General features: G+C 64.7%; 45 protein-coding genes and 1 pseudogene. 14 read left to right on the forward strand and 32 right to left on the reverse strand.

What is annotated here, in order from left to right; genetic code table 11:
* Window positions 1-157: 157 nt before the first annotated feature.
* The 7 genes from M1M07_RS22790 to M1M07_RS22820 all read right to left on the reverse strand — a co-directional run bounded on the left by M1M07_RS22790 (window position 158) and on the right by M1M07_RS22820 (window position 7,245).
* On the reverse strand, window positions 158-499 hold the full coding sequence (locus M1M07_RS22790) for a hypothetical protein (protein WP_248675608.1): 342 nt from the start codon (window positions 497-499) through the stop codon (window positions 158-160).
* Window positions 496-1,299 (reverse strand): ParA family protein, encoded by an 804-nt coding sequence (locus M1M07_RS22795; RefSeq protein WP_248675609.1) that lies wholly within the window; start codon window positions 1,297-1,299, stop codon window positions 496-498. The genes M1M07_RS22790 and M1M07_RS22795 overlap by 4 nt, the downstream gene beginning before the upstream one ends.
* Before the next feature lie 750 nt (window positions 1,300-2,049).
* On the reverse strand, window positions 2,050-2,592 hold the full coding sequence (locus M1M07_RS22800) for a hypothetical protein (RefSeq protein WP_248675610.1): 543 nt from the start codon (window positions 2,590-2,592) through the stop codon (window positions 2,050-2,052).
* A 59-nt stretch (window positions 2,593-2,651) separates the two neighbouring features.
* Window positions 2,652-3,593 (reverse strand): DUF3560 domain-containing protein, encoded by a 942-nt coding sequence (locus M1M07_RS22805; protein ID WP_248675611.1) that lies wholly within the window; start codon window positions 3,591-3,593, stop codon window positions 2,652-2,654.
* A gap of 72 nt (window positions 3,594-3,665) precedes the next feature.
* Window positions 3,666-3,878, reverse strand: a complete 213-nt coding sequence (locus M1M07_RS22810) for a hypothetical protein (protein WP_248675612.1) — start codon at window positions 3,876-3,878, stop codon at window positions 3,666-3,668.
* A gap of 26 nt (window positions 3,879-3,904) precedes the next feature.
* On the reverse strand, window positions 3,905-4,096 hold the full coding sequence (locus tag M1M07_RS22815) for a hypothetical protein (RefSeq protein ID WP_248675613.1): 192 nt from the start codon (window positions 4,094-4,096) through the stop codon (window positions 3,905-3,907).
* 1,979 nt (window positions 4,097-6,075) lie between these two features.
* Window positions 6,076-7,245 carry an IS1249 family transposase gene (locus M1M07_RS22820; protein WP_248675614.1) on the reverse strand — a complete coding sequence of 390 codons (1,170 nt, stop codon included), beginning with the start codon at window positions 7,243-7,245 and terminating at the stop codon, window positions 6,076-6,078.
* 5 nt (window positions 7,246-7,250) lie between these two features.
* Here M1M07_RS22820 and M1M07_RS22825 point away from each other — a divergent pair, with 5 nt between their 5' ends.
* Together M1M07_RS22825 and M1M07_RS22830 are read left to right on the forward strand one after the other, a co-directional pair.
* Window positions 7,251-8,210, forward strand: a complete 960-nt coding sequence (locus M1M07_RS22825) for an Abi family protein (protein ID WP_248675615.1) — start codon at window positions 7,251-7,253, stop codon at window positions 8,208-8,210.
* A 151-nt stretch (window positions 8,211-8,361) separates the two neighbouring features.
* The gene (locus M1M07_RS22830; RefSeq protein WP_248675616.1) at window positions 8,362-10,527 is read left to right on the forward strand and encodes a hypothetical protein; all 2,166 of its coding nucleotides are present in this window, start codon (window positions 8,362-8,364) and stop codon (window positions 10,525-10,527) included.
* Between the two features lie 587 nt (window positions 10,528-11,114).
* Here M1M07_RS22830 and M1M07_RS22835 read toward each other — a convergent pair.
* Entirely contained in the window at window positions 11,115-11,711 is a 597-nt protein-coding gene (locus tag M1M07_RS22835) for a recombinase family protein (protein WP_248675617.1), read from the reverse strand.
* A gap of 290 nt (window positions 11,712-12,001) precedes the next feature.
* On the opposite strand from M1M07_RS22835, the gene M1M07_RS22840 reads away from it, so the two are divergent.
* Window positions 12,002-12,574 carry a recombinase family protein gene (locus tag M1M07_RS22840; protein ID WP_248675618.1) on the forward strand — a complete coding sequence of 191 codons (573 nt, stop codon included), beginning with the start codon at window positions 12,002-12,004 and terminating at the stop codon, window positions 12,572-12,574.
* 90 nt (window positions 12,575-12,664) lie between these two features.
* Window positions 12,665-13,057: a barstar family protein gene (locus M1M07_RS22845; RefSeq protein WP_248675619.1), complete on the forward strand. Its 393-nt coding sequence runs from the start codon at window positions 12,665-12,667 to the stop codon at window positions 13,055-13,057.
* A 729-nt stretch (window positions 13,058-13,786) separates the two neighbouring features.
* Here M1M07_RS22845 and M1M07_RS22850 read toward each other — a convergent pair.
* From M1M07_RS22850 to M1M07_RS22875, 6 genes and pseudogenes are all read right to left on the reverse strand, one after another.
* A complete protein-coding gene (locus M1M07_RS22850) occupies window positions 13,787-14,152 on the reverse strand; it encodes a hypothetical protein (protein WP_248675620.1) in 366 nt (121 codons plus the stop codon).
* 6 nt (window positions 14,153-14,158) lie between these two features.
* A complete protein-coding gene (locus tag M1M07_RS22855) occupies window positions 14,159-15,436 on the reverse strand; it encodes an LGFP repeat-containing protein (protein ID WP_248675621.1) in 1,278 nt (425 codons plus the stop codon).
* A gap of 13 nt (window positions 15,437-15,449) precedes the next feature.
* The gene (locus M1M07_RS22860) at window positions 15,450-17,906 is read right to left on the reverse strand and encodes a site-specific integrase (protein WP_248675622.1); all 2,457 of its coding nucleotides are present in this window, start codon (window positions 17,904-17,906) and stop codon (window positions 15,450-15,452) included.
* Window positions 17,903-18,607, reverse strand: a complete 705-nt coding sequence (locus M1M07_RS22865) for a site-specific integrase (protein ID WP_248675651.1) — start codon at window positions 18,605-18,607, stop codon at window positions 17,903-17,905. The genes M1M07_RS22860 and M1M07_RS22865 overlap by 4 nt, the downstream gene beginning before the upstream one ends.
* Window positions 18,608-18,832: 225 nt before the next feature.
* Window positions 18,833-19,138: pseudogene (locus tag M1M07_RS32845) on the reverse strand (site-specific integrase); the annotation flags it as partial.
* Window positions 19,139-19,197: 59 nt separating this feature from the next.
* Complete coding sequence (locus M1M07_RS22875; RefSeq protein ID WP_248675623.1) at window positions 19,198-19,725, reverse strand: LGFP repeat-containing protein; 528 nt, start codon at window positions 19,723-19,725, stop codon at window positions 19,198-19,200.
* Window positions 19,726-19,735: 10 nt separating this feature from the next.
* On the opposite strand from M1M07_RS22875, the gene M1M07_RS22880 reads away from it, so the two are divergent.
* Both M1M07_RS22880 and M1M07_RS22885 read left to right on the forward strand, forming a co-directional pair.
* Window positions 19,736-20,002, forward strand: coding sequence for a hypothetical protein (locus tag M1M07_RS22880; protein ID WP_248675624.1), 267 nt, complete (start codon window positions 19,736-19,738; stop codon window positions 20,000-20,002).
* A gap of 313 nt (window positions 20,003-20,315) precedes the next feature.
* On the forward strand, window positions 20,316-20,648 hold the full coding sequence (locus tag M1M07_RS22885; RefSeq protein ID WP_248675625.1) for an LGFP repeat-containing protein: 333 nt from the start codon (window positions 20,316-20,318) through the stop codon (window positions 20,646-20,648).
* A gap of 40 nt (window positions 20,649-20,688) precedes the next feature.
* Here the strand turns inward: M1M07_RS22885 and M1M07_RS22890 are convergent, their stop codons facing one another.
* From M1M07_RS22890 to M1M07_RS22900, 3 genes are all read right to left on the reverse strand, one after another.
* A complete protein-coding gene (locus M1M07_RS22890) occupies window positions 20,689-21,024 on the reverse strand; it encodes a hypothetical protein (protein ID WP_248675626.1) in 336 nt (111 codons plus the stop codon).
* Between the two features lie 73 nt (window positions 21,025-21,097).
* Complete coding sequence (locus M1M07_RS22895) at window positions 21,098-21,865, reverse strand: hypothetical protein (protein ID WP_248675627.1); 768 nt, start codon at window positions 21,863-21,865, stop codon at window positions 21,098-21,100.
* Window positions 21,866-21,871: 6 nt separating this feature from the next.
* A complete protein-coding gene (locus M1M07_RS22900) occupies window positions 21,872-22,096 on the reverse strand; it encodes a cold shock domain-containing protein (RefSeq protein WP_248675628.1) in 225 nt (74 codons plus the stop codon).
* 78 nt (window positions 22,097-22,174) lie between these two features.
* On the opposite strand from M1M07_RS22900, the gene M1M07_RS22905 reads away from it, so the two are divergent.
* Window positions 22,175-22,489, forward strand: a complete 315-nt coding sequence (locus M1M07_RS22905; protein ID WP_248675629.1) for a hypothetical protein — start codon at window positions 22,175-22,177, stop codon at window positions 22,487-22,489.
* Window positions 22,490-22,572: 83 nt separating this feature from the next.
* Here M1M07_RS22905 and M1M07_RS22910 read toward each other — a convergent pair whose 3' ends face one another.
* Window positions 22,573-22,986 carry a hypothetical protein gene (locus M1M07_RS22910; RefSeq protein WP_248675630.1) on the reverse strand — a complete coding sequence of 138 codons (414 nt, stop codon included), beginning with the start codon at window positions 22,984-22,986 and terminating at the stop codon, window positions 22,573-22,575.
* Window positions 22,987-23,024: 38 nt separating this feature from the next.
* On the reverse strand, window positions 23,025-23,948 hold the full coding sequence (locus M1M07_RS22915; RefSeq protein ID WP_248675631.1) for a barstar family protein: 924 nt from the start codon (window positions 23,946-23,948) through the stop codon (window positions 23,025-23,027).
* A gap of 330 nt (window positions 23,949-24,278) precedes the next feature.
* On the opposite strand from M1M07_RS22915, the gene M1M07_RS22920 reads away from it, so the two are divergent.
* The 3 genes from M1M07_RS22920 to M1M07_RS22930 all read left to right on the forward strand — a co-directional run bounded on the left by M1M07_RS22920 (window position 24,279) and on the right by M1M07_RS22930 (window position 26,333).
* Window positions 24,279-24,449, forward strand: a complete 171-nt coding sequence (locus tag M1M07_RS22920) for a hypothetical protein (protein ID WP_248675632.1) — start codon at window positions 24,279-24,281, stop codon at window positions 24,447-24,449.
* 516 nt (window positions 24,450-24,965) lie between these two features.
* The gene (locus M1M07_RS22925) at window positions 24,966-25,688 is read left to right on the forward strand and encodes a YfbU family protein (protein WP_248675633.1); all 723 of its coding nucleotides are present in this window, start codon (window positions 24,966-24,968) and stop codon (window positions 25,686-25,688) included.
* A gap of 138 nt (window positions 25,689-25,826) precedes the next feature.
* Window positions 25,827-26,333, forward strand: coding sequence for a hypothetical protein (locus M1M07_RS22930; RefSeq protein ID WP_248675634.1), 507 nt, complete (start codon window positions 25,827-25,829; stop codon window positions 26,331-26,333).
* A 217-nt stretch (window positions 26,334-26,550) separates the two neighbouring features.
* Here M1M07_RS22930 and M1M07_RS22935 read toward each other — a convergent pair whose 3' ends face one another.
* Window positions 26,551-27,540 (reverse strand): hypothetical protein, encoded by a 990-nt coding sequence (locus M1M07_RS22935; RefSeq protein ID WP_248675635.1) that lies wholly within the window; start codon window positions 27,538-27,540, stop codon window positions 26,551-26,553.
* Window positions 27,537-32,486 carry a DEAD/DEAH box helicase gene (locus M1M07_RS22940; protein WP_248675636.1) on the reverse strand — a complete coding sequence of 1,650 codons (4,950 nt, stop codon included), beginning with the start codon at window positions 32,484-32,486 and terminating at the stop codon, window positions 27,537-27,539. The genes M1M07_RS22935 and M1M07_RS22940 overlap by 4 nt, the downstream gene beginning before the upstream one ends.
* A 165-nt stretch (window positions 32,487-32,651) precedes the next feature.
* Here M1M07_RS22940 and M1M07_RS22945 point away from each other — a divergent pair, with 165 nt between their 5' ends.
* Window positions 32,652-33,734, forward strand: coding sequence for a DUF4238 domain-containing protein (locus M1M07_RS22945; RefSeq protein ID WP_248675637.1), 1,083 nt, complete (start codon window positions 32,652-32,654; stop codon window positions 33,732-33,734).
* A gap of 49 nt (window positions 33,735-33,783) precedes the next feature.
* Here M1M07_RS22945 and M1M07_RS22950 read toward each other — a convergent pair whose 3' ends face one another.
* Complete coding sequence (locus tag M1M07_RS22950) at window positions 33,784-34,128, reverse strand: SurA N-terminal domain-containing protein (protein WP_248675638.1); 345 nt, start codon at window positions 34,126-34,128, stop codon at window positions 33,784-33,786.
* Window positions 34,129-34,155: 27 nt separating this feature from the next.
* Here M1M07_RS22950 and M1M07_RS22955 point away from each other — a divergent pair, with 27 nt between their 5' ends.
* From M1M07_RS22955 to M1M07_RS22965, 3 genes are all read left to right on the forward strand, one after another.
* Window positions 34,156-34,404, forward strand: coding sequence for a hypothetical protein (locus tag M1M07_RS22955; RefSeq protein ID WP_248675639.1), 249 nt, complete (start codon window positions 34,156-34,158; stop codon window positions 34,402-34,404).
* Window positions 34,405-34,602: 198 nt separating this feature from the next.
* Window positions 34,603-34,839: a hypothetical protein gene (locus M1M07_RS22960; RefSeq protein WP_248675640.1), complete on the forward strand. Its 237-nt coding sequence runs from the start codon at window positions 34,603-34,605 to the stop codon at window positions 34,837-34,839.
* Between the two features lie 253 nt (window positions 34,840-35,092).
* Window positions 35,093-36,094 carry a hypothetical protein gene (locus M1M07_RS22965; protein WP_248675641.1) on the forward strand — a complete coding sequence of 334 codons (1,002 nt, stop codon included), beginning with the start codon at window positions 35,093-35,095 and terminating at the stop codon, window positions 36,092-36,094.
* 454 nt (window positions 36,095-36,548) lie between these two features.
* Here M1M07_RS22965 and M1M07_RS22970 read toward each other — a convergent pair whose 3' ends face one another.
* The 10 genes from M1M07_RS22970 to M1M07_RS23010 all read right to left on the reverse strand — a co-directional run bounded on the left by M1M07_RS22970 (window position 36,549) and on the right by M1M07_RS23010 (window position 46,039).
* Window positions 36,549-36,728: a hypothetical protein gene (locus M1M07_RS22970; RefSeq protein ID WP_248675642.1), complete on the reverse strand. Its 180-nt coding sequence runs from the start codon at window positions 36,726-36,728 to the stop codon at window positions 36,549-36,551.
* Window positions 36,729-36,946: 218 nt separating this feature from the next.
* Window positions 36,947-37,789 carry a hypothetical protein gene (locus M1M07_RS22975; RefSeq protein ID WP_248675643.1) on the reverse strand — a complete coding sequence of 281 codons (843 nt, stop codon included), beginning with the start codon at window positions 37,787-37,789 and terminating at the stop codon, window positions 36,947-36,949.
* A gap of 518 nt (window positions 37,790-38,307) precedes the next feature.
* A complete protein-coding gene (locus M1M07_RS32850; RefSeq protein ID WP_282582253.1) occupies window positions 38,308-38,430 on the reverse strand; it encodes a hypothetical protein in 123 nt (40 codons plus the stop codon).
* 1,888 nt (window positions 38,431-40,318) lie between these two features.
* Entirely contained in the window at window positions 40,319-40,534 is a 216-nt protein-coding gene (locus tag M1M07_RS22980) for a hypothetical protein (protein WP_248675644.1), read from the reverse strand.
* Window positions 40,535-40,796: 262 nt separating this feature from the next.
* Complete coding sequence (locus tag M1M07_RS22985; RefSeq protein WP_248675645.1) at window positions 40,797-42,809, reverse strand: Fic family protein; 2,013 nt, start codon at window positions 42,807-42,809, stop codon at window positions 40,797-40,799.
* Window positions 42,806-43,036, reverse strand: a complete 231-nt coding sequence (locus tag M1M07_RS22990) for a hypothetical protein (RefSeq protein ID WP_248675646.1) — start codon at window positions 43,034-43,036, stop codon at window positions 42,806-42,808. The genes M1M07_RS22985 and M1M07_RS22990 overlap by 4 nt, the downstream gene beginning before the upstream one ends.
* Before the next feature lie 72 nt (window positions 43,037-43,108).
* Window positions 43,109-43,666, reverse strand: a complete 558-nt coding sequence (locus M1M07_RS22995; RefSeq protein WP_248675647.1) for a DnaB-like helicase N-terminal domain-containing protein — start codon at window positions 43,664-43,666, stop codon at window positions 43,109-43,111.
* The gene (locus M1M07_RS23000) at window positions 43,663-43,935 is read right to left on the reverse strand and encodes a hypothetical protein (protein WP_248675648.1); all 273 of its coding nucleotides are present in this window, start codon (window positions 43,933-43,935) and stop codon (window positions 43,663-43,665) included. The genes M1M07_RS22995 and M1M07_RS23000 overlap by 4 nt, the downstream gene beginning before the upstream one ends.
* A 249-nt stretch (window positions 43,936-44,184) precedes the next feature.
* Complete coding sequence (locus tag M1M07_RS23005; RefSeq protein ID WP_248675649.1) at window positions 44,185-45,657, reverse strand: ParB N-terminal domain-containing protein; 1,473 nt, start codon at window positions 45,655-45,657, stop codon at window positions 44,185-44,187.
* Window positions 45,658-45,808: 151 nt separating this feature from the next.
* On the reverse strand, window positions 45,809-46,039 hold the full coding sequence (locus tag M1M07_RS23010) for a hypothetical protein (RefSeq protein WP_248675650.1): 231 nt from the start codon (window positions 46,037-46,039) through the stop codon (window positions 45,809-45,811).
* Between the last annotated feature and the right edge of the window lie 381 nt (window positions 46,040-46,420).

Consider the following 46,420-nt stretch of genomic DNA (forward strand, 5'->3'; position numbering starts at 1 on the left):
GGCCGGGGGTCCGGGGGCGGAGCCTCCGGGATCTGTAGAGGCGACGGGCGCCGACCCGGATTCGGGTCTCTGCGTCTGAACGCGGGCGGAGCGGGGGCCGGGATAGACCGAAGGCCCCGACCTGGGTCGGGGCCTTCAACGGTTGGCTCGGGCTCGGTCAGTCCTCGTCGGTGCTGTCGTTCTTGCTGCCGCGTGCCCGACGCCGGCGAACCTTCTCGACGTCGGGGAAGGGCTCGCCGCCGTTGTACTCCTGCTCGAGCTCGTTGGTGTACTTCGCGATCGCGGCCTCGATGAAGCTGTTGAGGCTGCCATGTGCGCCGGGGTAGACACCTCGCAGTCCCTTTTGGGCGTTGGTCGCGGCATCGATGACGGATTCGGCGAGGGTGAAGGTGCGCCGGACCAGGACGGGCTGCTGCACGACCTTCTTGGGTGCGGCGGCCGGTGCTGTGGTTTCCTCGTCGGGAGCCTCAGCGTCAAACATGCTGCGGATGTCGCTCATGACTTCTTCCTTTGTGTGATGGCGCTGGCGATGTCGTCGTAGTCGATGGTGTTTCGCCAGCCGTCCTTGACGTCGGCCAGAGATACTCCGTCTTCGACGGCCTTCTTGATCACCTCGGCGGTGCGCACCATGCCGAGGACGGGAATTCCGGCCTCGTCGAACTTGGCGGTCCACTTCTTGGCGAGCTGGGTGCCCGCTGACAATCGGTTGAGAATGGTTCCGCGTACCCAGAGGCCGGCATTCTGGCGTTTCTTGATCTTCTGGGCGAAGGCGGTCATCTTCTGCATAGCCAAGACGCTGAATTCGATCGGCTCGTTGACGACGATGAGCTGGTCGGATGCCACGAGTGCGGCCATCTCGAGGGCGTTCCTGGTGGGGGAGCAGTCGAGAAGGATGTAGTCGTAGCGATCGCGGATGGGCTGCAGGGCTTCACGCAGGACGAAGGGGCCGTCGATGGGATCGTCGGTGATGTACTTTTCCGCACTGGTGAGGTACGCATCATTGGTCGGGGCGGCGATGAGATCCACCCCAGGCCGCACCGCCTCGATGATCGCCTCGGCCGCGGGTTTTCTCGGCACCTCCGGGCGCATCTCGATGATGTGATCGGTGGTCACTGCTGCGTTGGTCCGGAGCTCGGGTCGCGACTTGGTGAGCGTGTGGCTGAGGTGCCCGGCGTTGTCCATGTCGACCAGGAGCACTTTCGCACCGGCGCGGGCGAGGGCTTCGCCGACGTTGAGGACGGTGGTGGTCTTACCCACTCCACCCTTCTCGTTGCCGATATAGATGACTGTCGCGCTCATGGCCTCCCTTTCTTGATGCGATATTACATCACTTCTGCTTCTCAACCCATGTTTTTCTGATGATTATTTGGTGCTCTTCTCGTGCGTGTTGGTTCCGGATGACTGTTGCACCTGCTCAGGTGCGGTTTCGTGTCCGGAGGGGTGGAATGGCGACGGCCAGGGCTCGATGCCCTGGCCGTCGGCCACCGCCGCCTGACGTGTGCAGGGTCGGTGGAGTGAGTCTGGTTGCGCTCGCGGGGTTTCCGGCCCCAGGAAGCTGGGTGTGTGCGGCGCTGTTGACATCCAACACCATCTGCGGCGGCGGCGTACAGGGGATCGCCGGAGTCTGGTCCGGGCTCGTGGTCGGGGCGAGAGGTCGGCGCGGCGCAGCCGCTCCTTTGGGTGATGTTCTCGGCCGGCCTCGGGGGTGTCGGCTCGTCGTGGGGTGGGCCGCTGCTCTGCGGTCGTCGCGGTCGGTAGGGTGGCCTCGGCCCGGACCGGGGCGCTAGGTCCGCCCCGGTCCGGGCCTTGTGACATCAATTGGAGTACAAGCCGATCAGCTGCCAGACGGTGCGGGCAGTCTCGCGGGGGAACTCGATGGTGATGGGCCAGTTCGCCTCCACGGTCAGTGTGGGTGCGTCCCTGGGGCACCGGTGAGGACTTCGACGTATGTCCCGTCGACTCCTTCGACGGCGGCGAAGCGCAGCCGGTCGTCTAGGTGAATGTCGGCGTCGATGCGGTCGTATCCTGCGATGCCTGCGGCGACTTCTTTCAGTGCGGTGCGGTGCGCTTCGGTAAAGGGCATCTGGACGCGCTCGCGGCGGGGTCTCGTGCGAACAGGGCCAGGCGCGGGGCGGTGCCGTCGCTGTATTCGATCGTGGTGGACATTGCGGTCTGTCTCCTTAAAGCGGTGGTGGTCAGCGGATTTCGCGGCACGTGCGGCATTCCCATCCGCGGGGGCGGAGGATGCAGGTCCGGCGTTCCTCGCAGAGCCAGCAGGTCTGGTTGGGCTTTTCTTCCTCGCCGCGCTTCTGTGCTGCGGTTCGTTCGCGTTTGACTGCAAGGCGGTTTCGGTCGGATGCGGGGTCGATGTCCTCGGGTGCGGTGGCGTATTCCGAGCATCATTCGGTAGGCGGCGGCGGTGTCTGCGTCGCGTTCTGCGAGGTCGGCGGCGGTGTAGCTCGGCGGCCGGTCGTGTTCCTGCAGCATGGGTCCGAAGATGGTGCGGCATGTGTCGCAGGGGGTGAGTTCGTCGGCGACGGGTTGTTTGCATCCGGGGATGATGCATTCGGCGAACAGTGATTCGGCGGTCATGGTGTCCTCGCGGCGAGTGGGGCCGGCGGCCGCGATCGGGTCGCGGCCGCCGGGGCGGGTTACTGGCCTGGGCGGATGGGGGTTTGGGCATCCTCGGCGCGGGCGTCGGTGATCTTGTCGTAGGGCAGTCGGTCGGTCCAGCTGTAGGCGGTGGCGACGGTGACGGACTTGGCGTTGACGCGGATTACCTTGTGCAAGGAGCCGGAGCAACTGACGAAGCATCCGGGGCGCAGATCGGCGCGGCTGTAGAGCTTGGGGCCGTCGGTGGCGTCCTGTTCGGCGCGTACTGCGGTCCAGTAGTCGATGTCGGCCTCGAGTTCGGCTTTGTTGAGCTCGAGTTGTTGCACGTGGCTGCTGGTGGCGGCGGTGTGTCCGGCCTGGTGGTATTCGGCCAGGCGGCGGTCGATGCTGCGGAGCTCGGCGCTCTGGCGTTCGATGCGGCGGTGGATCACTGCGGGGGTGTAGCGGTGATCGGTGCTGCGGGCAGCGATGCGTGCGGATTCGGCGGCGGACCGGGCGGCGGCGTCGGCTTCGATGGCGGCGCGGGCGGTGGAGTGGGCGCGGTCGAGTGCGCGACGGTGGCGCGCTTCGCTGTGGTGGCCCACTTTGATGGGTTCTCCACCTTCGGGCAGGGCGTTGCAGGCGCGGTGGTGGCGGGCGTGGGCGGCTTCGGCGTCGGCGGCCTTGCGGTCGGCCTTGGCTGCGAGGGCTTCGGCGCGGTCGGCCAATCGTGTGTCTCGGTCGCGGTGGGCGTCGGCGGCGGCGCGGAAGGTGGTGTCGATGTCGGTTTCGACCTCGAACCCGGCGGCGCGCAGGGCCTCGGCGGTGCGGTCGATGCGGGCGAGCTGGGGTGCGCGGTCGCGGCTGAACGGCAGGTACCAGGCGGTGATGCTGCGTCCCCACTTCCAGCCGGCGGCCTTGAGGATCGGGGCGGTGCCGTCGCCCTTGGCGGTGCCGTCGATGATCGTTCCGTCTGTGGGGGTGTGCGTGATGGTGAGCATGTGCGGTGTCCTGTCCCGGTCGGTGGTGGGGTGGGGAGCCGGGGCGGCTCCCCACCTGGTGTTTTCGTGCGGTCAGTACTCGGCGAGGTAGTAGGGCCAATCGGGGCCGGGAACTGGGATCCATCGGGTGATGGGGCGCCAGTAGGTGCTGGTCCTGTAGGCGGTTTCTTCGTGGTGGGGGCACATCACCCATTCGCCGTCGGTGTGGGTGGCTTCGGTGAGGCAGCCGTTGTAGTCGCAGTAGGGGTCGGGAAGCTTGAGCGTCGGCCGGGTTGTGTTGTTCATCGCGTGTTTCCCTGTGTCGTCGGTGGTCAGCTCAGACCGGCCTGGAAGGCTTCGCTGATTTCGTCTTCGGTCATGCCTGCGGCGCGGGCGGCGGCCTTGATCTCGCGGGACTCGGCGAGGAGTACCGAGATGTCCTTGCCGGTCGAGACGTTCTCGAGCAGGTCCTCGACGTCGCGGCCGAGGTCGAGGAGCTTGGAGGTGATCTCTTCTTTGTTCATGACTCAAGTTTACATCTGTTTTGATGCTTTTTCGATGTCTAGTTGCGTATTTTTTGATGATTTTATGGTGACTGTGGTCACACATTTTCGGGGTCTGACCTGCGATTTTGTGGGTGTCGCGGGGTGTCGCGAGGCGGTGGTGGGATCGGGTACCTCGGTCGGTCGGCGCGGCCTGGTGAACCGGGCGCGGGGGCCGCCGGGCAAGGGCGGGTTTTCCCTTGCGCGGTGGTCGGCGGGTCCGGTAGGGCCGTGGGTGGCGACCGGGCGGGGTGCACGCGGTCCAGCGGCGGGAAACCTTGGGAGGGAGGTCGGGGGTCCGGGGGCGGAGCCCCTGGGATCGGTGGACCGGATGCTCACGGCAGACGGGCCGGGCACGCTCCTGGCCAGGGTGAGGGGGCACCGTCCGCCGGCCGCGGGAGCCTACGTTTCCCGGCCCCGGTACCGAGGGGGCCATCATCCGACTGCCACACCGACCCCGAGTACACCGCTCGTCAACACCCGACACGACCCGACGGGGCGGATCGCCCCTGGGTAACACAGACGCTCACGTTTGGTCAGGAGGCAGCTTGCGTCCCTCGGGTGCGTTCACATGCCTTACGCCTCGCGGAAGGTGAGGTAGTTCGCACTGGTCAGAACGCAGATTCCGCGGACGCTTCTTTCGTTGAAGTATGTAGCTAGGCGATGATTTGTCGTTGTGTACGTCGTACACGGGCCCCTGGACTCCAAGGACGATCCAGCGCAGCAGCGCAGGAGGCAGCGCGTTCTCCACCTGTGCATACGCACGGTGGGCGCGAATGAGCCATCTTTCCAGGTCATTTCGATGGTGATCCTGATATCGCCAGCTGATCAGGACACGTAGTACGTCGTTGGCCGGGAGTCTGTCGATGCTGGTTTCATCCCACCCTTGCCCCAGATGATGCGGGTCGCTGACTTGTAGCGCTTCTTCGACAGCGCGAGTGTCCCGGTTCGGGATCGGGCGAAACCACAGTTTCCGTCCAGGCACCCCGCTTTGGGATGCAATGCTTCGCGCCAGTGTCGGCATCCAGCGCCAGTCATACGGGTTCGTTGCGGTGGTCTCGAAGATCTCCGCTTCGGCCATGCGGTGCACTGCCCTTGCCATCGATACGCGTTCGGACCGCGCCGTGACGACGGGTTCTAACCCACACATGTTGAGCGTGAACCACCGTGACGGATGCACATAGCCGTGAAATCTCTCGCGCTGCTTCCGAGCGATCGCATCCTGGATCTGCCGTTGGCGGACCCCCGGGCCTCGTGACATAGATGCAGGTTAACGCCACATTCTTTTTAAGTGTTGCATTTGTCCTCGTCGTTGGAGGTTCTGCTTGGGACAGTGAGGTTGGCCCGGAAAACAGGCACTGCCCCGCAGTCGCGGCCACGACTCGGGGCAGTTATCCGACCCTCGCTGGATGCTCCGCACGAGCACGTCTACGAAAGGGATCACCTATGAGCGTATGTCCCCCCGAAGTTCCCCGTCACCGAGATTCCCTTGTTCCTGGTCGATGGCATGCCTGGGCTGTTGCTGTTTCGGCCGCGGCGGCTGGCGTCGTCTCGACCTGGATGTTCGACTGGACCGTAGGGGTCGGCGTCACCAGTGGGGTGCTCAACGTGATGCATCAACTGGCTCGACTTCGACCTCACCCCCTTTCAGGGGAGGGGACCACCATCCGGAAGTAGGCCGAGGCTCAATCCGGGGGCACCACCTGGGATACGTGTAGCAACCTGCGAGGTGCCGTCCCGTTACCGCTGCTCAGCGCGCCGTTGGGGCTCATGGTGTTAACAGGAGAACACTTGCTGGACAGAACTTGCCGGTTGTTCTGCGGGGATGCTAACTTAGTTCACAACAGACCCCGCCAGGGCTAGAGCGAAAGCTTCCCCAAACCAGGCGGGGCTTTTCTTTTGCTAGCTTTTGGGGGTTATAGGCCAAAATGTGTGTACGGCTACCGGTGTGTCGGCTCGGTTCACCGGCGTGATCTGCCCGCCCAACCCTGTTGACGACCGTTTCCGTCCTCCCAGCTGAAGTCGGTGCCCATGGTCGGGCCGATCGGTTCGTCCTCGGTGGTGTCGCGTCGCGTCGTCCGGGACGGCGTGTGGTGCTCGGGCCGGACCAGAGTCCACAGATCGCGGGGCTCGGCGGTCAGACTGTTGAGTTTCCATTCCGCGGCCCGGCGAGCGTGCTCGACCGGCAGCCCACGGTGTGTGCGGAACAGGTCCTTGATCGCCTTGTTCGGGCCACCTTCGAGCGGTGAGGTGGTCCGCTGCAGTGGGTGTTCGTCGTCGGTCAGCTCCGGGGCGATCCAGGTGAACAGGTGGTTGCCGGCGATCAAGCGGCGGAACAGGCCACGGGTCTTGCGCAGGTCCCGGTGGGTGTACCACCACTGCTGGTCGTCCGAGACCCCGCTCGGGCGGGCCACATGTGCTTTCGCGTATGTGCGGTGACGCAGGAAACCGTCCCAGCGGGCCTCCCACGCCGCGTACGCCTGCAACCACAGCACGGCCTGGTCGATGCCCTGGACATTCATCAAAGCTCGCGTGAGAGTGAGGATTTCGCGGGCGGCTTCGAGTCGGGGTTTGAGGGTGTGATGGCGGCGCACGACCTGGAAGATGTGGAAGTAGCAGCGTTGGATGCGGGTGGTGGGCCACTGCTCGGCGATCGCGGCGTGCAGGCCGGTGCCGCCGTCGATGACGGCGACGGTCGGGGCGCGGTGGCGCTCGAGGATCTGCAGCCAGGCGATCTTCTTCTCGCGGTCGCACCATTGCCAGTCGATGACATGGTGGCCGTCGGTGGCGATGAGCAGGCACCAGGATTGGAAGTAGGTGCCGTCGAGGATCACCAGATCGGCCGGTGTCGGGGCCGGGGTCGGTGGTGGGATTTCGATGTTCCAGCACCAGGAGGTGTCGCGGCGGAAGGTGCGGGCGCTGGAGGCCACCTGGGTGGGTGTGTGGCCGTCGAGAAGCCATGCCCGGAATGCGTTCAGTTGTGCTTTGCGGGTGATGTCCGGACGTGACTGGGTCGTCGATGCGCCGCAGGTTTTGCAGCGCCAGCGGGTGCGGCCGGCTGTGGTGGTGCCGTTCTTGACCAACTTGGCTCCGCATACACCACAGAGCGGGGAATTCCGGGTAGCTGACACCGAACATGCTTTCAGAGCATGTTCGGGTCGCTATCATCCGAGGTCAGGGCTCAGAAATCGGGGGTTCTGTACACACATTCTGGCCATTAACCCGCAACCCTGATCAGATCGCACTGCTGAAAGAGCGCGGTCTCGCGGGTGTAAGCGTCGATCCAGGGTCTGATGAGTACCGCCAGCTGATGCACTGGCTGATGAACAATGGCTACTATCGCTTGTCCGGTTATTGGCGCTACCACCAGAAGGATCCTCGCAACGGGGAGAACTGGTTTATCGCTGGATCGGTCGCGGAAGTTCAGGCAGCCTACGACTTCGATGCCGGCCTTCGTTCGTATCTGAGCGAGGGGCTTGCCGTACTGGAGGTCACCTTCAGATCGCGGCTTGCCTACTATGTGGCGACCGTCCTTGGGCCCCTCGCCTACCTCGAAGAAGACACCTACGGCGACCGTAAAGACAAGGACGGGAGCGTTCTGCGTGACAAGCTACTTGACGACATCGACCGCCAACTGGCGGATTCGAAGGAACGATTCATTCAGCACCACGTAAGAGCCGGAGAACCGATTCCGATCTGGGCGGCGATGGAAGCGGTGTCGTTCGGGACCGTCTCGAAGTTGTACTCGCTTCTTGCCGATGCCAAAATTCGTGCAGATGTGGCAAAGACCTTTGGTATCTCGAGCTACGCCACGATGAGGTCGATCGTTCGATCCTTTGTCACGCTGCGGAACACCTGCGCCCATCACGGGCGGATATGGAACCGTGTACCGGACATCCCTTGTCCCGTCTTGAATCCCCTGAAAGCGAAGGGCGATTCCAGCATCTACACCCAAACCCCATGGGGATGGATTGTGATGCTCTGTCACCTGGTTGACCAGATTCAGAAAAACGATCGGTTCTCACAGGATTTGTACGGCTTCCTCGACCAGCATCCCGAGCTGGTGGTCGGGCTCAAGTACCCGAAGAACCATTAGATCTGCAGCGGGCAGGCATCGGCGTGGAGGCGTGTCTCCTCGTCCATGCCCCACCAATGGCAGATTCGTCCCACCACCCTCGAATCGGACCGACCACCGTAGCCGTTGCCACCACGAACTGGGCAAATGTCCCGATCCATAGGGGAATTTAGTGCCGGTCGATCCAGATCTGCGAGACGATCTGTTCATGTCGGCGGCAGCGGAGCCTGATGACATTGCGTCGTGGGTAGAGCGGCTCAGTAGAAAAGCGGAATGTGGCGAGCTGCTCGATCTCGCAGAAGGATTTGTCTTTGGTTCGGACGCCCGGGACCCGGACCGGGCCGAAGGCTGGGGAACGGACAGGCAGATACCCGCTGCCGCGCTCCGCGCAGTGCTTATCAACCGTGACTTGGTAGTCGATCCCCGCGGGCTACGGATCAACGGTGCCCGTATCACCGGGCCAGTCGATCTCAAGCACGTGCAGTTCGACCGCCCTCTCCACCTCACGACATGCCGCATCGACCATTACATCGTCCTGACCGACTCGACATTGAAGGAACTGGACCTCACCGGTTCTCGCCTCACCACTCTCAGCCTCGACCGCGCGACCGTCACCGGCGGCCTGCTCGCCGACCGCCTCATCGCCGAAGGCACGGTCCGCGCCGCCGGTGCGAACATCGGCGAGATCCAGCTGAATGGGGCCACCCTCACCAACCCCAAGGGCAACGCCCTCATCCTCGACGGCGCGACCGTCACCGGCGGCCTGCTCGCCGACCGCCTCATCGCCGAAGGCACGGTCCGCGCCGTCGGTGCGAACATCGGCGCGGGCAGTCTCCGCGGCACCAGACTCACCAACCCCGACGGCCACGCCCTCCACCTCGACGGCGCGACCGTCACCAACGGCCTGTGTGCCGACCGCCTCATCGCCGAAGGCACGGTCCGCGCCGCCGGTGCGAACATCGGCGAGATCCAGCTGAGCGGCGCCACCCTCACCAACCCCGACGGCCACGCCCTCCACCTCGACGGCGCGACCATCGCCGGCGGCCTGTTCGCCGACCGCCTCATCGCCGAAGGCACGGTCCGCGCCGCCGGTGCGAACATCGGCGAGATCCAGCTGAATGGGGCCACCCTCACCAACCCCAAGGGCAACGCCCTCATCCTCGACGGGGCAACTGTCACCGGCACCTTGTACGCCAACACCGAACGCACCGAGACCGGCAGAATCAGCACCGAGTTCATCGCCACCGGCAAGATCATCGCCGAGGCCGCGATGATCGGTCTGCTCGATCTCACCGGTGCCATACTTGTCAACCACGGCGGCACTGTCCTGGATCTTGAGCGCGCCTCTCTTTCAGGCGGCTTGTACGCCCGGGGCGACGAGGGCGGCAGCTCCTTCTACGCCACCGGACAAATCAGCGCCCGGAATGCGACCATCGGTCTCCTCGATCTCACCAGTGCCAGACTCCTCCACGGGGACAGTGACGGGCAGAATCTTGATCTCGAGTCGAGCACCATCACCACGCTGAAGCTGAGGCCGGATCGAGTTGACGGAACACTCAATCTGACCCGCACCACCATCACCGACCTACGAACCCCGGAGAAAACTCCGCCTCAAGGGCGATTGGTTGCCACGGGCTGGCAGGTTGCCGACGTGCATGGCCTGATACGCAGCAGTCCCCGGGCCGCGACACGATGGCTGGGGTCCTCGCTTCCCGGACGGGAGACATGCCCCAAGAACGCCGATGCACAAGGGGAACAGCGCTTTCGGCGAGACGGGTTCACTGCCCAGCCATGGCATGCACTGGCGGCCGTCTATGACCGCAATGGCCAACCCGCAGACGCACGACGGCTTCGGTTCACCGCTGCCAACAAAACCACTACACATGTCCCCTGGTACTCGAAACCGCTTCGCTGGATCTATCTGGTGGTCGCCGGGCACGGCTACTACCCACTCTTGGCGGCACTATGGCTCGTCGGGGTACTTGCTCTCGGATTCCTCATTGTCGAGAACAATCTCGAACACTTCATTCCGGCCGACATGACCGCCGCGGCCGAAGCGGCCACCACGCATGCCGACGAAAACCAGGCGCTTGCACCAGATCCGATCACCGCAGCGGACTCGTGCATGCTCTATCCCGACTATCCATGCTTCAACTCGTTCAACTACGCCCTCGCCGGCGTCGTTCCCCCTGCGACCGGAGCGTTGAAAGCCGACTGGACAATCAGCTCAACTGCACCTGCCGTCCTGGCCTTCGGGCTTCCCGGACTACGGATCCTCGCCTGGATCTTCACCGCGATCCTTCTTGCCGGCGTCACCGGCCTGCTCCGAAAGACATAGAGATAGTCATCTTCTCAAGAAAGCTCGCCGTTATGCGGTGATCTCTGCTCGGGCGCGGCGGAGGGTGGCGTACATCGCGGAACGCGACAGTCCGCTGATCTCGCAGAGCCGGGCGATGGGGTACTCGCCGGATTCGTAGTTGGCGAGCAGACGTTTTGCGCTGTAAGGCGGAAGGCCTCGGCTGCTTGCCTTTGAGTCGGCCGGCCTTCGCATCGGCGATGACTTCGGCCTGACATCTTGCTGTCTTCGCAGGCGTAAATGCTGGTCAGGGCAGGTTGGAGAACCCGTACTTCATATTGCGTCGCATGTTGATCTACGTCGCACAGTACCTAGTCGGGATCTTTGGAGTATGGGAGGCAGTCAAGACAACAGTCCGGATTCTTAGCACCCCACCGGGTAGTGACGATGAGAGGCACGGATCGGACAGCTCCGAGCTGTGATCATCGCACGCATCCGTTCTTGAGCTGTGATTTTCCTTCCCTTCTGGCGCGTGCTCGGGACTCGTGACTGAGCCCGAGCACGCGCCTAGTCGGGGATCGAGGCCATCTTCGCAGGTCAGCATTCCTCCACGGCTGGCCGGATGAGTTTCAGGCGCGAACGGGCTGCGCTTCCTCTCGAACTCGCCGCAAGGTTGCGTACATCGCGGAACGCGAGAGTCCGCTGATCTCACAGAGCTGGGCGGCGGTGTAATTGCCGGATTCGTAGTCGGCGAGCAGGCGTTTGCGCTGCAAAGCCGACAGCTTGGGTTGCTTGCCTTTGAGTCGGCCGGCCTTCTTCGCTTCGGCCATGCCTTCGCGGGTGCGGGCACGGATGAGGTCGGATTCGAACTCGGCCATCAGCGACAACATGCCGAAGAAGAGCTTTCCGGTGGGATCGGTCGGGTCGTGGACGGAGCCGCCGATACTCAATCGGGTGCCCCTGGCCTCGAGTTCGTCGGCAATGGCCCGGAGGTCGACGGCGGAGCGGCCGAGGCGATCGAGTTTGGCGACGACGAGGGTGTCGCCTTCACGACAGGCGGCGAGAGCTTCGCGTAGACCGGGCCGTTGTCGATTGCGTCCGGTGTAGCCCTTGTCGGTGTAGATCCGGTCCTCGGGAACTCCGAGGCGTTTGAGGGCTGAGCGCTGCGCTCGCAGATCTTGGCCCGCGGTGCTGCATCGGGCATAGCCGATCAGGATTCCGTCCATGAGACGACCGTAGTGCTGTTTGTGTCGGCTATACGAGACCGACATGCAGGACGGGTAAACAGGACGGTTGGACGGCCGTCTTCCCCAGGACACGATCGAGTGCCGGACCGTTTCGCGGTGTGCTGTTTGAGGATCGCCATCAGTAATGAAAACCATTCCCAATAACTGTTACGTAAACGGGGGTGCGCGTGACATAGATTCGGACACGAGTTTCTTTACAATTTTGACCTGGGCGGACTCAAATCGTGTGAAAGTGTCCGAAAACCATCGTTTCCATTACGCTCATTTTCATGAAGATCGGACTCGCCCGCGTCTCGACTCGGGACCAGCATCCCCACGCTCAGGAAGACGCGCTCCGCGCCGCCGGGTGCGACGAGGTGTTCATCGACCACGCCTCGGGTGTCCTCGCGAAGCGGCCGGGTCTGGACAAGGCACTGCTGATGGCGCGCGCCGGCGATCAGATCGTGGTCACCAAACTCGACCGCCTCGGCCGGTCGCTGACGAACCTGATCGACCTGTCGAAGACCCTGCAAGAACGCGGCGTGGACCTCATCGTCCTAGACCAGGGCGTGGACACCTCCACCGCGGTCGGACGCATGTTCTTCTCCATCCTCGGCGCGATCGCCGAGTTCGAGCACGCCCTGATGTCCGAGCGAACAGCCGAAGGTCTCGCAGCGGCCCGTGCCCGCGGCCGCACTGGCGGGCGGAAGCCGAAACTCGGTGCACGGCAGATAGCGATGGCGCGGGCGATGTACGACGAAACCGGCGACGACGGCAAACGTAAGTACACCGTCGCGCAGATCGCCGCCGAATTCGGCGTCACCCGCCCCACCATCTATCGTCATCTACCCGCGAAGACATAGACGGTCATCTTCTACCAGGTCAGCCCGACACCGGAACATCGTGCCTCGCCTACTAGATGAGCCCCACGGATCGGGAAGGATGGAGCCGGAATGCCGACGAGAGATGCCGTGTACTCCACAGACGGCCGTCGAATTCTGTCGCTCGAGGATTTTTTCTCCGCTGTGGGTGGAGCAGTGTCGGGGCCAGGCGGATATTTCGGCCGCAACCTGGATGCATTCGCTGACTGTCTGACCGGCGGATATGTCACACCCGCTGACGGGAAGTTTCGCTTCATCTGGCAGCACAGCAGCGAGCCACGCTCAGCCCTTGGGTACGCAGAGACCGTTCGCCAGCTTGAGGTCCGGTTCGAGCACTGCCATCCCGACAACAAGGCGAGGGTGCGCGGAGAGCTGGACCGCGCGATTGCCGCCGAGGATCCGACAGCGTTCGACTGGCTCGTGGATATCTTCGGATTCCGCAACGTCGAACTCGAATTTCAGTAGGAGAACGGCCCTCCTTAGGTATCCGTCTTTCAATTCGGTCGCCTTGCAGGACTGCAATCACGAGGGGATCGACTATAGAGGTACGACCCCGAAATTTATTCGTGACCAGGTAATCCATGATTGGATCAGTTACCGACTGCGCGAATAAACAGATGTGCACGCACGCCATCACTGGTCAACAAAAGGGTCACTGTGTCAATAACTCCATAGAGAGGATGCTGCGTTACAAGCATATGCTTGGTGCAAGAGAATCCAACAGAGCCCCAGCCTGGAGAGGCAAGAATCGGATCCTCACAAAGAACTGGTCGCATTGGTGGGAATTCTGGATTCTTGCTATTTAGTGACGCAGCATCCTCAAATGCAATTGCTGGCCCGTCATAACGTCCGGAGTATGAGGGCCTTCCTTGAAACGTCCCGTACTCCGTCATCTGACCGAACGAGAAGGCATCCGGGATCGTTACCGACCGCCGTTGGACGACTTGGTCCGCTGTCTTCGCATCCAAGGAACGAACATCACTACTGTCACTACACGCACTCATTGCAGCAGCTATCACCATCCCAGCAACCAGCACCTTCATGCAGCTGCGCCGTTCGTGATTCACCGGGGGGATGCCTTTCTGTCAGTTTTAAGCGCCAAGATAACCGCGAGAGTTTAATTCGGAAAAATATCGAACCCTGAAACAATAACTGCGCCAGAGTTCGATATTTTCCGACTATTCCGCACCGGATTTAGCTGGGCGCGAACCCCTGATACTCAAACAGGCTGACAGCAATGGCAGCAATCGCCCCCAAAGAACCTGCAATTAACAGGTACCCCAACCCAAATTTCCGGCTTCGGTGAAAAATGCACAGAAACAGCGCTGGCGAGATAAGTATCGCCCAGGAGATCACCCAAATGACCCAGTATCGAGGGGTGAAATTGGGGTCTGCGCGAAGCTCTCGGGGGACCGCGTCCGGCGTAGGTAAATCCAGGATACGACGTGCGTAGATGGTTCCCGGTATGAACACGAACACAGCCAAGAAGAAAGCAGGGTAGAAGGACCCTAGCGCATTCCACTGCTTGGGTTTCTTCAGGTCAGCGTCCGTTGCTTTCATTTCCGGCTACCGTACACCAGACCAGGATTGGTCCGATCCGCTACCATAGGTAACGAACGGCTTGGCGATACCAAGCCTCATTCCTCGATACCCCACCTCGGATCCATACCGAGCCACGTTCGTCGACTCAGTCCAGTGTTCGAAGTCGTAGATATCGAAGACATGGATCTGTTGGCGAAGATCCACCTGATGATTGCCGGCGCTCCCAGGGTGAGCGATGACCGATGTGGTTGAGGCAAGGCTGTACTTGCCTAGTGCATGGACATGGTCTCCGAGGGACCCTCCGGTAAGCACCCACGGGGTTCCAACGATTACCTTCCTGGGCTCGCCTGCTGCATCAGCTGCGGCAATAGCCTGTGCGATAGCATCCTCTCGGTTCGCAGCATGGGTGGTAGCGGGCGGTGATGCAGGCGGATTGTCGTTCGCGTAACCAGTAGTCGTCTCCGTGGACCATCCGTCGATGACCGACGACGACACCGCATAGTCGAGACCATTGTTTTCGTAGAAGTGGTCCCATAGCGCTTCAGATACCGGCTCTCCCTGCAGTTGGAAGTACGCCTTTACTTCAACGTACCCGTTGGTATTTTGCTGAGTCTTCCCTCCGGTGGGATCGTCCTCGACGCCGTACTCACTGAGATCAACAGGCCCATATGGCGGGTGAAGACCCGTGTCGTAACTTGCGAAGCTCAGCTCGTCGGCGATGGGTACAAGAGTTCCCAGAAAGGAGTGGTTTGCTTTGATATGCATTGAGCCGAACTGAAAGTTCTGTTGCTCACTTCCAGGCTCACCGGGCGCCGGGGCGGGATCGGTTGTCGGATATCCATATTCGCTTCCTTCGTACCCCGCACTGGACCAAATCTCCAGAATCCGCCCTGTGACGGGATGAGCGCCGTGAGTGGGGTGCCAGTAAACGACACCACGTTCGAACCGGTCCATCTGACCTTGACCATCAGGCAACCCGACCTGGTCCTGGATGGGATAGCCGAGAAGCGTGCCGCCTGGTGCCATGCCGCCGACCGAGTTGTACTTGTCGCGCAGCGGCCCGTTGCGGATCGCGGAACCGATCGCGTTCTGGAAGGAAACATAGATCGCACCGTCCTGGAACTCCTGACGCCGGCCACCGTCAGGGAGAACGATCTCGTCGGTGGTCGGGTACTTCAGCCAGCCGGCCTCGTAGCTGTGGATGCCCCAGCGGTGCAGGAAGCTGTTGACCACCGGGTGTGCACCGCCGGCGGCGGACCAGTAGATCGGTCCGTTGAGGAATTCTCTGAACTGGCCCGACATGCGGCTGATGAAGTCAGTTCTGCGTCCGCGGTGGGGGTTTCGGCGGCAAGGGAATGCCGAGATCGGCCGTGGTCTGGTCGTGGATGCGCCTGTCGATCTGGGCGAGTTTGTTCTCCGCGGCGGCGAGGCTGATCTGCAGGCCTTCGACTTCGCCGAGCCAGCCTTCGCGTTCGGCCTCGATGATGCGGGCGTGGAGGTTGTCGCGGATCTCGACCAGGCGCTCACGTTGGTTCGGGTCGGGCCAGAGCATCGGGCATCGGATGCAGGCGTGTTCGTGAAGACAGGGCGTGCCGAAGGACCGCCCGCAGGTTCCGGTCGAGACCTTGCGTCGTTCGAAATGACCAAGAAACTCTCCCCATTCGGCGTCTGTTGGGACACGGTATTCGTCGGTTGGCCGCAAGGCTCGACGGCGCGCCAGGAACGCGTGGTGAGCTTGGATGGCCTCGTCTGGGTAGACAGCCTTGTAGCCCATGGTGACGTTGATATCGCGGTGACCTGCGATGACTTGGGCGATGTGGGGTGGTAGGCCGTTGAGGATGGCGTCGGTGATGAACATCCGCCGGAAGTCGTGCGGGGTGCAGCGCAGTGGCCGGCCCGTCGAGGGTTCGGTCAGGCCGGTGGCAGACAATGCGGCGGTGAGCATCTCGCGGATCGCTCTCGGTCCGATGGCCTGGTTTTCGCTGCCGAGACATCGTTGGAACAGCAGCGGCGCCGGGTTTGACCAGGTGCGTTCGTGCAGGTCGAGGACCGCGACCTGTGGGACGGCGCCATCGGCTCCGCGGATGCGTCGGATGATCAGCGACAGCACGTCCGCGAGTTCGGGGCTGACCAGCAGGAGCCGCTCGGCATCGGTCTTCGACGGCGCGATCTGCAACAGGGGAACCACTTCACCGGTGGTGGGCAGCCGATACTGGATCAGACTGTGATGCGAGAGTTCGCTGAGTTCTTCGATGCGGATGCCGGTGGCGCGCAGAACCTCGACTGCGGCGAAAGCCCAGAACGCGTGGGCCTCCTCGCGGGCGAGGTCGCGACGCTGGCCGGTGTCGGGATCGTGGGCCCAGAGTTTGCCGGGTGTCTTCTCCTTGGTGCGTGAGCGGATCAGGGTCTGACCGTCGACGGTGAACTGGTCACCGAGCGGTGTCTGCTGGGCGGCGGCGAGCAGTGCCGCTGCTTCAGTGCGGCGCTTGGCGACGGAACGGACGAGGACCGGGAGCACGGGGAGGCGTTCTCGGGTTCGGGTGTCCATCCGTGATTTGCGGTGGCGCTTTTCTTTTCGCCTGTCGATCTCGCTTCCGGAGATCGGGCACGGTGCCACCCACGGTCCCCACCGGGCCGGGTCTTCCAACGCCCACTGGGCGAGATCGAGGTAGAGCGCTCGCACTGCCACCAGAACCCCGAAGTAGTCCAGCCGTGGGCTGGTCGTCTCGACGATCTCACCGCCCGGCGTGCGGGTTCGGGTGGTCACGGTCCGCAGCCGTTGCTTCCAGGCGTCGGTGACCTCGGGTGACAGTCGCAGCGAGGCGATTCCGGGATTGTGGTGTTCGAGGTCGGACCAGAACAGCTTCCCGAGAAGTCCGGCCAGTCGAACGAGGGTCGAGTAGTCCACCGCGGGTTGCCGCTCGCACAGGTACTCGACTAACAGATCCCGAATGGAGCGGCAGGCGATCGAGTATCGGTCGATCAGCTGTTCCGGGGACTTCTGGCCGGGACTGCGCAGCTCGGGCAGGGTTGCAGGCACCTGGGTGCCGAAGACACCGAGTGAGTGCAGGGAACGGTAGAACAAGCGTGTTGCCCCGATCCCGTTGCCGCGGATCGCTGCCTCGACGTCGAGGAACTCGAGCACGTCACCAGGGACGATGTCGGCGATCGTCCCACCCTTGGCGCCGACGATCGACGCGGTGCGCGAGAGGCAGCGGTTCGAGGCGGTGGTCGAGACCATCAGATCGGCGTCGAACGTGGCGGCCAGTTCCGCGAAGCCGTCGCCGCGTCCGGCGGCGGTGAGATCGCTGACGAGGGTGGCGCGTGGGATTCGGCAGGTGACGAACCAGGCCGGGGAGGGGCGGAGCATGTCGGCGCCGATCGCGGTTGTCACCGCTCGCAGGAGGATCTCGTGGTGGTAGTCGGTGTGGCAGGTGGAGTGGATCCATGACCCGGGCACTGACCGCCACTGCCATCCGGCGGTGTCGGCGCCGCTGGCCATCCACCTGTCCTGCCAGGTCTCACCCGGGAACGTGCCGAGCCAGTCGAGCAACAGTTTCAGGCCCTGTGTGCGGGCATTCTGCTTGTTGTAGTCGTCCAACACGAACGGCGGCGTCGTCAACCGCGCCCACGTCCGGTCACGGCCACTGCAGGTCTGGTCCCAGACCGGCGGGGTCGATCTCGCCGGCCACCGCGCCTGCTGCACCTTCTCATCGACGTCGTTGCCGGACGTGTCCTCGGCCCGCACGACAATGGAGGTGGTGAGGGTCATGAGATCGGCCTTCCGAACAGCACTTCCAACGATTCGGGTCGATACTCCGGCGCGGGAGTTGGGGGTGTGCGTTGCTCGGCTCGTCGGGTCTGCTCGGTGTGGTGGGCCAGGATCCTGCGGATCATCTCCTCCTTCCGCGGGGTGAGGTAGAGCTGGGTGGTCGTCAGCTGCGAATGCCCGAGGATGTACTGGACGTCGGTCAACGGCACGTTCGGGTCTTCGGCCATACGGTAGGCGGCGGTGTGGCGCAGCGCGTGCAACGTCGCCGAGCTGCTCGCTCGTGCGCTGGCGCGTTCGAACATCCGGTGCACCGCATGGTAGGTCAGCGGCCGCGGCGGGGCGCGCAGCGTCCACCACAACGGCTCCCTCGGCGACTTCGGAACCAGGGCCTCGGATTCGAGCTGATACAGACGCAACCACACGAACGCGTCACTCGATGCGGGGAGCTCCTGAAGTTCACGAGTGCCCTTGCGCACCACTGTGATCAATTGGCGACCGGGATCCACTCTGCCCTGCGTGGCTGACAGCAACTCCGATGCCCGGGCGCCGGTGGAGACATAGAACGCCACCAGGGCACGGTCACGATGCGAGGGCAGACGGGCGAAGATCTCGTTGAACTCCTCGTCCGGCACCGCCCTCGGTACCCGGGACGGCACCGTCGGGCGATACACACCACTGCGGGTGTTCGCATAGGGGTCCATCGGATTGTGGTGTGCGTGTGCCCGCCGACCATGCGCAGATCGACCTGACGGAAACGGATTCACAATCGGGCCCCGCCCGGATTCGAGATGAAACTCGTAGAAGCATCGCAGCACCGTTTCGGAGTGCGCCCTGACCGAGGCCGCGTAGGGCTTGCCGCTCGGCGGCGAGGGCACCTCGTTCGAGGGTGCGCGCCAGTGGGGGCGAATTGGCTTGCCCGCCAACAGCAACCAGCGGCAGAAATCTCTTGCCTCGACCTGCGTAGCCCGGTTCCACGGCACGTCGATCGCCCACAGGAACCGGAACCAGCGAAGCAGATCCATCCCGTACGAGCGGACCGTCGCATCGGAGCAGCCTCGCGCCTGGAGGTCCTGAAAGTAGACGACCACTGCCTCGACTGGCGCTCCAGTCGGATCGATCAGATCCAAGGGCTGCCATCGATTGTCGGTCGCGCGAAGTGATCCCCTCAACGGGACGGTCAGCTCGGCGAGATCTCGCGGGAAATCCTCGTCAATCGGCACAGTCGAGACCATAGACCTCAACCGCAGAAAACGTCTGCTACCAGCTAAAACTCGTGTCGTAGTTCAGTCAACTAGAAGGTGACGCGCTGGCCGGTGCTTCCAGGGTTGATGATGTTTCCGCTGGTCGGATACGACAGGAAGCTCGCTGGCCCACCGAGGCTGTTGTACTTGTCGCGGATGTCGTCGCACACCTGGAACGGGGACGGCCAGTAGTACTGGCAGCCGGAAGCCAGGAGATTGCGCGAGGACCGCAGGCGTGCTTCGCCGATCTCGGCGTTGTCGGCGTCTTCCTTGGTGAACGGCGCGGGGATCTCTTCCCGGTCCGAACGCATCTGACCCGGCACGATTGTCGACTTCGGGTTCTCGGTCGGCCGCCAGTCCAGATCCGGTTCGGCGGTCTTCGACGACAACTCCGGATCGTCCGGGGCGACCGGTTGATCCGCGGCCGGAGCGGCGGGGATCAACTCGGCTGGGAGCGGCGCGACAGCCTCGGCCGGTGGGGAGACCGTGTCCTGCGCCGGCGTTGCCGGGGGTGCCGCCGATGCCGGAGCGGATTCGGAGGCCGCGGCCGTCTCGGGACCGACGGGTTCCGGTGCCACCGGCGTCGTAGTGAGGTCACACGGCAACGCCGGTGCCGTAGTGGTCGTGGTGGCCGGCGGCGCGGTGGTCGTTGTTACCGGGGTCGTCGTGGGGACCGCACACGGATCGGCGGGGTCCTCCGTCAGCACCGGCGCCGGCACGGCATCCGAGGTGACGGGCGCGGTCGTGGTCACCGGCGCCGGGGACGGCGTGGGTGTGGTCGAGGCAGGCTGGGCGAGTGCTGCCGACCCTCCGACGGCAACCATCACCACGGTCGTGCCGGCGACCACGCACTGACGCCACCATCTGCTGCGGGGCACGACAGAACCCCGCTTGGTTTGCGAATTCATCTGGTACCTACTGTCTTTCATGCGGACAGGGGTAGCGGTGGCGCCATCGCTATGTAGGAACTTAAACCTTTTCCCAAGAACCACAAACGCACCAGATAACACTTTCGTCACAAAAACCATTCGTCCGGTTTGTTTTTGATTCGAAGGGCAAACCGGACTTTCCGGTGATACACACAAGGCGCGGCCCGCGCCTGTCCCCTGCTGCGGCGCCGCGTCTTCCGCACCGCATCGCGGTGTCCCCCACCCCTGAAGGAGCAACGATGAACGTGACTACCCTTCCCGCATCCGGCAGCGCGGCACGGCGGCGGATCGCCGGCGGTGTGGCCGCGGCCGGGCTGGCGGTGCTGTGCCTGGTCGGCGGCGGCACCAGCGTGGCCGGGGCGCAGCCGGCGGCGAGCTGCCAGTCCTACTGGCCCTCGCCGTATCAGGTGTGTGACGAGATCAAGGACCTGTACGCCTCGCTCGGCGGACCCGCCGGCGCGTTGGGTTTCCCCACCTCGGCGCAGCAGCCGCTCGGGGTCGACGGGCTGCGGCAGACCTTCACCGGCGGCGCGATCGTCTGGACCCCGGCCACCGGCGCCTACGTCGAATAACCTCGGCGGCCGCGGCGCGGGCGGGCAACACGAACCCGGATCAGAAGTGGATCTGCGTGACCTGATCGATCCGGGCCAGCTCGCCCGCCCCGGCGTCGGGGTCACTGGCGGCCAGGTGCAGGGCGGCGACGGCGGTCTCGGCGATCCAGCTCGACTCCTCGTCCGCGGTGTAGGTGGCGAAATCACGCATCTGCCCGTGCCGGTCGACGTCGAAGACCAGCACCCGGCCGTGAGGGTCGACGAACATGGCCCTGCGGATGAAATCCTCGGCGCCGGGACGGCGTTTCGGCGGTGCCAGCTCTTTGAGGCGCCAGCCCAGCAGGTGCAGCTCGGCGAACGGGTAGTGCTCGAGGAACTCGTACTGTCGCGACCTCATGACTGTGAGGATGCCCGCCGGCACCGACACATGTCCGCGACGGCTGCCATTCGATGTCGGTGCCTGGCCTCCGTCACGGCTGGTACGGGTTCGGCGGTAGCGGGTTGCGGTGGTCGCTGTCCCAGGTGACGCGATTCGTCGCTTCCGTGTCGCTGGCCTCGAGCCAGGGGCAGGCTCGCAGCTCGTGGGCGCAGTCGATCGATGAGCCGATGTAGGTCGACATCAGATCGATGTCGGTGGCGACGAACCACGCCCGGTCCTGCGGCCACCACAGGTTCGGCCCCCACGAATCCAGGGTGCGCACCGCGTCGTGCACGGTGCCGTGGACCAGGTGGTTCTCGCGCCCGGGGATGCTCAGCCGCGGCCCGAATCTCGGCAGTCCCAGACTCTGTCCGGCGCCGCGACCGTCCCAGAACCCGAACCAGCAGTCGTCCGGGGTGGCGGTGTGCCCGGTGAGCACCGCGGCCAGCGCCGCGAACTGGTCTTCGGGCATGTCCCCGATCTCGGGTGCCTCGTCCCACACGGTGCCCGCACCGTCCCCGGCACCGCGGCTGGTCCCGGCGTGCAGCAGGGAGAACCATTCGACGGTCGGATGGATCACCCCGCCGGTCGCGGCCGCGACCTCGGCCCACCGCACCGGCACCTGCTCCCCGGAGTCACGCTCGACGCGCATCGCCGGATGCAGGATCCGCGTGTAGGCCGGGTAGATCGGCGGCACCAGCGACCCGACGGTGGAATCGAAGCAGGTCAGCGCGGCCGTGACCCAGTCACCGGCAGACACATCGCCGAGGACATCGGGGGCCTGCCACACCAGCTCCTGGCCCTCATCGTTCGGGGTCATCGCGGGTCACTCATCCAACTGTTGGATGCGGATGGCCCGGAACGAATATCCGTCCTGCTGCGCGTGTTCCCAGTCGAACTGGACGGCCGCGCCCAAGGTCAGGGCACGGAACCCGGTGCCGTCGATGTGGCTGAAATGTGCCCAGCACCCGCCCGGGGTGTCGGGAGAATCGAGCACTCCCCACCCCAGCTCGCCGTGCCATTCCCGCACCGTTCCCGTTGTCCGTCCCATGACGATGACCATGCCACGGTTTCCGCGCTCAGCGTGCCGGCCTCGGTTCTCCCCCGAGGACACCGGCACGCTCGTGGCGTGAGGAACATCCGAGTCGCGTGGTCGTTTCCGGCACTCGCGGTGGGCGGGTTCTCGGTGATCGCGTTGTACGTGGCCTCCTGGCCCCAGTCCGCATTCACCAGCTGTGAAGTCGACCCCGGGTACGACCCGGTCACGTGCACCGAGTCGCTGATCCACCGGCGCGGAGCCGGGTACGTCACGGCGATGGTGCTGCCGGCCCTGCTGTGCACGGTTCCCGCCCTCGTCCCCAAGCGCAGCACGGCGCGGGCGACAGCCGGGCGCTCCTCGTCACAACACTCGTGGCCTCCGTCCTGGTCGGCGACGTCGCGATGATGCCGGCAACTGCCACGGTGCCCACGCTTGTCCTCCCGGGCTTCATACCCGGCTGGCCGCAAACGGCTCCGTTGCGTCCTCGGTCAGCGGACAGGTGTTTCTCCATCAGGTCCACCACCGGCAACGGGGTGGACAGGGACCACCGCGTCGGGTCGTTCCACCAGGGCTCCGGTCAGCGCCGCGTGATCCAGGGCGGGCACTCGCGCCGGGAACCAACCGATGTAGCCGGTCTCCGGGTCAATCATGCCGAGGAAGTTCCTGATCGACTCCCGGTGCTCCTCGATCGTCTTCAGGTACGGTTCCGCGTCCGGGTGGCCCAGCGTTCGTACCGGGCCGCCACCGAAGCCGTACCCCTCATTGGGCCCGGATTCCCAGGTGCACTCGTCACCTCCGTCGGGGCGCATGCGCAGGGTGAAGACCTCACCGTCGACGGTGAGAGTGAAGGGACCTTCATTCGGCTGCGGGCGATAGTCGTCCGGCCACTGATCGCTGTTCACGAACCGAGCCTGTCACACGGCACAGCACTCGATGACCGTCACGATTGACCCAGTGCGCTGTACTTGGCGAAAATCCGCTCACGCTCAGCACCGAAGGAATAGCCGGTGTCCCACATCGCTCCCGCTCGAATACCCGCCGTGCGTAGGGCCGCGTAGAGGGCGTCTTCGACACCACCGATGTCGCCCTCGCCGCGGACACCGAAGGACACCACCACATCGCAGCACTCGAGCCGGCCGTCTGCTTCCCGACCGGTGGTATCGGCACCGTCCAGTGGCGTAGGCGCAAGCACCTGCCACCGCACCCGATCACCGAGCAGCTCGAACAGAACCGACTCGATCACCTCGATGAACGCGGCGGCGTCCCTGCCGAGGGTCTCGATCCGGAACTCGACGATCTCCCCGGCGTGGATCGGCCAAGAATCCGGCGGCGGATCTTCCCAGACGCTCTCCCGATACACCTCGACACCGCCGACGGGCCCGAGATCCGGGCAGGTCGACTGGACCAAGCACAACATCGGATGGCCGAACAGGCCCGCGAGCCGGGCCTGGCAGGCGAACCCATCGAGAGTCACGTGGGCGATGTAGCGGTCCAGGTGCACCACGGTGTCGAACCCGGCAACAGCCAGGACCGTGCCGGTCGACGACGGGTCACTGCCGAAGGTGAAGGCCGCGACATCCCGGAGGGTGTCGACGAAGGCATCCGGGCCGCGGCCGTAGTCGGGGTCGTACGACATCGCCCGGGCGAACGCGTCGTACATGTCATCGGTCGAGGTCCAGTCGTGGCCGTCGATCCGGTGCACGAGGTAGCCGAGTGCGGCCAGCCGATCGCAGGCGCTGTCGAGATGAAAGGCAGTCTCGTACCGGAAGACGGTGCCGTTCTGCAGCAGCGTCCAGTCGAAGCGTTGTCGTTGCTCGATGAACGCGTCCTTGTCTGTTGGGTCGAATACCGCTTTGCGCACCATGTCCCGAGCGTATGTGGCCGAGCCGTGGGACAGCGGCGGTCACCGAACTCCGGTACCCGCGAAAGCGCGGTGGGAAGTGCCAGGGCACGCCGCAGCACTTGGGCCGAAACAACTCCGTGTTCTGGGACCGGACGTGCGCAGCATCAAGCGGTCGGGAGTTTTCTCGGGGAAACGAAGTGTCCGGCGGCACGGACGGCGACAAACAGAGCTATCAAGGTCAGGCCTGCTGCCCGACTGCTGCGATCGTCGAGCCTGTTCGAACACCTGCGCTCGAGCCCATCTTGCGGGATTGAACGAGACTGCGCCCCGGGCTCGTCCACCCCGCCGATCGTGACGGTCAGTTCGTCGGCCGGCACCGGACTGAGGACGGATCCGCACACCACCGTCCGGGGACCGACGCTGTCGACCGGGATCGAGACCGTCGCACACAGTGCCCACCCGATCATTGCCAGCGCCACGACTGCCGACGCCGTGCAGGTCGAGCCGAACACGATCGCGTAACGACTGTGACGGCGTTGCGTCCACCAGAGACAGGTGAGTGCGGATCCTGCACCGAGGTACGCCAGCCAGAGCCACCAGCCGAAGAGCCCGAGCAATGCGTAGACGAACAAGAACGTGAGGATCCAGAAGACCGTTGTCGGCCACGTCGTACGCGATCTCGCACCTTGCCGATTCCTGAGCACCACCGGGTTATTCTCCCTAGCCTGTCCCGGTAGTTCGGGAAGATTTGCTGCCCGGCGAGCCCGCACCGTCAAAGACGCACGTCCGGTTCAGAGAACCGTGCCTTGCCACAGCTCCGGAGTTGGATACGGACAGACGAACACCTTCGGGCGGGCTCGATTTCCGGATCCTCTCCGAACCGCTGTGGGAACCCGCGAGCACTTCTCAATTCTGTCCTGTTTGAGGATCGGTAAACAGCACAACCGTCCAGAGGCGCCACGCACGCGAGATGTAATTCAGTATTACAACAATACATACTGTATTCTTATCTGCAGTTCAGACTACATGGAGGATCCGATGGCCACCCTCACGCTCCGCGTCAGCGACGAGACTCGAGAAGAGCTTGAGGCGTTGGCCCAATCCAAGGGCACGACCGTCAGCGCATTGCTGCGGGACCAGATCGATCAGTTGCTCGGTCGCGACGTGGAGATGCGTCGCGGCGATGTTCCTCAGTCACTGACGATGACCGAACGGCTGCTGCTCGCGAACCAGTCGAGGATCCTGGCCGCTCTCGATCCGGATGAGGCCGACTACTACGCACGACGAAGCGAAACTCTCGAGGAAGGGTACGCCGGCGAGTACGGCGACGTGTTCGCTGCGGTCGGTCCAGAACTCACCCGCACCGAATGCGCTTTGGTCTGGGACTTGCTCGATATGTTCCGCGTCCTGAGCGCAAGCATCGAGGCGCTCAGCCCCGCTGATCGAGCCGTCCTCGGCGAAGAACGCATCGACCGGCTGCGGTTCCAGGGATTCGACATCAGCGACCAGCTAGAAGGTCGACTGCTGTCATATGTGCAGTACCTGGTGCGCGGAAGGAGATGGTCGGAAGTCGGCCCCCGACTGGAGGAGATCGGCGACGACGGCAACTCTCATCACCGCTGTTTACCCTTCTACCGACTTCTGCTGGACACCTACCGGCCGATCATCACCGCCCGCGCCAAGAGCCGGGGATATTCTCTCGATGCCTACCGTCTCGACCTCGAAGAGCTTATCGAGTTGGCGGAGGTCAGCTTCCGATGACGCGGATCTGCACAGAATCCGCAACTGCGAGTGTAGGTCGGAAACCACCAGGTCAGGAGCTGTCGTCGCCGACGCAGCGACTACCTGGTTCGGCGCCCGGACTCACTTTTGCACCCTCCACTGACAAGATCCCCGCTTGTGCATGCATTCATTGACGAGTCCAAGCGTGACGGCTACATGCTTTGCGCTGTCACCGTCGCCGGCGGAGATGTCGCAGCCCTGCGTAAGCAGGTGGAAGCGCTGCGTCCACGAGGCAGCGCACGGATTCACATGAAGTCTGTCAGCAAGAAGGAGGCGCCGAAGCTGGTCACTGAGGTAGCGAAGCTCGACGCGGCCAGTCGCCTCTACGTTGTGAAGTCAGGAAAGATGCCCGAACGAAGCGCCCGCGATCTCACCCTTGGGGCAGCTGTTCGGGATTTGGCGACGCTCTCGGTGAGCCGGGTCCTTATCGAATCCTGCAATCAGGATCGAGAGGACAATCGTACGATCCGCGACGCCGTGGGCGCCGATGCACCGTTCGTCTACCACCATGCTTCCCCGAGCGATCCACTGCTGTGGCTTCCCGATATCCACGCATGGGCCTGGGGCCGCGGGGGCCAAATGAGAGCGAAGATCGCACACCGGATCGAGGTGTTCACGCTCTGACAAGGAGAAGAACCCCACCGGTGGGATGGGGTTCTTCTCAAGTGCGATGGGCGCGCAAGGCTGGAAACCACTGAGTGGAGCTGCCCTAGGGGTACTTACGCTCCGGAGACCTCCTACACGAACCACTTCCCTCGGCTACTGCCTTGGGCACCCCAAACGGTACCACCATCTACCGCTCAGGGGACTTGCCCCGTCTCGCTTGCTCGATCTCCCCTCATCAAGGAACTGAGTCAGACAAGTCGGACCCGATCGATCCACTGCGCACGCTCGGCGAATCAGGGTCGCTCCTGCCGACGGAGCTGGGAGCGACGACGAAAGTCCAACACGAGTCACTGTTCCAGTGCCACCCTCGCCTGAACTTCCCGATGAGCCACAAGTCCGTGAATCCAGGGGGCAGGTTAGGCGGTCTCGTGGGCATCACGTCGCATTCGAGTGGCGTCGCGAACTGCCGGTACTCAGTGAACCCCGAATTCGGTACGGACTCCGGAGCGCCATCGAGGTGAAGACACACACCATGATAGGGAAGCGCCGGATCGGACATGACTTTCCTACGGATACCGACAGGATCCTTTTCGTTGCTGGACAGGAACGCCTCAACCACCTCGAGCGTGCTGTCGGGATTCGTGACCCCCGTGGTGTGCCACATGAAATCGATAGCAACTCGCGTAGTCCGCTGTCCTGCAGGAATCTGCAGCACTTGGACGACTCCTGCGATGGCAGCAAGCTCCTGTTCAAGCTCTGTCGTGCCGGCGTCAGGTCTATCTCGGGCGAGAGACTTCAGCCCCCGTACCTCCATCTTGCGGAGCAGCGGAATCAAGCGCCCCTCCAAGCCACGGAAGACCACACCAAATTCGCACATCACCGCCCAGCACTCAGAGAGGGAGGAAGTGTCAAACCCCTTGAACCGCTTGGTGTACTGGTTGTAGGAACTCCGAAAGTCGGAATTAGTGATCGACCCAACCTCCAGGACGCCGATACGCAGATGGGACTCGCGGGCGCTCTCGGACTTGCCGAAGACTTGGTAGTCGACCATCCCGTTCTCACTACCGTCATCGTGCGGTTCCAGCCTCACGGGCGAGTTGTGCTCGATGATGCTGCGAGCGAGCCGCTCAACCTGTGATTCTTTCTTTTGCGCACGCCCTTTGCGAGCCGCCATCATGTCCCTCCTGTCGTCGGCTGAGAGCCTCTGGTAAGCCGACGAACTCATGCGAGCGAGTCGACAATCTTCATCGTCTCGACCGCAACGGTGGTGACGCGTTTGATCAGGTCGACGATGTAGGTCGGGTCGTCGTGCTCGTCGCACCAATCGTTCGGGTCATTGACGATCCCCGATGCCTTGTCGGTTTTGACCTGGTAGCGGTCGAGGATCCACGCCAACGCAGACCGGGATCCGAGCATGTACCGATCGGCCTCCTCGGGAATGCCCGCGATTGTGACCTTCGGGTTGTAGACGATGGTGGTGCGATCGTCGACATTCTTGCCCGTCTCGAGATCCTTCTTCTTGCCCCACTTGAGCTTCGACACCCGCCACGTCTCACGATCGTTCGGATCGGCGCCCTTCTTCAATTGCACGTCGAGGTCGTAGGGCTCGACGGTCTCGTAGTTCACGTGCAGGTCCGCGAGGCGCCGGCCGACGGCGGCGAGTTGCTCGAACCGCTCCTGTGTTACCGGGGTCGGGATGTGCGGAAGCATCTTCTTCAAGTCCGCGGCGTAGTTTTCGCGGTAGGCAGGGTCGTGGAGGAGCCCGTAGACGTAGTAGAAGATGTCGTCCTTGGTGACCTGGTCACCAACCGCTCCTCGGTAGAGCGCGAGGATGCCGTCGGTGATGTTGTCGACCCGCCGAAATCCGTACTCATCAACATCAGGGGTGTCACTCGACGACGTGAAGTCAAGCTCCCCATCTGTGGGCTGTGCCTTGACGTAGGTCCACCGCGGGAAAAACTGTCCGGTATCCAGGACATGGAGGTTCGGAAGTAGATCGGTGATGAACGGCGTGAACTCGAAGTGCGATGCGGGTCCCGTCAGAACGATTCCGATGTTCGGGTGATCTGATGTCGGGAATATCGACGGAAGCTGGTAGGTGCAGTTGTTGAGTTGCTGTTTCTCGTCGAAGTAGGCGTGCTGTTTGGTGAATGGCCTGTAGCTGCCGATGCGGAATCCTGACTGCTGCACCGCAAGCCGAACGCCCTGAGCGACTTGCCTCTTGTTGACTCGGTCCCAACTGAACAACTTGGGGTCAGTGGAGATCAGTGCGTCGACAGGAGGAAGGACAGTTGTCGAGGCCCGTACGGAGTCGATGCGGTCAACCTCAGAGTTGTAAAACTCGACTGCACGATCGATGTTGGCTTCTACCTCGGTGCGTGAGAAGTTGTAGCACCAAGCATCGCGGTTCGTCTTCAGGCCACCGGAATAGGTGCTGAACACGGTGCACTGGCCAGGGCTCGCCTTCTTGTCTCCGATCGCAGGCCAGATCTTGAACTCGTCGTTGCGCTGGTTCACCCAGTCGCCGTGGCTGTTGGAGGTGACGGCCTGCCAGTCGATGTTGGCCAGGGTGTTTTTCTCTACGATGCGGAGTTTGTCTTCGCGGCTGAGGTAGTCGCCGATGTCGCGGTAGTAGATCTCGCAGTCACCGGTGTGGGCGGGGTTCTTCACGCCGATAAAGATGGCGACGGTGTTGCGGCTGCCGGATCCGAAGATCTTGCCGCCTTCCTTGCGGGAGAGTTCGCCGGCGGTGCGCTGGTTTCCGCGCAGGTTGTAGACGTAGATGCGGGAATATTCGTCGGCGAGGGAGAGGCGGATGCCGTCAGCGGTGTTGCCGTCGATCCAGCCACCGTTGGATACGAAGGCGACGATGCCGGCGTCGCCGATGCGGTCGGTGGCCCATCGGAAGGCCCGTAGGTAGGAGTCGTAGAGGCTGTTCTTCAGCTGCGCAGTGGACCGTTTGGCGTAGGTGTCGGCGATCCGCGTGTCAAGGGTCGGGTAGGAGACGTTCGCGTTCAGGTCGTTCGCCGAGGTCTGCCCCACGCTGTAGGGCGGGTTGCCGATCACCACATTGATGGGGATCTTGTTCTGACGGACGATGCGGTCGTTGTTCTGCGGAAACATCACCGCATCGAGACTGTCCCCGCCCTCGGTGATCTGGAAGGTGTCGGCGAGCACGATGCCCTCGAACGGCGTGTACTCGGAGGCTGATTCGTCGCTTGCCAGAGCGTGGTAAGTGGTTTCAATGTTGACCGCGGCGATGTAATAGGCGAGCAGCATGATCTCGTTGGCGTGCAGCTCACCTGCGTACTTGCGGGCCAGATCCTCGGGGCGGATGAGCCCGGATTGCAGCAGCCGGGTCAGGAAGGTTCCGGTGCCGGTGAACGGGTCGAGGATGTGCACACCCTCGTCGGTCAGGCCGCGGCCGAACGCGTCTCGGGATGCCTGGTCGGCGGCGCGGAGGATGAAGTCGACGACCTCGACGGGGGTGTAGACGATGCCGAGGGCGTCGGACTGCTTCTTGAAGCCGATGCGGAAGAACTTCTCGTACAGCTCGGCGATGACCTTCTGCTTGCCGTCGGCGGTGGTGACCTCGGCGGCCCGGATCCGCACCGAATCGTAGAAGCCCTCGAGCTTCGCGGTTTCGGCCTCCAGCCCGGAGTCGCCGAGCCGGTCGACCATTGCCTGCATCACCCGAGAGACCGGGTTGTGGGAGGCGAAGTCGTGTTCGGCGAACAACGCATCGAAGACCGGTTTGGTGATCAGGTGCTGGGACAGCATGCTGATCGCGTCGGTCTCCGTGATCGAGTCGTTGAGGTTGTCGCGCAGCCCTTGCAGGAACTGCTCGAACGCGGTGGCCACGGCCGGATCGGCGCCGGCGAGCAAAGCCCGGATGCGGGTGATCTGGGCGGCGGCGATGTCGGCGACATCGGTGGCCCAGTCTTCCCAGTAGGCTCGGGTGCCGACCTTGTCGACGATCTTGGCGTAGATCGCCTCCTGCCATTCGGACAGCGCAAACAACGCCATCTGCGTGGCCATCTGCTCGCCGTCCGCCCCGCTACCGGGATCGACGTCGCCCGTCCCGCTACCACCGCTCGCGCCCTCGGTGCTGGTGGAAACCGATTCGTCGCTGTCGGCGGTGGGGCCGATGTGCCCGCCGAGGAGGCGGTCGGTGCCCTTACCGATCTTCGCGTCGGCGGTACTGGCGTTGAGGACGATTGAGTTGACCATCGCGTTGAACCGGTCATCGTGGGCGCGTAGGGCGTTGAGGACCTGCCAGACCACCTTGAACCGACGATTGTCCGACAACGCCTGTGACGGCGCGATCCCGGCGGGAACGGCGACGGGCAGGATGATGTAGCCGTAGTCCTTACCCTCGTTCAGGCGCATCACCCTACCGACGGACTGGACGACGTCGACGACGCTGTTGCGCGGGTGCAGGAACAGCACCGCATCCAGCGCCGGCACGTCCACGCCCTCGGAGAGGCAGCGTGCGTTGGACAGGATGCGGCACTCGCCCTCGGGAACGGGGGCTTTGAGCCACGCCAGTTCCTTGTTGCGTTCGAGGGCGTTGAAGGTGCCGTCGACGTGGTGGACCACGCAGCGCAGGTCCCGGTTGGTGTCGTCGACGGTGCGGCCGTCGTTCTCCTGGTCGTCGAGCAGATCCAGGTAGGCGTCGACGACGGTGGGGAACACCTCGGCGACCTGTTTGGAGGCGGCGATGTCCTTGGCGAACGCGACGGCGCGCCGCATCGGCGGCTCGCCGGGGGCAAAGCCGGTGCCGTCGGGGGTGCGGCCGGCGCGTTTGGCCAGCCCGTTCCAGCAGCCGACGATCTTCGAGGCGTCATCGAGGGTCAGCTCGGTGTGATCGCCGGCGAGCTGGGCCTGCATCGGGGCGGCGATCAGCTCCTCGTCGACGGTCAGCACGATCACCTTGTAGTCGGTGAGCAGACCCCGCCCGACCGCTTCCCCGAAGGAGAGGCGGTGGAATTCGGGACCGAACAGGGTCTCGTCGTCCATCGAGAACAGCTCGGCGGAGTGCTCGTCGGCCTTGTCCTTGACGGCGTCGTCGAAGATCCGCGGGGTCGCGGTCATGTACAGGCGCCGATCGGCCTTGAGGTAGTCGCCGTCGTGCACCCGCACGAAGTTCGAGTCGTCGCCGTCGGCGACGGTGAAACCCGTGGTGCGGTGCGCCTCGTCGCAAATGACCAGGTCGAACGCGTCGACGCCGTTCTTCTGGGCCTCGGCGACCACGGGCAGCGACTGGTAGGTGGTGAACACCACGGTCAGGCCCTTGGCGCGCTTGCGGTGTGCCATCTCCGCGGTCAGAGTCTCCGCGTCGGTGGTGACGGGGATCGCGACGTCGTGGGCACCGATGTCCTCGGCGGCGCGGGAGACCTTGCGGTCCGAGCACACCGCGAACGCCCGCAGGTCCAGGCGGGTCTGGGCGGTCCACTCGCGCAGGGTCTGCGAGAGCAGCGAGATCGACGGGACCGCGAACAGGATCTTCGCGTGGCCGCCGTTCTCGGCGGCGGTGCGTTCGGCGATCTTCAAGGCGGTGAAGGTCTTGCCGGTACCGCAGGCCATGACGAGTTTGCCGCGGTCGTGGCCGGCGGCGAACCCGGCGAAGACCTTCTCGATCGCCTCGGCCTGGTGCGGGCGCGGGTCGTGCCGCTCCGCTTCGGTGAGCCGGACCTGCGGCACGCCGTCGGTCCAGTCCTCGATGTTCCAGGCGATCGGGGATTCGGCGATCTCGGTCAGCCCGATCCGCTGCACCGGGATCGACTGGTCCTCGAGGGCGTCCTCGGCGTGCTTGGACCACCGGTCGGTGGTGGAGATGATCACCCGGTTGGTGAACGGCTTCTTGCCCGAGGCGGTGAAGAACGAGTCGATGTCGCCCTTGGCGAGGGTGTGGGTCGGTTCGTAGAACTTGCACTGGATCGCGGTGTGCTCCCCGGTGTCGCGGGCCACGGCGACCAGGTCGATGCCGGTGTCGGGTTTGCCGTCCCGGCCGGGCCAATCCGTCCATCGCCACACCTGCTCGTACTGCTGGGCGAGCATCGGGTCGAGCTGGAAGTAGCGGACCATCAGCTGCTCGAAGCGGGTGCCTCGTTCGGAATTGGACGGTGCCTTCCGGAACGCGTCGATCACTTCGTGCACCGATGTCGCCACTACTGCCTGCTTTCACTTCCGCCCGGCCCCACTCACGGGCCGCTGTTGTTCGGGCGTTGACGTTACCGGGGCTCGACCGAGCATCCCCGTCACGGCGCGGACCCGGCCCGCCGAGAATGCCCGGCCCCCATTCTCGTGTCGGATGCCGGCGCTATGGTGCGCACCGTGCAGGTCACCAGCAAGTGGATCACCGACATCGAGATCGAACGGTCCAAACAGCACACCCGCGGCAATGCCCAGCGCACCCGTCGGCACCACTTCGTGCCCCAGATGTATCTGAAGCGCTGGAGCGACGAACACGAGCTGGTGCGGTTCACCGACACCGTGACGGGCTGCGGCGATATCGACCTCCCGGAGGCGATCGCCCACGAGGAGTTCTTCTATCGGATCGCAGGCGAAGACATCGATCCCGACGAGCATCCGGACCTGTGGTTCGAAACCCACATGGGTCGTATCGAGGGCAAGGCCGCCGAATGGTTGCGTGCTCTCGATGGGCACCCCGACGGCCGCGTGAAGGATCCGAACCTGCTGCACAACCTGGCGGTGTTCATCGCGTTGCAGAGTCAGCGCACGCCGCGCAGTCGCGCCTTCGAACTCGACCTCGATGCCGCGATCCAGCGGTTCGGCCCCCGGACTGTGATCGACGATCGGCTGGCTCTTCCGTTGATCTGTCGAACACTCGGGATTCCCTACAGTCCACAGCAACATTCCGAGATCGTCGAACAGATCCTTGCTCGTCCCGACTTCAGTTCCGATCCCACCGCGAAGGCGATCGACAACAGCATCAAAGTCTGGCGCAACCACATCGTCCCGATGTTCGCCTTCCGGCGTCGCTGGTGGCTGGTGAGCTCGCAGACCGCGCTGATCACCTGTGACGAGCCGGTCGTTCCGGTTCAGGCACCCGGGTGGCCCCGCACCCGTGTCGCCCGGTTCGATTCTCCGCTCCTGCTGTATCCGATCGGTCCCCATCGTCTTCTCGTCGGCACCCCGGCCGATCAGGTCTTGACCGCGCCGTTCGCTCTCACCTCGGCTGAAGCCGATGCGGTCAACGTCGAGATCGCGGCGCACTGTCTACGGTTCGTGTACGAACATCCTGGTGGCGACATCGGCGCTCACCTCTCACTCCCGCAGATGCTGGAGTTCGACCCGGCACAGGCTGCCACCTTCTGGGAAGCGATGAGCCCGCCGACTCGGTGGAGCGGCGTCGGGGACCCACCGTCGTGGCCCCTCCAGCGCTGGACCACCTGATCTGCAACGCCTCAGGTCGATCTGCCGGGCGTCGCGAACCGGAGGTTGTTCACTTGCGGCGGGTGATCCATCCTGTGGCTTCGAGGATCGAACCGACCACGCCGAGTACCGCGAGCGCACACACCACCAGAACCGCGATACCCACCGTGCGGATGGTCCCGCTGGTCGCCCCCAGCACGGTCGACACCGCCACCAGCACGAGCGCAACGGCAATCACTCCGAAAACCACCTGAGCAATCACGCGCCGACGCGCCTGCTGCTGCGGGGTACGCGGCGTGAGAATGCGCGCCCGCCGGTTCCAGGGTGTGACGGTGCCGTCCGGTGCGAGATGAAAGATCGGCACCCAGGGAAACGCACGGGTGCCGATTCTGGGTTCTGTGGTGGTGAACACCATCAGCGCCTTACCTGTGTCGTTGTCGGCATGATGCCGCTGGACGATCGCGTGAATCTCGTCCCGGGTCGGTGCGGCATCGTGGTGGATGATGCAGCCACGGGAGATGTTGGTGCTGAAGTCGAGCTGACCGGGGAACTCGGTGCGGTGGGTGCGAGTGCGGCCCTGCGGTGCGCGTTTCCCGAGGAAGCGGAACACCGCGGCCGCCGCCTGTTTGCCGTCGATTTCCACCGCACCGCTCCGATCGTCTCTGTCGGGTTGTTGATCTTCGGAGCGTAGCGATCGGCACCGACCCGGCAGAGAAGCAACGCGTCACCGCGCATCGCGGGCGTCGTCGCGGGGCTTGCTCCGTGCCCCATCGGAACAGCTGTTACCCCCGGAAACGAATCGCCTCGCGGCGCCGATGTGCTCGATGTGAACGGTGAGCGCTGCGAGCGATGTGACCTGGTGATCGGCCAGTGTGAGCACACCCGGACCGTGTCCGGCCCGGCGGCCACCGAGCAGGGGCGGATTCTGGTCAGCCCGCGGCGGATGGCGCACCTGCCCGGCTGTGGCCACAACGACGAGAGCGAGCTGTCCGAGTGGGGTGAGATCCGCGGGGTTCCGCGGGCGTGGGCCCGGATCGGCAACGGGGAACCACTCGAGACCAACGCCGGCGCCGTCCTGGGCCGCCCCGCACTATCGCGCTGCCAGGACTGTGTGAGCCGCTCCTAGCCGGATCCGGATCCGGCTAGGACAGGAACGTTCTCGAAGTCGTCGTACCCGGGTCCAACGGTGAGGGACGACGGTGCGAGGGAAACCGGCGAAGGGCGGCACCCATGATGAGAGACCTCGAACGCGGCGATCGGCAAAGGCGCAAGCGGCAGTGGAGCGAACGCACAATGGTTCTGCCGCCGCGCTCCCCTATCGCGCAGCGTGGCGAGGCCGTCGGCCGTCGGATGCTCACCCGCACAGAAGAGTCGACCCGATGACCGCCCACGAGACGTCCCGGGCGCCGGGTAAGATGGAGGATCTCGCCCGCTCGCTGCGGCAGGCCCACGAGGAATTGTTCGCGCTCGGTCGCGCTCTCTCCGATCTCGCTGCCGCCTACGACGAGTTTTCCGACGACGAGCTGGGTGAGGCGGACCGTGCGGCCCGTATGGAGGTGATCGACAGCCTCGCCGGCATTCAGTCGGCTCTGAACGATGCGGCCGAACCGTTCGCGAGCGCCCTGTGGCACGCCGATCACCTCGCCGGTGATCCGAGTACTCCGCCACCGCTGACGGAGGTGACGCGACGAGATCGTGGCCGCGACTCCGGATCGGGTGCCGCGGTGGTGTCCACGCTGCTCGATTTCGCCCAATCCGGAGCCGAGGGTGCCGACCGGGTCGGTCCGCCGAGTTTCACCCCGGATCCGGCGGCGAACCAGCTGCTCCTCGACGACCCGTTCGCCTTCCTGCTCGGCGTGCTGTTCGATCAGGGCATTCCCGCCGAACGGGCATGGCGGGCACCCTATGACCTTCGTGTGCGCCTGGGCCACCTCGACCCTGCTCGCATGGCCGAGGACCCGATCGCGGTGCGGCAGGCGATCGGCGTCTCGCCGAAGCTGCATCGGTTCGTCGAGAAGATGCCGGCCTGGGTCGTGGCCGCCGCCCGGATCGTCACCGACCGGTACGACGGGGACGCCGGGCGGATCTGGGCCGATACTCCGGCCGCGAAGATGCTGCGCCGGAGGCTGACGGCATTCCCGGGAATCGGGCAGAAGAAGGCGGCGATGGCCGTCGAGATCCTCGAACGCGATCTCGGTGTGCCGATCACGGACATGCACGGTTCGGACATTGCGTACGACGTCCACGTGCGGCGAGTGTTCCTGCGGACCGGGCTGGCGGACGCCGACGAGCTCGACCACATGGTCGAGGTCGCGCGTACCGCCCACCCCGATCGGCCCGGACAGATCGATCTTCCCGCCTGGCAGATCGGTCGCACCTGATGTCGCTCCGGGACACCGCTGTGCGGTCGGTGTCCCCTCGCCGCTGTGTGTCCGAAAGACATCGACGCAGCTGCCAAGGTGCGGGGGATCTGATCTGCGTGAATCGCCGGTATATCACGACCGTGAACTCGATGAGCAAGAATCACCGCGTGGGCGGGCGTCGCGACAAGGCCGCATCCGGCGTGCCCGATTCGGGTCCGAGTCCGGCGCTGCCGTAGTCTCTCGCGTGCCCTACCCATATCCCCCCGGATCGGGTGGGTCCCCTGCCCCGGAGCTTCCCCCCGGTTCGCTCCGGGGCACCCGACTTTCGCCGGCCGCGATCCGGTGACGATGCATCTCCCCACGCACCCTCGTCCACCCCCCTGTGTGGCCGCAGCACCAATGCGAAAGTGTCTTGCCCCGAAGACCACAGCCTTCGGGGCAAGGCGCTTCATCCGCCGGTGAGGCGACCGGACTACCTGCCGGTCTGGACCATGATGACCTGGCCCTCGACCCCGAGATCGATGCCGGACTCGGTCCAGCCGCTGGCGAAGTAGTCTCCGGTCGCGGCCTGGGCCAGCCCGGCACCGGCGATCCCGAAGGTGCACACTGCCGCCGCAGCCACCAGGTCTCGCGTGATGATCGAACGCTTCATGTCGTGTCTCCCTTTGCTTCCATCCGGTGTCACAACGTTGGATGCGGCGTCGACCGCGAAAGTTCCCGCCCCAGCACGACATCGGTGGTCCGGATCCGATGGACCGTCACCGGGACCGAAGGGTGAATCGCCACATTCCGTCCCGGCAGGGAAACAATGCCCCCGCCACGGACCTCGGACGCCCGCTGGACTCCAACAGGACTTCCTCCGGGGTTCGGTCACGTACCGGACGGACGCGTGCGCAGTTCCCGCAGTTCGGCACGGAGTTCCTCGGCGCGTTCCCGGGCGGCGTCGGCCTGGGCCTGCGCGGTCGCGGCCTCGGTGCGAGCGGCCTCGAGGTCGGCGCGCACCGTCTCGGCGCGGTCCCGTTCGGCGGCCGCCGCGCTGCGGGCCGCGGCGATCTCCGCTTCCAGCCGCCGGGCGTTCTCGGCCGCCGCTTCGGCTGCGGTGTCCTTCTCGGCCTGCACCCGGGTCAGCCGTTCCCGCAGTTCCTCGACCTGCCCGGTGAGGACCTCGACCCGGTTCTCGAGGGCGGCGATCTGCTCCCGATGTGTCTCGGCGGCCTGCTTGAGCTGGTGCTGCCAGCGGGCCTCCGCCGCGGCGTGCTCGGATCTGACCGCGGTGAGCCGGGCGAGTGCCTCGGTGGCCTCGGTCTCGGAGGCGGCCGCGGCCGCATCGGCGTCGGCGCGTTCCTCGCGGGCGAGATCGAGTTGTTCACGCAGCGCCGCGATCTCGGCGGCGGCGTCGGCGCGGACCTTGTCGGCATCGGCCCGTACCCGCCGCAGATGCGCATCGATCGCCGCCGGGTCGGCGAGTAGATCGGTCGCGGCGGTGATCGAGGACGCGACCGACGTCAACGTCTCGAGCACCGCCTGCGTTTCACGGCGCAGCAGCGGAACCGCGTCGGCGAGCGTGGTGATCGCCTCGGCCGGATCGGTCGGCAACGCGTCCTGTTGCTGCAGGGCGCGGGCCTTATCCTTCTGCCGCTGCCGCCACGCCCGCACCCGGTCGGCGTCCGTGGCGTACTCGCGCCGCCGTCCCCCTTTGGCCGCCTCGGTCATGACCCCGCCCTCCCGACCCGATTCTGCTGCGTTTCCCCGCATCGTAACATGTTTCGTAACGTACGTATCATGATACGTACGTTACGAACGTTACAACGAGGCACGGCCCATGACCGCCGGGAGATCCGCCCGTCGACCCAAGCCGGCTGGCGGGGGAGCGACGGCGCTGGGGTCTTCAGGGCCGGAGGCGGTGGCCTGGTCGTCGGAACCGCGGTGACCGGGGGCGATGCGGACGGGCGATTCCAGGCCTGCGGTTGGTCGCCCGCCGGTAAGCCCGGCGGGGGTGCGGCCCCCGTCCGGAAGGCTCGTTCCTCACATCGGGGCCCGGCATCAAACGTGTGAGCGGCCCCCGCCCCTGGGGCATCGGGACGAGCCCGGCGGGGCGGGGGTCCGAGGGGGTTACCTGAACGGTGGTCGGATCCACGTGGGGGGGCTTGTGGCCGTTCTCGGCGCGGACTCGGTGGACCAGTGGTCACATCGGGGTTCGGGGGGCGGTGGCCTCTGCGCCCTGCCCGCGTCTACGTACAGGTCGGATAGATGCGGACGGCGTAGGTGCGGGCGTCGGCGGCGGTGTAGCCGGAGCGGTTCGGCTGGGTGCATTCGGCGAAGAATCCGCCGGTGGGGATGTGCTGGAAGTCCACCTCGTGCGGAGTGGACGGGTCGGCGTCGGGGGGCGCTTCATGGCTGGTGCGGTCCTTTCCGCAATGAACGGCTTCTTTCTGTTGCTCGAAGACCCCGCATCCGGGGGTAGGTTGTCCGCGGAACCCGAGCCCCCCGTGTACGCGCCCCTCTTGCCGGTCGAACTCGAAATTCTCGTTGGCGGTCTGTTCGAGGTGTGTCCGGTGCGGGTCCAAGTCCAGTGCGCCCGTAGTCTCTCGCGTGCCCCACCACCTACATCCCCGGCACCTAGCAGCAGATGAGAAGCTGATCCGAAGTACGGCTAGAACCGTGAGAACTTCCCCAAGAACCTTGTCAGTGTCGAGTGCAAGACTTCGTCTTAAGCCAAAGACAAGCGCGAACAGGACGAACGCATCTCTGATGCATCTGAGTATCTGAGCTTCTGGATGAACTTCTAGATGAACTTCTAGATGAGCTTCTAGATGAGCGAAGAGCCAGTAGCGCTATAGTTTGGTTGCGGACCAGATCTAGCAATGCTGAAGTACAGAGCTCTGACACGTGAAGTGTTTGACACTACGTACGAAGCTTGAGAGATAGTCCAGAGAGCCAAACAGGTGGTCTCAGTGCGCCAACACCAAGACCACCTGAGTGGAGAGAGCCCTTAGGAGATCCGACCCCGGACAAGGTTCATGATCACCTGAAGGACCACGGACGTCGTCTTAGCCCCAGCGGCTAGGGCGACGTTGCCGTTTGTCATGATGCAGATCGCAACGATCCCGTCGCAGAGGACGATCGCGTTGGCGATGATTGCCATGATTTTATTCAGTTGTGGATCCCCCGTCGGGGGTACCGGCTTCGGCACAGGGGCCATGGGTCAACCTCCAATCACCTGACCCCCACGTCGCGTTTTGCGACGTTTCGGAGGGGCCATGATCATGAGGGCCGCTCACGCCCGCGCGGGATTGGAAGCAGGACCTCCTGCACCTGCGGCGAAGCTGATCACAGGATAGTCGAGCGCGGCGACGTGTTCGGTCAGCCAACTGGAGCGCGATGAGGAGTCGCCCGAACACAGCCGGGACGTCGCCGATGAAACGCAGCGCTCCGAGCGCCCCACACGGAAGGCCTGCGCGGTCAGTACCAGCGGTTCCATGCCTCAATCAGCCTGGTGAGGCCATTGACGAGTTCCGGGGTTTGCCGTGATGACAGCTGTCGCTAGGGCCAACCATTCCCTGGCGTGGGACGGCGCCCATCGTGCTTGCCGAAGTCGTCGAAGTCGCCGCGGGGGTTGATGTTGTCGTCGCTCATCACTAGCTCCTCGCCGTCTGTACCGAGATGCGCGCACGCCGAGAACGGAGCACAACGTGACCACCGCCCCCGACATCACACGCGTGAGCGGGCCCGGCCCGGGGCACCGGGGCGAGCCCGGCGGGGGGTGGGCGTCCGAGGGATTACCTGAACGGTGGTCGGGATCCAGGTAGGCGTCTGTGGCTCACGCCAGTGCGGCAGGACGACGCTTCCCGAACACGGTGTTCTCGTGTTCCACCGGCCTACCGCACCAGCAACATGCTCGAACATGCGTTCGACTTCGTGAGAGAATGCGGTGGTGAGGATGTTCGAGCGGTCACCGAAGGTCTGTCCGGCCGGTCACCGGCTCGGGCCGAACCGGGTCTTGGTGGGATGGTCGCCGTGTGACTGTCCCGCGGCCGCGGCGTCGGCAGGCGCGAAGGGTCACCGAACCTTCCAGTGCATCTGTGGGGCGGTGATCGCAGTGCCGCCACATGTGGGGCCGCCGCGACCGGGGGTTCGATGGTCGTGACCGCGCTGCCCCGTACCGCCGCGGTACCGGTGTCGTTCCGGCCCCCGCCTCTCCGGGTGCCGGAGCGACACCGACGACGCTCCTGCATACCGGCGTCACTCGGCCGGGCATGGCGGGGATGGATTGGTGAGCGCACAGCGGATCGCCTGCTGCACGGCGTCGATCACCTGGTACGCCTCGTCGATCTGCAGCACGAGTGCGCGCTGCGCACCGATCCGGTCGTCCACGGCGAGAGTCACCGTGTCGGGCAACTCGTTTCCGATCGTGATCGATCCGAAGTCGGTGTGCACGGTGATCGGGTCAGTCGTCATGACATGCCTTTCGACGGTTTGATGGTTCTATCGGTGAGACAGCGCGGCCCGCACGTCATTCGGTCGTGCGGTTGCCGGACCGGATCCATGCGGCCTCAGTCACCGCGGCATCGCTGATCGGCGATCCCGCCTGCAAGTTCGGTTTTTCCTTCGTTTCCGCACGCCCCGGTATTCGCTACCTACCCGAGCGGGAGGATTTGGTGCACGACGCCGCTCCCCCGGCGGTAGCCCATGGGGTTCGGCGGCGCGCTAGCGACGCTCCTTACAGTTCCGGCCCTAGGTGCGGGCCGTGTATGGGTGGCTGATGGTCGTGCGTGGCAGGGGGTCGGCCGTTCGGTTGCGGCGGTGTGTGGTGTACCTGCGGCGGCTTGTGCGTTTCCTCCGCTGTGGGGTGTTGGCTCAGCTGCTTCCCTGCCTCGGTCTCGGGAGAGAGTTCGTTCTGCGGTTCGTGGTCGATGTGCGTCTGCTTCTCCGGTTCGGGGGCGTCGATGTCCGCGGTCGGCTCGGCCCAGCGATCGGCGTTCATCTGGTCGATCACCGATGTGGTGTCGCGCTGGAACTTCTCGTGTGCGAGCTCGAGGGAAAGCTCTTCGTCGTGCTCGACCTCGATGGGTTCCTCTGGCGCCAGGGTGGGGGTGGTCAGTGGCTCGTAGATCTCGTTGCGGTCCGGGGAGTTTTCCAGCAGGGCATAGCTGCGATAGGTCAGTACATCCCAGTGCCTGTCGTACCGTTGCGAGGCGTCAGCGGTGCCTAATCCCGTTGGTGTGCTGGGGAGTTCTGTGGTGAAGGCCCGCTCGAGTTCGGCGGCGAAGGCTTCTCGGCCGGCGGTCCGGATTGCGGCCTCGAGCGGCAGGTCGGCCTCGGCGTCCTCGGGTGGATCGTCGTGGTAGTTCGCTGCGTGGTTGGCGGCGCGGAGCGCTTCGGGGTCGATGACGCGCCAGTCGATTGCGCGGTCAGGGCTACTGTGGGCGAGCTGGTCGGCCATGAGCAGGACCGCGACCGACTGGACGCCTTCGGTTTCCTCCTGGATGGCGGCGATGTGGCGGCCGAGCCGGTGCGGGTCGGCGAGGGTGTGCGCGAGGGGGCCAGCGATCACCGGGCTGGTGTAGGCGGGGGTGTCGCTGATGATCGGCATGAAGTCGGTGTGCAGCTCGCGGTGGATGACGCTCGCGTGTAGTTCGCTGCCGTCGCCGGTGACCTCGCGGTGGGCGAGATAGTCGGCGGTTCGCAGGGCCAGCTCCCAGGTGATGAGGCGGCGTAGCCGGGCGGGGTCGCGTTCGTCGAACGCGTTGACCGGGGCTCCGGTGTCGTAGGAAATGGTCCGTTTGTCCGCGGTGGGGTCGAACAGATCCTTGTAGCGGTCGTTCGGCGCGGGCAGTGCGGCGGCGGTGCGCTCGGCGGCGAGGGTCGAGGTGCCCTCGAGGATTCGGCGCACGGCGGCATCGTGTTCGGGGCCGTAGTCGGCGCGCTCGGCCAGTGCCAGACCGAGACGGACCAGGGCGTGCGCGCTGTCGAGTTCGGCTCCGCGTAGGACTCGTTCGCGGGGAACCTGGCGGAATGTCTCCCCAGCGGTGTAGGGGCCGCTGCGGTCGCGGTCGTAGTCGCGCATCATCGCCAGGTGGCTGACCAGGGACAGGACGGGGCGTCCGGGCGCGGGCCGTTCGGGTACGTATCCCGCGTTCGGTACGACGGCGGGGGCGAGGACATCGGCGAGCAGGCGGGGGTCTCCGGTCTCGGCGGTGATGTAGCGGGCCGCGGACAAAGCGGCGAGATCGACACGGGCTGTGTCGATTTGCCATCCGGCGTTATCTGCGATGCGCCGGAACAGTTCGTACTGGCTACGAGAATTTCCGTCCGGGAAGGGGTGGATCTCCGTCATGCGTGCCCAATAGTCGGCAAGGCGGGTGACGAAGGTGTGGTGGTCGAGTCCGATCAGGTTGTTCTCGGCGGCGAGGTCGGCGAACAGTTCCTCGACGTCGGCGGCGGTGTCCTCGGGGCTCGAGTGCGTGATCGGAAGGTTGCCCTGCGTGGTGGGGACGGTCTTGTACTGGCCAGCCCATGAGTACAGACCATCGAACCCTCGATGATGTATCTCTCGCAGGAACTCTCCGGTGAACGTGTCCGGGGTGGGGATGCCGGCGAACTGCCACATCGCTTCGGCGAACAGTCGTTTCTCGACTGCGGCGAGTTCCTGCGCGTCGGTGATGCCGAGCAGGTTCACTCGCGTATCGGTTCCGGGAATGTAGCCCTCGAGCGAAGACGATGCTGTGGTCACTCCGCGGGCCGTTCCACGCGACGGTGTGCGTTGAGGATGTCCTCGCGGGTCAGACCATCTTCGAGCTCGTCGATGATTGCTCGGGGATCTTCACCCCCGAACTCCCCTGCCATCGCGCAGGCGGCGCGGATGTGTTGTGCGACGGTCTCGCGCACCACCTCCTCGCCGAATGGGGCGAGCCGTTCCCGTAGCGACTGTCGCTCGGTGGTGTTGTCGTTCTCTGTCATGGTGTCCCCCTTGTGGTGTCGGTCGGTGCGTGAGGCAGGCGCGACTGCCGCTCCTCTCCCCCACCGGTATGTCTACTTGATGGCTCCGACGGTAGGCGCGGTGCCGACGCGGGCGCGAACGTGCTCGAGTCGGCGGGTGGCGGCACGTTGGGCGCAGCCGATGGTGACCATGTACTCGAACAGTTCGTGTTCGGGCAGGTTTTCCGCGGCCTCGGTGATGGCGGCTCCGGCAGTGCGGAAGCTGCGGCGGTATGCGGCGCTGATGACGGCGTGGGCGTAGTAAGGGGCGGCGATGGGGTCGGCTCGTGCGGTGGTGGCGGTGGTCAAGGCGTAGGCCAGGCGGCGGCCGTGGTGTCCGGCGAGTTGGCCGTGGCGCTCGAGGTGGGCCAGGACCATTGCCGCGTCGTGGGGCTGGCCGGTGGTCACCAGGGCTGCGATGGCGTCGAACAGTTCGGCGTGGAGCGACTGCTGGAAGTCGGCGGTGGTGAGCAGGTCCACGATGTCGGCGGCGGCATCCCGGCCGGCGAACAGCAACGCACACAACAGCAGGGTTTCCGTGTCGGCATCCTGGGGCGCGAACTCGGCGGCGCTGATGTAGCGGTCGAGGTCGGCCTGGTCGGTGAGGGTCATGCGCTGATCCGTTCGTCGAGATCGTCGGCGGCGTCGAGTACCGGGGTCGGGTCGGGGTGGCCGATGGGCGAGGTGGCGATGGTGGCACGGGTGACGGTGCGACCGTCGATGGTGATGGTGACTTCGCTACCGGCGGGCGCACCGTAGGCGAGCGCGAGCGTGCGCGCTGCCTCGGCGGCGTCGGATGCGGCGGTGGAGTGTGTGAAGGCGCAGCCGGAATCGGAGTGCGTGACGGTGGGAGCGGTCAGCGTGGCGGTCCAGACGATCATGGCGGCGCTCCTTCGGATTGGCGGGATTTTCCCAGGTGCTGGTCCATTGTTGCTTGATAGACATATTTTGTGAAGACTTTCCGATGTTTTTTCTATGTTTTTTTGATTCTTTTTTGATTCATGTTCGATGACTAGGTGATGGCGCGCCGGAGTCGTCGACCGGGGCTCGATGCCCCGGTCGGCGGCCATGCGCGCCGGGGGCTGGGGTCCCGGTGGGGCGACCGGTGCGGCCGCCCCACCGGGAGGGGGTTACTGCTCGGCAGCCACGGGTGCGAGTGCGGCTGCGCGACGCTCGATGTCGGCGAGGGTGTAGCCCTGGGCTTCTATGGCGCGCAGGTAGAACTGCGACAGGTCGGAAGGCTTGCGCCAGTGCTCGGCCCCGACCTGAGACTCGAGGGCGGTCAGGATGTGGGCGCGAAGCAGGACCAAGGCGCGGGAGTCGGTCGCGGTGGCGAGCTTGGCCAGGGTGTCGGACGTGGGAAGCATTTGCTCGGCGAGGGTGCGGGCGTGGTAGGCGGAGGGGATCTGCGGCCACTTCATCAGCACGGTTGCCACGAATGAGGCGGTGCCCTTGGGGGCGGTCTTGCGGGTGGTCTGCTGGTCGATCCACTGGCGGCGGACTTCGGTCGCGGCTCGCCATTCGCGGTTGTTCTCGATCACCTCGCGGCGCTGGGCGGCGCGTTCCTCGGCGTCCTGTTCGGCCAGGGTGGGGCGGGCGCGGTGTTCCCACCAGGTGCGCCAGGGGGTTTCTTCGCAGCCGATGACGTGCCAGTACAGCGCGGTCTCGGTGTCCTCGACGACGTTCTCACGGGGGATCATCCAGCCCTCGCGGGCGTCACCCTCGGGCAGCTCGTCCACGATGTCCTCTTCCTCGATCTCGTCGCCGGTCTCGCTGTCGAAGAATGAGGTGCGGACGGAGATGTAGAGACCGAGGTGTCCGGCGGCGGCAACCTCTTCGACGGTGGGGGCGTTGCCTCCTTCGTCGGTGACGCGTTCGATCAGATGGCTGGTCCCCTCCCCTACTCGCTCGTTGACGGCCCCGAGGGCTACGGCGTCGATGCCGTGTTCGGCGAGGTATGCCCCGGCTCGGGCGAGTGCGGCGTTGCGTTCGGTGCGGCGCAGCCGTTCGGCGGCGAGGGCGTGGTCGAGTCGTCCGCCACGGATGGCCCATTCGATGCGGCCGACGGCGGCGGGGTCGTCGCTGAATTCGGCGATGGCTGCGGCCTGCTCGATGGTCAGCTCTCCTCGGTGCACGGCGTCGCGCTGCTCGGTCTCGCGGAGGGTCAGTGCTGCCTCGACCTCGGTGCGGGGCGCTTTGGTGCGGCGGGCGATCTTGGCGGAGTCGAGCCCGTGGTCGGCCAGGGTCTCGAACAGGGCCAGGCGCTCACCGTTGGTGATGGCGGCACGGTGTTCGTTCTCGCTCCACTGGGTCACGAGCCGATCGACGGTGGCCTCGGCGCCGTCGCGTTCGTCGCCGACGATGAGGGCGGGGATCTGGGTCAGGCCGGCCTCGAGTGCGGCGGCGGTGCGGCGGTGTCCGGTCAGCACGCGCAGGGCTCCGTCGGCGGTGCGGCAGAGGGTGATGGGGGTCAGGACCCCTTGTTCGGCAATGGATTCGCGGAAGGCATTGGTCAGGCGCAGGTCGTGGCGGATGTTGGAGTCGGCGAGCAGGTCGGCAGGGTTGACGGTGACGAATTCGGCGGCGCTTCCGTTGTTGTTCACGACTCAAGTTTACATCTGTTTTGATGTTTTTTCGATGTTTATTTGAGTTCTTTTTGATGACTTCTCGGTGACGAGAATCACACGCCTCAGTCTCTGAACTGCGGTTTTGCTTCCGGAAGACGTCGACCCCGCCGGAGGCGGGGCCGTGGTGTCAGCGCTCTATGCGGTCGTGGATGGGCAGGATCGCGGACCGGTGGCCTAGATACTGCTCGGACAGCTCGCTGAATCTCGAGTCCGAGGTTCCGGCGTAGTTGCCTCCGAACATCACCACCCGACCCGCTTGGCCGAGCTCGTACCGGCCGAGCTCGGCGTTCCATTCGACTCCGACCAGGGCGGCGTAGCTGCCTTCGATGAATCCGTGGCACCGAATCCTGAGGGCCACGGTGGGGCCGACCTCCTCCCTCCCGCCAACACAGGTGCGCGCTCCATGGGGGCGCATCCGGCGGGCAGGGGTTCGACGCGTCCGGTGCGGGTGCAGCGCTCGTCGATGAGACCCACCAGAAGAAGGGTGTCGGCGGCGGCGCTGATGCCACCGTGGGTGCAGTCGCCGTCGCGGTTGGTTCGGTAGACGTCGAGTTGGAGAGCGGTGGACTGGTGGTCGTTCGCGTTGTTGTTCACGCGTCAAAATTACATACGTTTTGATTATTTTTCGATGTTTTATTGGTTCTTTTATGGTTCTTTTATGGTGATGGTGGTCACACGTTTTCGGGCTCTGACCTGTGGTTTTGTGGGTGTCTCGGGGTGCGGTGGCGGTGGTGGTGGT

Source organism: Rhodococcus sp. HM1 (assembly GCF_023218075.1).
In the GTDB taxonomy this organism is placed as follows: domain Bacteria; phylum Actinomycetota; class Actinomycetes; order Mycobacteriales; family Mycobacteriaceae; genus Rhodococcus.

Coding starts and splice junctions, on each gene's coding strand:
- M1M07_RS22790 (WP_248675608.1), bottom strand. CDS start 499: ATGAGCGACATCCGCAGCATGTTTGACGCTGAGGCTCCCGACGAGGAA.
- M1M07_RS22795 (WP_248675609.1), bottom strand. CDS start 1,299: ATGAGCGCGACAGTCATCTATATCGGCAACGAGAAGGGTGGAGTGGGT.
- M1M07_RS22800 (WP_248675610.1), bottom strand. CDS start 2,592: ATGACCGCCGAATCACTGTTCGCCGAATGCATCATCCCCGGATGCAAA.
- M1M07_RS22805 (WP_248675611.1), bottom strand. CDS start 3,593: ATGCTCACCATCACGCACACCCCCACAGACGGAACGATCATCGACGGC.
- M1M07_RS22810 (WP_248675612.1), bottom strand. CDS start 3,878: ATGAACAACACAACCCGGCCGACGCTCAAGCTTCCCGACCCCTACTGC.
- M1M07_RS22815 (WP_248675613.1), bottom strand. CDS start 4,096: ATGAACAAAGAAGAGATCACCTCCAAGCTCCTCGACCTCGGCCGCGAC.
- M1M07_RS22825 (WP_248675615.1), top strand. CDS start 7,251: ATGCTTTCAGAGCATGTTCGGGTCGCTATCATCCGAGGTCAGGGCTCA.
- M1M07_RS22835 (WP_248675617.1), bottom strand. CDS start 11,711: ATGGACGGAATCCTGATCGGCTATGCCCGATGCAGCACCGCGGGCCAA.
- M1M07_RS22840 (WP_248675618.1), top strand. CDS start 12,002: ATGAAGATCGGACTCGCCCGCGTCTCGACTCGGGACCAGCATCCCCAC.
- M1M07_RS22845 (WP_248675619.1), top strand. CDS start 12,665: ATGCCGACGAGAGATGCCGTGTACTCCACAGACGGCCGTCGAATTCTG.
- M1M07_RS22850 (WP_248675620.1), bottom strand. CDS start 14,152: ATGAAAGCAACGGACGCTGACCTGAAGAAACCCAAGCAGTGGAATGCG.
- M1M07_RS22855 (WP_248675621.1), bottom strand. CDS start 15,436: ATGTCGGGCCAGTTCAGAGAATTCCTCAACGGACCGATCTACTGGTCC.
- M1M07_RS22860 (WP_248675622.1), bottom strand. CDS start 17,906: ATGACCCTCACCACCTCCATTGTCGTGCGGGCCGAGGACACGTCCGGC.
- M1M07_RS22865 (WP_248675651.1), bottom strand. CDS start 18,607: ATGGACCCCTATGCGAACACCCGCAGTGGTGTGTATCGCCCGACGGTG.
- M1M07_RS22885 (WP_248675625.1), top strand. CDS start 20,316: ATGAACGTGACTACCCTTCCCGCATCCGGCAGCGCGGCACGGCGGCGG.
- M1M07_RS22890 (WP_248675626.1), bottom strand. CDS start 21,024: ATGAGGTCGCGACAGTACGAGTTCCTCGAGCACTACCCGTTCGCCGAG.
- M1M07_RS22895 (WP_248675627.1), bottom strand. CDS start 21,865: ATGACCCCGAACGATGAGGGCCAGGAGCTGGTGTGGCAGGCCCCCGAT.
- M1M07_RS22900 (WP_248675628.1), bottom strand. CDS start 22,096: ATGGGACGGACAACGGGAACGGTGCGGGAATGGCACGGCGAGCTGGGG.
- M1M07_RS22915 (WP_248675631.1), bottom strand. CDS start 23,948: ATGGTGCGCAAAGCGGTATTCGACCCAACAGACAAGGACGCGTTCATC.
- M1M07_RS22925 (WP_248675633.1), top strand. CDS start 24,966: ATGGCCACCCTCACGCTCCGCGTCAGCGACGAGACTCGAGAAGAGCTT.
- M1M07_RS22935 (WP_248675635.1), bottom strand. CDS start 27,540: ATGAGTTCGTCGGCTTACCAGAGGCTCTCAGCCGACGACAGGAGGGAC.
- M1M07_RS22950 (WP_248675638.1), bottom strand. CDS start 34,128: ATGGTGTTCACCACCACAGAACCCAGAATCGGCACCCGTGCGTTTCCC.
- M1M07_RS22955 (WP_248675639.1), top strand. CDS start 34,156: ATGATGCCGCTGGACGATCGCGTGAATCTCGTCCCGGGTCGGTGCGGC.
- M1M07_RS22965 (WP_248675641.1), top strand. CDS start 35,093: ATGACCGCCCACGAGACGTCCCGGGCGCCGGGTAAGATGGAGGATCTC.
- M1M07_RS22970 (WP_248675642.1), bottom strand. CDS start 36,728: ATGAAGCGTTCGATCATCACGCGAGACCTGGTGGCTGCGGCGGCAGTG.
- M1M07_RS22975 (WP_248675643.1), bottom strand. CDS start 37,789: ATGACCGAGGCGGCCAAAGGGGGACGGCGGCGCGAGTACGCCACGGAC.
- M1M07_RS22980 (WP_248675644.1), bottom strand. CDS start 40,534: ATGACGACTGACCCGATCACCGTGCACACCGACTTCGGATCGATCACG.
- M1M07_RS22990 (WP_248675646.1), bottom strand. CDS start 43,036: ATGACAGAGAACGACAACACCACCGAGCGACAGTCGCTACGGGAACGG.
- M1M07_RS22995 (WP_248675647.1), bottom strand. CDS start 43,666: ATGACCCTCACCGACCAGGCCGACCTCGACCGCTACATCAGCGCCGCC.
- M1M07_RS23000 (WP_248675648.1), bottom strand. CDS start 43,935: ATGATCGTCTGGACCGCCACGCTGACCGCTCCCACCGTCACGCACTCC.